This is a genomic window from Enterobacter soli ATCC BAA-2102, from assembly GCF_001654845.1.
GTDB lineage: Bacteria > Pseudomonadota > Gammaproteobacteria > Enterobacterales > Enterobacteriaceae > Enterobacter > Enterobacter soli.
In genome coordinates this window covers 1-57,671 of sequence record NZ_LXES01000001.1, presented here as the reverse complement: position 1 = coordinate 57,671, position 57,671 = coordinate 1, and the positions used below count along the sequence as shown (strand labels likewise).

Genomic DNA, 57,671 nt, shown 5'->3' with positions numbered 1-57,671 from the left:
TAAACAGCAGGAGTGTCCACAGTACAATGCGCCGCGCGCCGGAATAGCCGCTCTCTGAATCAAGCGTATTGTCCAGATCGTCCATCGTTGCGGCATCATGCTGACTGGTTTTCATTTTTCCACTCCCGTCCGTTCGCCTGTTGCTGCATTCGGCTGTTGTTGAGGGCCTGCGCTTTCGGCGCATCCATGACCAGCATCCCTTCTTTCAGCACCACCACGCGCTCAACCAGTTCCAGTACGGGCACACGGTGCGTGGCAACAACCAGCGTGCGGTTGCCCAGCCACTGGCTCAGGTGCTGAATAAACTCGCGTTCGGTATGTTCATCGAGGGAGGCGGTGGGTTCATCAAGCAGGACGATATTGGGATCGCGCAGGAGCATTCGCGCCAGCAAAATGGACTGCCGCTGACCGCCAGATAGTCCCACGCCATTTTCCATGATCGGGTAGTCCAGCCCTTTTGGCAGCTTCTGCACAAAGCTTGCCGCGCCGCACATCTCCAGCACATTAACGATCTCTTCGTCGGTGGCGCGTGGCATCCCCAGCGTGATGTTCTCGCGCAGCGTACCGTGGAATAACCGCGCATTCTGGGTCATAAAGCCCACGTTACGCCGCAGGTCGGCCACGTCCAGATGCGGCAGGCTGAGGTTGTCCAGCCGCAGCTCACCACTGGCCAACTCCATGCCGCCCGCCAGCGCCTGTAGCAGCGTCGATTTGCCCGCGCCATTGCGCCCGAGGATTGCGATGCTCTCCCCGGGTTTGATCTCCAGACGGTTGATGCGCAGCGCCATGCGCGGATCTTCCGGGTGGTAACGAAACTGCGCCTGATCGAATAGATAGTGCCCGCGCAGTACATCCTGGCGAATTGGGGTGTCTTCTCGCAGGTTTTCGGTGGGCAACTGCATGATGCTGTCCAGGCCCTCTTTGGCGGCTTTCACCTGCTGCCAGCGCGCCAGTACGCCGCACAGGGTGGCCATGGGGGCAATCATGCGCGAGGCCAGCATCGAGGCGGCAACCACGGAACCCGTGGTTAAGGAGCCTTCGATAACCATCGGTGCGCCAAAGACGATCACTCCGGCGTAGACCAGGCTCTGGATCGTCATCCCCCAGTTGATCAGCCCCTGGCTCAGCTCGCGGGTGCGCAGACCTGATTCTGCGGTGATCTGGATGTAGCTGTTCCACTGTTGCAGGAAGCGGTTTTCCGCCTGCATCAGCTTAATGTCCTCCAGCCCCTGAACGCTCTCGACCAGTACCGCATTGCGCAGGGTGGACTCATGGGCCGATTGTTTTGCCAGTGCCGCTAACTTTTTCTGCAACAAAATGCCGGGCAATACCATCAGCACGGCGGCGACCGGGGCAATCCAGGCCAGAGGCGGGGCGATGATCGCCAGCACCACCACAAACAGCAGGAAGAAGGGCAGGTCGACAATGGTGGAGATAGTCGACGAGGTGACCATTTCTCGGATCTGCTCCAGCTCGCGCAACTGCGAGATAAAGCTGCCGGTGGAGCGAGGCACCGCGCTGTTACGCAGACGCAGGGCATGGCCGAAGACCCGGTCAGAGACGCGTAAATCGGCACGTTTGCCCAGCAGATCCATTATGTGACCCCGGGCGATACGCAGTACAAAGCCAAACAGGGTGGCAATCAGCACGCCAATCGTCAGCACATACAGAGTGGGGTACGACTGGGCGGGGATCACCCGGTCATACACCTGCATTGAAAAGACTACGCCAGAAAGCGATAACAGGTTGATAAAGAGGGCCGCCAGCATCACCCAGGTGTAGGGGCGCAGGTCGCGCATCACCAGCCGGTAGAGCCAGTCGGGGCGATACTTCGAAATATAGGCATCCACGCGGCTGTCTTTTAAGGCCGCCAGCGGGCGCAGGGCGGCAACATGGTGAATGGCAGGCAGCAGAGCCTGAAGGGAAAGGCGGTTAGTTTGCGCCGTGCTGTCGATAAAACAGATCTCCAGCGTGTCTTCGCCGTCAAAATATTCAATCACGCCAATCTTGCCCTCTTTTAACTCAACCACCAGCGGCAAACGCCAGCTGTTGATGGCGTCCTGCGTGGAGTGCAAAAGCTGGAACGAAAGCCCGGCTTCGCGCGCCAGCAGGGTGAGGGCATTGATCATCGGTTTGCCGCTGAGCCACGGAGCGTCCGCTACCAGCGCGCCGGGGGAACAAGCTACCCGGTAGTGATCGGCAACATGGCTAAATGCCTGGGCCCAGTGCGTCAGGGCCTGATCCGTAATCGGTTCGTTTTGCGATGGGTCGATGTGTTTCATGGCTGGATCTCCACGGACTGGATCGTGCGGTTATCCAGGCTGAAGGCATGGCGCATACGGCCCGTGTTGTACAGGCAGTTCAGCTGGAGCTGATGCAACTGGCCGAGCGTTTGCTGCTGGGTAAAACGCGCCTGATAGACCTCTTGTTCGGCGTTTAGCACGTCCAGCAGCGGGCGTGAGCCAAGCTCAAGATACTGTTGCTGATAGAGCTCACGGGTGCGCACGCTGAGCGTTTCCTGACGAGACTGGATCTGCAATGTGCTCAGCAGGCTCATTACCTGGCTGCGAGACTCCAGCAGTTTTTGTCTGACGTCCAGCCGTGTGCGCTGAATGGTGGACTGCGCCGCTTCGACCGCGTGTCCGGCTGCATTGCGCCGCGCGGTTAACCCGCCGCCCTGATAGAGCGGCATCTCGACTTTGACCCACGCGGAATACTGGGTGCGATCCAGCGAACCGTGTCCTGCATAGTTGTCATTCAGATAGTGGCGAACTTCCGGCTCCAGCGAGACTGTCGGGGTCATCTGGGCGTTGGCGTAGTCCAGGTTGGCCTGCGCGATATTCGCCTGCGCCCAGGCAGCCAGCACCGCAGGCACCAGCCGGTCGTCAGGCTCGGCGATATCGCAGCTGCGTTTCATTTTGTCCGGGAAATCGTTGCTGATGGCGCCCAGCGTATTCCAGCCCAGGTTGCTCATCAGCGTGGCGCGCGAGCTGTCGAGGTTGGCCTGATACTGCATCAGCTGTGCGCGTGCGCCTTCAACACGGGCATCGGTTTGCACCACGTCTGAGAGCGACGTCGCCCCTTCGTCGTTACGCTGGCGGGTGAGCTTGCCGATTGCATTCAGGGCATCCAGCTGCTCTCTGGCGGTTTCAACCATCTGTTGCCAGGTCTGAACCTGCACCATTGCGGTGGCGGTGTCGTGGGCAATGGTATCGATACTGACCAGCACATTGGCCTGCTGTTGTGCGACCCCGGCGTTTTCGGCGCGCACCTGGCTTGCCACTTTGCCGAAGTCATACAGCATTTGCGAAAGCGAGAGCACCAGAGAAGGGGTAAAACCGGAATCGCCGCCATTGTGCGTGTAGCCGTTATCCATCCCGGCGTTAACCTGCGGATAGTATTTTGATTTGGCGACATCGACCTGTTCAGATTGCTGGAAGAGTTTTCCCACCGCTTCGCTGATGGCTGGATGCCAGCTCACGGCGCGGACGACGGCGTCATCCAGGTTTAATACGCCCGGCGGCGTTTTGCTGGCCGGAAGCGCAACGCGGCCTTCAAGAGAGGGAAGTTCCTGCTCAGCACTCAGCTGTTCGGCGTTGATCACCACCGCCTGAGCAGGCAACACGGGTACAGAAAACAGGCAGCACGAGAGCCACCAGCGAGGCCATCTTTTTCTCATGTCTTGTCCCTAATAAAAAAGTACCGCTTTATGTTGTCTATGCCCGGGCGGCGAGCGCCCGGGTCATTATTCGCTGCTGTCAGGTAATGATGTTGTGGTGCTGATTCACAAGCTCGTCGAAGGTGGTCTGAACATTATCCAGAGTGACCAGTGTGGTTTTGGCGTAGGCGCTTCCTGTGCCGTCGCGGTCGATGGAAATCACGGTGTTGCTTCCGCTGGTGGTGACGGACACATAGTTACCGAGCGTAGATGTCTGGCCGTTCCAGCCCACCAGCAAATCGCCGATATCGATCTTATCCCCCTGCGATACCGAGAAGTTGGTCCAGTGATCGCCGGTACCGTTGCCCCCGGTTCCGGCACCCGTGGTGGTATCGAGCACGTGATAAATCAGCGTATCGCCATAGGCACTGCCGGTCATGATGTCATTGTGGTTGGTGCTGGTCATCTGCGGTGACAGGTTGATGGTCAGCGAGGCGGTATCGGTCTGGCCGTTGGCGGCGGTCAGGGTGTAGTTGAAGACCTCCTTGCTGGTCATGGTGGCAAGTGAGATCCCGCTGTTCAGCGTGTAGGTGTAGCTGCCGTCCACGCCAATAGAGAGCGTGCCGTAATGCCCGACAATCGACGCGCTGGCGTTGCTGGTGGTGTAGGGATCAAGCGTGGTGACATGGCCGTCATAGCCGGTGATGCTCAGACGGGTGTTCACCGATGCCAACTGATCCAGCGCCCCCTGCGAATCCGTACCGTCGTAGATATTGCCCGTCACCAGGTGTCCGGCGGTGGTTTCGAAGTTATTGAGGAACACCGAGGTGCCCGTCACGTATGGCGTGATAGTGATCCCCCCTATACCCAGTGGCCCCGCCGTACCGGTAAAGTTCAGGACGTATGTCCCGGCATCCAGATCCAGCCCGCTCAGGTTAATGGTGGTGGAGCCACCAGTAAACGAGTTGGAAGCAATCGGCGTAGAAGCCCCTTGCAGGGTAATCGACCAGGTGACACCAAGTCCGCCCAGCGGCAGCAAGGAGGCGATGTCAAAATGCAGCACCACGTTGTGCAGCGCGGTGTTCGGGTCGACGGTAAAGGAGCCGCTGCCGGACGCGCGAGTGGTACTCAGCAGGGCCGCCGTCCAGCTTGCGCTGCCGACGGAGGTATCGCTCCAGGCTGCGATGTGCTGCGTGGCATCAACGGTCACCAGTTTGCTGACATCGTCGATGGCATCCAGCGCGTGCGGCGTTGGGGTGATGTTGAGCGACGCGCTGTCCTTGTGCCCGGTCGAGTCGGTAATGGTGTAGACAAAGGTATCCGGAGTGCGAATTTTGTCTGCCCCGGTGCCGGCTTTCAAGGTGTAGCTGTAGTTACCCTGCGAATCAATGGTCAGGGTGCCGTACAGCCCCTGAATGGTTGTGGTGCCCGTTGCGCTAACCTGAACGCCGTTCACCTCGGTCACCGTGGCGGTCACGCCGGTTGGCAGGATGTCGTCCGCCATCACGTTGCCGGTGGTGGAACCGTCGGTGCTGGACACCGTGTAAACGTGATCCTCAAGCACGTTCAGGGTGTAGCCAGTCAGGGCGGTGATCCCCGATGCGGTATTCAGCAGGAACAGATACTGCCCGGCCGGGAGATCCAGCGTCAGTTTGCCGGATGTACCGCCCAGCAGCGGCGCGGTCAGCCAGCTTTTATCGTAACGATACTGCTGGTAGGTCTGGGTCGCGGCGTTGAACTTATAGACATAAAGGTCAAACACCGAGCCGATGGCTACCCCGCCAACGCTTGCCTGCAAGGTCATGGTGCGGGTGGTGCCCTGATCGACGTTATAGATAATCGGGTTGCTAAGGTTGCTCAGCACGTCGAGGGTGAGCACATTCCCCAGCCCGACGCCCACTACCGTGAACCCGCCCTGGGATGATGTTCCGTTGTCGATGGCATGAACGCTGGTATCGAAGGTGAAGCTTGCCGCGTCATCCACCGCCGTGGCGTGGGCGACCGTCGCGCCAGAGCTGGTGCCGAGCGAAATCACCAGCTGGGCGCTGGCGGTAGATCCGTTGTGCGCGATGGTGTAGGTGAAGTTTTCCGTGCGGCCGTTGGCGCTGGCACTGGTGGTGGTCAGCGTGTAGGTGTAAGTCCCGTTGGCGCTGATGGTCAAATCACCGTACAGACCGTGAACCACGGTGGTGCCGGTGGCATTGATCGCAATGGTCTGGCCCTGCGCGTTCGTCACCTGGGTAACCAGCGTGCCGGATGGTGCATTGTCGCTGCCGGAGACGGCATCGTTGTCGGTGATCACGTTACCCGCAACGTTCAGGTTGGTGCCGACAATAGTGCCCGCGCTGGTTTGCGTGACGTCAACATCAAGGCTGCTGTAAGCACCGGTTGCCAGCAGGCTGGTATTGTAGGTCAGCACCCGATACTGCCCCTCAGAAAGCCCGGTCAGGTTCAGGGAAACCCCGTTTGCCCCGAGGGTTAACAGATTCAGCGTGCTGCCATTCCCGGAGTCCACCACCGTGGTCCAGACGTTGTTGGTGGCATCCCAGTGCTGCACCACAATCTGCATGGTGTTAAGCAGGCTGAGCACCGCGCCCGTCCCGTAGGCGTTAATGCTGATATTGGCCGATGCCCCCGGATCAATGTTGAAGGTGACCTGCGCGCTGTTGTTCCCCAGCAGCGAGAGCACGTTGCCGACTGCGCCCACCAGCAGCAGCCCGTAATCGCTGTACTGGGCATCGGTCACCGTCGCCGTGGTGGTGAAGTTCAGCTCGTCGAGGTTATTCGCGGCAGACAGCGGCAGGTTAGGGGCGATGGCCTGCCCCGACAGTGAAGTGTTACCTGCGGCATCGGTCGCGTTCAGCGTCAGTGTTCCCCCTTCGGTTTGCTTGTTGGCAAAGGTTAGAGTGAAGACACCGCTGGCGTTGGCGGTCGTCGTGTAGGTGGTGCCATCCGGCAGGCGTATGGTGACTGTGCTGCCCGCTTCGGCCTGGCCGGTCAGCACGCTGCCATCGGCGTTAAAGGTGCCGGTCGGGATGCCTGGTGCGGTGGTATCCACGACCACAGCAATGCTGCCCGAAACCGGGCCGGTGCCGGTGCCGTTGGAGGCGGTTGCCGTGAACGTATGCGTGCCTTCGCTCAGGGCGGGCGCGGTAAAGCTCCAGCTACCGTTACCGTCCGCAACCACCGTGCCCATCGACACCCCGTTGTTAAACAGGGTCACCGTTGAGCCTGGCTGCGCGGTCCCCGCAAGCGTTGGGGTGGTGTCGTCGGTACTCTGCCCGTTACTCAGCGTGCCTTTCACCGTACCGAAATCATCGGTCACGGTGTTGATGACCGGTGCGCCCGGCAGAGTGGTAAACGGTGCGATGACCGGGGAAGACAGCCCGACGTTGCCTGCTTTATCGGTGGCAAAGGCCAGCAGCGTTTCACCATTGGTCTGCGGTGGGTTGATGGTGGCGGTAAAGTTGCCGTTACCGTCCGCCGTGGCGGTGCCGAGCACCGTGCCGCCGCTGGTGGTAATGGTCACGGTGCTGCCTGCTTCCGCTGTCCCCGTCACGCGAGTCCCGACATTAACCACCGCCAGCCCGCCCGGCACCAATGGCGCAACGGTATCCACCACAATAGAGGTGACAGGGGATGCGGCACTGGTGTTGCCCGCTGCATCCGTGGCGGTAACCGTAAAGTTATGCTGCCCGTCGCTGAGGATGGTGGTGGTTTGCGGCAGGCTCCAGTTGCCGTTTGCATCTGCGGTAACCTGGCCGACAAGCGTGGTGCCATCGTAAATTCTCACCACGCTGTTGGCTTCTGCGGTGCCGTTCAGCGTAGGCTGCGTGTCGTTGGTCGGGGTTGTACTGGTCACTGGCCCGGTAATACTGCCCACATCGTCCACGATGGAGGTAATGGCTGGCGCGTTCGGTGCGGTCGCATCCACCACCAGGGTGAAGGTGTTTGAATCACCGCTGGCGTTGCCTGCCGGATCGCTGGCGGTGGCCCTGAGCGTGTGCGAACCATCCGTAAGCGGGCTGGTTGGGGTAAAGCTCCAGTTGCCGTTGGTGGCAACCACGCTGCCCAGCAGGGTGCTACCATCGTAAATGCGGATCACCGAGCCAGCCACCGCCGTGCCGCTCAGGGTCGGTTTGTTGTCATCTGTCAGTTGGCCGTTGGTGAGATTGCCAATGTTCGGGCCTACGTCATCAGCCACGGTGACGATAACCGGCGGAGCGGGCGGCGTGGTATCGACGGTCAGCAGGAACGGAGCAGACGGGTTGCTGATGTTACCGGCAGCATCGACCGCCCGTGCCGTGAAGCTGTGGGTGGTTTCGCTCAGGTTGCTGCTCAGCTGCAACGACCAGTTGCCGTTGATATCAGCGTTAGCCGTACCGATGAGCGTGGCTCCGTCATAGATGTTGACCGTGGCGAGCGGCTCGCTGGTGCCTTTCAGAAGAGGCTGCGCGTCATCTGTGAGCTGCCCGGTGCCCAGTGGCCCCTGAATGGTGCCGAAATCATCCACTGCCTGGGTGATGGCCGGTGCGGCAGGTGGCGTCAGGTCAACCACCAGCACATACGGCGGGGAAGCCGGGCCAACGTTTCCGACCGCATCGGTGGCGGTGAAGGTGAAGCTGTGGCTGCCCTCTGCCAGTGCGGCGGGGGTGTAATTCCAGCTCCCTGTACCGTCTGCCGCGATCTGGCCAATTTGCTTGCCATTGTCGTAAACGGTGATCAGGGCGTTGCCTTCCGTGGTGCCACTAAAGGCTGGTGTAGTGTCGTTGGTGGAATCGCCATTGCCCAGGGTCACCGTCGTGCCCACGTTGTCGATGACGCTTGAGATTATCGGGGCTACAGGCGCGCTGGTATCTACCGTGAAGGTCACGGTTGTGCTGCCGGTGCTGGTATTTCCGGCCGGGTCGGTAGCGGTGATGACCAGGTTATGCAGCCCGTCGGCCAGATTGGTGGTCGGGGTAAAGGTCCATGTACCCCCCGCCGTGACCACTGCGGTGCCGATTTCGTTTGCGCCATCCTTGATATGAATGGTGCTGCCTGCATCCCCGGTGCCGCTCAGGGTCGGACGGTTGTCATCGGTGCGACCGCTGGCCGCTATCTGTCCGGTAATCGAACCGACATCATCCAGCACGCCGGTGACGACAGGTGTGCCCGGCGCTGTGGCATCGACGGTGATGGCGAAAACAGGCGTGGTGGTGGACACGTTGCCCGCATCGTCACTGGCATAAATACGCAGGTTATGCACGCCATCACCCAGCGCTGTGGTTGGGGTAAAGCTCCAGACGCCACCGGTCACGATCGCTGTGCCTATCTGCACGCCGTTATCCAGAATGTGAATGACATTGCCTTCGCTGCCCGTACCACTCAGGGTCGGCAGGTTGTCGTTGGTCAACTGGCCGTTGGTGAGATTACCCACGCTTCCCAGCACATCGTCATAGACTGCATCCAGCGTTGGCTGTGCGGGTGGCGTTGTGGAGATGGTGATGTCGTAGTTGTCCGACGCCGTACTCTGGTTGCCCAGCGGATCGGTTGCCACCACCGTGAAGCTGTGCTGACCGTCGGCCAGCGCTTTCGACGGCGTAAAGGTCCAGTTGCCGCTGACATCGGCCAGCGCCGTACCCAGCACCGTGCCGTTGTCGCTGATGGTCACTGTGCTGCCTGCTTCGGCTTTACCGCTCAGGGTTGGCGTGGTGTCGTTGGTGGACGTATTTTTGTCGATGCCACCCACGTTCAGTGGGACGTCGTCGGTGATGGTATCAATCGTCGGTTTAGCCGGTGCGGTGGTGTCGATCACCACCGCAAACGGATCGGAAGGCAGGCTGGTAATGCCCAGGTGAGTCACGGTAATGGTATAGGTGTGAAGCCCATCCAGTTGGGTACCCGGGGTGAAGGACCATGCCCCATTTGCCAAGGCTAACGCGATGCCGATCGGCAGCCCGTTATCATAGACGGTGATGGTATCACCCACGCCTGCGGTACCGCTCAGGGTTGGGGTGTTGTCGTTAGTGGACTGCCCGTTGGTCAGCGGCCCGGTGTAAGGCGGAACATTGTCAGTGACGGCATCGATAACCGGAATGCCCACAGAAATCGGATCGATAGTGACGCTGGCGGCGGCGGAGAGATCGCTGGTGGCAGAACCCACTGTGGCCGTGGCGGTAAAGTTGTGTGTGCCATTAGAAAGCGGCGTGGTCAGCTGGAAGCTCCAGCTCGTCTGGCTGGCGCCCAACGTGAAGCTGGTCAGGAGAACCCCGTCCTGGTACAGGTTTACGGTGCTGCCTGCGGCAGCCGTACCGTTCAGTACCGGCAGCGTATCGTCCGAAGTACTGCCTTTCACGTTACCGACCAGGGTGCCAACGTCATCGATAATGGTGTCGATGGTGGGTGGCTGAACGGTGCCCGTGACCTGGTAGCTGGCAGGATCGCTGGTGTTCCCGGCTTTGTCTTCGGCGGTCACGGTCAGGTTATTCCCTGACGTCTGGGGGCTGGTCAGGGTGATGCTGAAGTGGTTGTTGGAATCGGCGGTGCCGGTACCAATCAGGTTGTTGTTGGCATCGCGGATTTCCACCGTAGAGCCTGCTTCGGCCGTACCGGAAAGCGTCGTGCCCTGCACGTTAATGCTGATATCAGAAGGCTGCACGGGCGCTAAGGTATCGACCGTCACGGTAATCGGCGCGCCGCTCGTGCTGACGTTTCCGGCTTCGTCTTTGGCGGTGGTGCTGAAGGTGTGATCGCCCTGGCCCAGCGTTGATGGCTGGAAGCTCCAGTTGCCGTTGGTATCGACCGTCGCCGTGCCAATCGGACTTTTGGTGCCGTTATAGTCGTCGTAAATCGTGATGACATCGCCCGCTGTACCTGTGCCGCTCAGCACCGGGCGCGGATCGTTGGTGGTGCCGTTGTTGGCGATCACCCCGGTGAAGGCATCCACGTTATCGGTGATGGTCGGAGCCGACGGCGTGGCCGGCGGATCGGTATCAATAATAATGGTCGCCCCGTGCGAGGCGGCGCTCTCGTTGCCCGCGCCGTCTTTGTCGGTGGCGGTCAGGGTGATGTTGTAGGTTCCGTTCGGTAACGGCGTGGCAGGCGTCCAGCTCCAGTGGCCATTATCATCAACCACGGCAGTACCCAGCGGTGTGCTGCCGTTGTAGATGGTGATCACATCACCTTTCGTGCCCGTTCCGCTCAGGGTCGGCGTGGTATCACGGGTTGGCTGCCCCGGCGGGAGTATGACGTCCGTGCCATCCGGGTTTACGGTGACCACCGGGGTGGACGGGGCATCTGGCGCAATGGTATCCACTACTACGTTAAACGGACTGGAGGTGGTTGTGTTCCCGGCGGCATTAGTGGCGACCGCCGTAATGCTGTGCGACCCTTCGCCAAGCGGCAGAGGCGGCGTAAAACTCCAGTTGCCGGAGCCATCGACCGTTGCGTTACCCAGGAACTTGTTGCCATCGTAAATAGCAACAGTGCTACCCACATCCGTTTTCCCTTCGAAAAGGGGTTGGGTGTCATCGGTCGGCTTACCGCTGGTGATCGGGCCTTTCACGCTGCCTACGTCATCGGTGACGTTATCAATTGTCGGTGTGCCAGGGGCCACCGTTGAGAGGTTAAGCACAAAACTGGCGGCGGTGGTGCTGTGGTTACCCGCGGCATCCACGGCCACAAAACTCAGGTTGTGTGTTCCGGTGGTGAAGGCAGAGGCACCGGACGGTGTCCATGTCCATGACCCGTTTGGCGCAACCAGCGCAGTGCCAATGATATTGCCGTTTTCCATTATGTTAATGGTTGCACCGGCCTCCCCGGTGCCGTTAAAGGTTGGGGTGGTGTCGTTGGTGAGCTGCCCGCTGGTAATGTTCCCTGTACTGGCCGCTGCATCGTCAATCACCTGGCTTATCACCGGGGTGTTTGGTGCCTGGGTATCAACGGTGATGCTCCAGGTGGCGGACCAGCCGCTCTCCTGGCCTTTGCTGTCTACCGCTTTTGCCGTAATGACGTTCCCGCCTTCCACCAGATGCACATCCGCCGGGAAGCTCCAGGTCCCGTCAGGCAAAATAACCGTCGAGCCAATTTTATTGCCGTTGGTGTACAGATCCAGCGTGGTGCCTGCTTCGCCTTTACCGTAGATGGTAGGGTGGTTGTCGTTTGTGATGCCGCCGTTCGTCACGCTGCCGGTGAAGTCAGCGACGTTATCCGTCACGCCGATGATCTCTGGCGTTTGCGCCGGTGTCGTGTCTGGCGCAACGGTACTGGCCGGATCGCCGGTATTGCCTGCCGGGTCGGTTGCCCGCGCGGTTAAGGTTTCACCGTTGTTTTGTGCCGGGTTGAGCGTGATTGTAAAATTACCCTGATCGTCCACCAGCGCGGTTCCCACGGTGCCCGTGCTGTTGGTCACGGTGACGGTGCTGCCCGCTTCCGCTTTACCGGTTAGCACTGTGCCATCTGATGAGACATCCAGGTCGGTTGGCGCGGCCGGTGGGGTGGTATCCGGCGCGGTGGCATGGGCAGGCTGGCTGGTGTTGTTTGCGCCGTCGGTTGCCGTGACGTCCAGCAGCTCACCATTTTTTTGCGGCGGGGAAATGGTCACGTCGAAATGACCGTTATTGTCGGTGGTCCCTGTACCAATTTGCTGGCCATTTTCCCCTTTCACGATAATGGTGCTGCCCGGCTCGGCTGTACCGGTGACGTGAGCGCCATCCTGAGATACCGCGACGCCATCAGGAATGGCCGGTGGTGTGGTGTCCGGGGCATTCAGGTTCGCCGGGGTGCTCGGGTTACCGGCTTCGTCAGTGGCGATTACCGATATCTTTTCACCGTTGGTGAGGGCAGGCGAGAGCGTAATCGTGAAGTGGCCAGTCCCGTCTGCGGTAGTGGTCCCAATCACCGTTCCGGCACTGTTTTTGATGGTCACAATGCTGCCCGCTTCGGCCGTGCCGGTGACCTGATCCCCCGTGCCGTTAATCTGCGCAACCGGGGTGGCAGGTGGCTGAGTGTCGATAATAAAGTTCAGGGGTTTGGACATGCCGCTGGTGTTCCCGGCGGGATCGGTTTCAGTGAGCGTCAGGGAGTGCGCGCCTTCTGAAAGCGCCTTACCTGGGGTAAAGCTCCAGTTACCTTTCGCATCTACCGTGGTTTCGCCAATTTTCACCCCTTTGTCATACAGGGTGATGGTATCGCCCGGGTCACCTTTTCCGCTCAACACGGGCTTGCCAGCATGGGTGTACTGGCCGCTCAGGATCGGAATGGCGCTGGAAGTTGTGTGATCGCTGGCGCTCAGCACGCCGGGTGTGGCGGGTGGTGTGGTATCTATTATCACGGTAAACGGCGGAGACGCAGGACCCGTGTTACCCGCGCTATCGGTGGCTTTTGAGGTAATGCTGTGCGCGCCTTCGCTTAAATCTGAAGAGGGGGTGAATTGCCATTTGCCGTCGCTGCCCGCAGTCACCGTGCCGATGGCCTTACCGTTATCATAAATCGTCACCTTCGCGCCGGCTTCCGCCACGCCGCTGAAGGTAGGGCGCGTATCATCGGTACTTTGACCGCGACTGAGCGCCCCCTGAATTGAGCCAACATTATCACTGGCACCGGTGATCGTCGGGGCCGCAGGGGCGGTGGTATCAGGATCGGTCGGGTCTACCGGCGTAGTGGGATCTGTTGGATCGGTGCCAGGGTTTCCGCCATTGCCGCCGTGACTGCTACCGCCACCACCACCGCCGCCGCCACCACCTGCGGCAAGGGCAATGCCCCCTGCCGCGGCAACGCCGCCAAGTACCCAGGGCCACACGGCACTACCGGTTGCGGACTCTGTACCCGCAGCGGCCAGCAATACATCCGTGGAGGCGATGGATTCGAAATGTACCACCGCAGGATCATCAACCCACCACAGCAGTCCGCCATCTTCTTCAAGTACCAGCTGGCTAAGTCCCTGCGCATCCGCAACGTAGAAGTTTTTAATGGTGATGGTTTCACCGGAGTGCAGGGTGATAACCAGATCGTTGCTACTGCGGGCAAAGTGATCAATATCGGAGCGCTCAAGGTGAAGCTTAATGACAGAAGAGTGGGTCAGAGTGACCTGAGCGCCTTCTGTGGTTGACTCCACGCCAGTCAGTTTTGAGATGACAGATATTTTGCTCATAGGGTAACGGCTCCCGGCAGCGATGCTATTTGGATTAGCAACTCTCTTTTGGTTTCTTCAGAGCGAGCGAGGCCCGCCAGTTTGAAGAGTGGCTATGCGCGTAAAACATATTATTTGGTGTCGATGGCGATATTCTCAGTATTTATTTTTCGGTAAAGCCCTTTCATGAATGTTGTTATTATTTAATTGCCTATAAAAAGGATATAGCTATAAAAAGACGATTGCGCAAATTTAGCGCCAGCGAATAAGTGTCGAATGAGGGGGATAATGATGGTGACATGTTTGTCATTAACTATCAGTTGGTTATGTTTGTTTTATGCCGTTATAGCTCTAGAGGTAAAGTGATGAATTTGCGATAGGGAGCCTTGTTTTTGTGATGCTGGCTTATTTTATTTATATAGTACTTAACGGCAGCTTAACAGATATTTAAGCCTCATTATATTAATGAGAGAATATGATATATTATGTTTTAAATTATTTAATAGTATAGTGGCGTGATAAATATAATCTGCTAGCACATTTTTTTAAATCATAATTAGCATGAATATGTATTAAAAATACACATTGCCTGTTGTGGGTACCGCTTCGTTTTTCCGCTGAAAAAAATGCACCCGATGATGAATAAAAAATCCAGTCCGCGCGTTAACGGCATGAACATCCACTGTGCATTCATCCTGGAGCAGAACATGAACACGTTGACCACGACTCGTTACCTGGCCGTTTCAGCACTGGTGCTTTTCCTGCAATCCCCACTTGCGCTGGCGATGGGTAATAATAGTACTGAGAGTAAAACGCCTGATTGCCCGTCCGGGCAGGTCTACGACAGCGTAAGCCAGAAATGTGTACCGGATAAAACCAGCAGTCTGAGCGATCAGGACAAAACCAACTATGCCTATCATCTGGCGAAAAAAGGCGAGTATCAGGCGGCGCTGAACCTGCTCGATACCCTGAAAAACAGCAATACGGCAGAAGCCTGGAACTACCGGGGCTATGCCACACGTAAGCTTGGCCGTACGGATGAGGGGATTGGCTATTACCAGCGTTCGCTTGCCCTGGAGCCTAACTACGCCAAAGCCCGGGAATACCTGGGCGAAGCCTGGATGGTAAAAGGTCGTCCTGACCTCGCAAAAGAACAGCTGAAAGTTATTGCCGGTATATGCGGCCAAAGCTGCGAAGAGTATCGCGATTTGCAGGCCGCCATTAACGGGCACCCTGAGTCCTGAGTCCCGTGGGAGGAGCAGAAAATCACAACCAGTGACGTTCGCCAGCAGCTTGCAGCACACCTGACGCGCCTGTGGCGATACGGGCTGGTGTTGTCGCGAAATCGTGATATTGCCGAAGAGCTGGTTCAGTCCACCTGCGTGCGCGCGCTCGAAAAGAGCGCGCAGTTTACGCCGGGTACGCGCATCGACAGGTGGCTTTTTTCTATTCTGCATTCGATATGGGTGTCCGATTTGCGCGCGCGCCGTGTCCGGCAGGGACAGGGGTTTGTGGAAAGCGATGAACTGGAAGCGCCAGATACCCGTGAAAGCAACGATGACAGCCTGCGTTACCGGCAAATTATGCAGCGGGTGAATGCGCTTCCCGAGGTGCAGCGCAATACCGTGTTTTTAGTGTATGTCGAAGGGTTTACCTATCAGGAGGCGGCGGAGACGTTAGCGGTGCCGGTTGGCACGATCATGAGCCGTTTAGCCACCGCGCGCGCGACGCTGGTGAAGTCGTTTGACCTGCCGCCCACTGCAAAGGAGAAACGCTCTTGAAAGCGACCCGTTTTACTCCCCCGTATCACGACGATGCCATTGTCACCTGGCTGGATGGCGAGATGGAAAGCGAGGATGCGCGTCAGTTTGAACAGTATCTGCAACATGATGAGCAGCTTGCCGGGCGTACGGAAGAATTACGCAAAAGCCATCAGGATTATCAACGTGCGTTTGCCCCGTTACTTGATGAAGCGCCGCTGGCCCGAATGCAGGAACGGCTGGAGGCACATCTGGCCGCCAATCCACCGCCGCAGGCACGCGTCAGCCGCCGTGCGTTGATTGCGGCATCGCTGAGCTTTTTGGTGCTGGGAACCGGCGTGGGATATCTGGTGCGAACAACGTCGGGAGAGGGCGACGAGAGTGCGCAGATCCGCGATCTGGAGGCGCAATATATGTCGCTTTACAGTACCGAAACGCTGGTGGACGCTGACAGCGCCGCGCCGGTGCTTAAACGTGGTTTGGCCCGCACCGCGCAGGATCTGGGGCTGCAACTGAATGAACAGCAGTTGATGCTGCCGGGGGCAGAACTGAAGATGGTGCGTATTTTACGTTACGAAAGCACCTCGATTGCGCAGATTGCCTGGCTCCATCACGATTATGGCCCGATGGCGCTGTGTATTTCCGCCACGGATGTGGGAGAAACAACGCCGGTGAAACAGGAAAAACGGCACAGCATGAACCTTGCCTGGTGGAATCATCGCGGGCACCAGTATGTCCTGATTGGCCGAAACCCGGCCTCCGAACTCCAGGCAACGGCGCAGGCGCTACTGCGGGTGATTGGCTGACCCGGGCTGCGGATGCGCGCCAATATTGATATCGATAGCAATGCGGTCGTCCACAACCAGCGCAAAACGGTCCAGACCAAATGCCGAACGCGAGATGGCGGTGGTGGCATTCAGCGTCAAAGACGACGGAGATTGTTCTTCAAGCGTGACGTCCAGAATGACCGGACGACGTATCTCCCTCACGTCCAGCACGCCAAATACCCGAAAATGTCCTTTCTGAAGGGTAACGACCCGGTCGCTGATAAAGGCGATTGTCGGGTAGCGCGCGGCGTCGAAAAACATATTACTTTTGAGCTGCCAGGTGAGAAGGCTGTTGGACGCCACCAGCGTCGCCACCGGGATCGTCACCTGGATCTGGTCATTAAATTCGTTATCAGGATCGAGGGTGACTTTTCCGGTGACGTCTTTCAGCCACGCCTGGGAAAGGATCCCGCCAAATGCGCGCCACGACAGCACAATGCCTGTTTTTTGCTGGTCGATGTCATAGTGAACGGGTGCCGCAAGCAGCATCGGGCTGAATAAAATGACAATCAACAGGGTGGTAAAACGCGTCATACAAGGCTCTCCATCAATCCGGCATAGTGTTAACGCCTGGAGCAGAGATTTTATTCGGCCCGCAACAGCAAACCCGGCTTAAAAAGGTCGGGTCTACTTTCAGGCGGCGTGAACCTCTCTTCAGGGGATGAAGAACGTGCGGTCTTTACGCTTCAATAGTAGCGGTTTCTGGTGGGATAAAGGGAAAAGGGCGGGGAAATAAAAAAGGCCGCTTTCGCGACCTTTCCGGACATTATTCAGTGACTTTCTTTTCCAGCTCGGCTGCACCGTCTTTGGTTTTGTTCCAGCCTTTTTCAGCCCCTTCTTTGGTTGCATCCCAACCTTTCTCGGTGCCTTCTTTGGTTTTATGCCAGGCTTTCTGGGAGTCTTCACTCACCTTGCTGGAAAAGCTATCGCTCTTTCCTTCAGCGGCATGTTGCTTTTTCAGCTTAAGCTCTTCGCCCTTGTTCTGCTCTTCGTGCAGCTTTTGCTTCGCATCGTTGGCATTAGCCGCAGCGGCAGCAACGGTATCGTCGGTTGCATGTGTGGTCGCGGCAAAAACAGGAGAAGCCAGCAGAACGGCAGATAATGCAATAATTGTTTTTTTCATCATTCATCCTCAATTAACGTTTTCGTATTATGAGCGTGATTAAGAATGGCATAATGAATGCGGGGAAGGCTTTAGGAAAAAACTGTAAATGGTCAGCGACTTCCCGCGCATGATATTTCAGCACCTGATCACCCGAGTGTTAAATAACCTATTTCGACCAGGGCCGCGAGCGTCAGGAGAATGAACAGAACAACCACTATTGGCCTGTACATTGTTGATATCCATCCATGTTGGTATTTTCGTCGGTGACGAACTCCTCATACCCCAGCAACCACTCCTCTTTTAACCAGTCGGTCAGCTGGCTGGAAAATGAAATAATATCGCCGGTCATGATATCTTTTATACAATATTTACCCAGTACATCCTGGGCGCGTTTATCCCGTATTTTGTGAACTTTCTGCCCCTTTTTAAGGAACACTTTGTTCAGCCGTTTCATGGCCGCAGAGGTTGATACCGCGTAGGTTTTCAGCATCGTTTTTGCCTCTTTACCGCGGTCAGTGGCGGGATGCGTATCGTGCGTAATCTCATCCATAATTGCCAGCGATTGCGTACTAAAATCAAGACGTTGGAGGGTAATGTCCATATTATTCTCTATCCAGTTCCATTATTTATCAGATAAGAATTTTCCTAGTACCAATGATTTTCCACTTGCTGCTTTAAAGAGCCTTGATATAAATCAATTTAGTTTTTCAGGTTATTCTTATTTGTTAGTTCAGGCATGTTGTTATTTACCTGGGTGATTATTTTATCGGGTAATGTGTGCTGCAATGCGGACAGGGGGGCAATACGACGCAGGCAGTGTATTTCTGACACTGCCTGCGGGGAACAGCATTGCTGCTTGCTGGAGGATTAAAGCCCGAACGTCTCTTCCAGCTCGCGCATATCGTTCATGCTTACGCCTTCAGGCTCGAAGCCGCTTGCAAGACACATCAAATGCAGCTTGGCACCTTTGTTGGCGACATCGACAAAATCAAAGGCCTGCAACGCATCAATACCGGTGGCGACGGCGCCGTGTTTTTCCCAGATGGCCACATCATGATGGCGCAGCTGTGTGGTTGTGCCATCCGCCATTACCTGACTGCCTGGCATACAGTAAGGAACGATGCCAATACCGCGCGGAACGAAGGCGCGCACTTCCGGGAGCATCTGCCAGCAGGCCTGGGTGTAGGCTTTGCTGTCATGGGCATATTTTGGATGGTGGGAAAGGGCGATAAGCTCAAGTGGATGCGTGTGCACCACACAGCGGTCAGGACGGCCAGCGCGCTGTTTATCCATGATGATTTCGACATGGGAGATAAATTCGCTGGTGGGTTTGTAATCAGACTGACCGCGACCGCCCCACAGCAGGTGATAACCTTGTGCTTTGTCGTCAATACGCAGCACACAACCTGCGAGTGTCGGGTCGCGCAGTTCGCGAATGCGTTCCCCTGTACCTTTCACAAAGAAAATATGGCCAGCGCTGTCGGCCGGGAAGGCGCTGCTACCCCCCACCATCGACAGCGGGCAGTGCGGGAACTGGTCAAGATTGAAGGGGACTTCACCGAAGATATCCGTCAAATCTACCGAGATGTTGCCACCATTACGCTCTGCCCATTCGCGTTGCCACAGGTAGGCGGAGACTTCGATCACTTTTTCTATTTCAGCACGAACGGCCGCGTTCAATTCAACGTTACGCATGACTACCTCTACTGCACCCGGGCGGGTGTTAGTGTTGTGTTAAGGACAACTATATAGAGATGGTCGTCGTGCCGCCTTTGGCTGTTTGCCATAAATGGCGGAGGGTTGGCAGAAATTTAAAGACGTGGGGGCTGGTGCGTGGAATGGTTTACAGTAATAGTGACCGCTGCGTGAATTAAGCTGAGGGAATAATGATGCAACGCACCTTTTTGGCATTCTGGATGGTCCTGTTTTTTTTCGTCGCGCCGCTTCATGCGGAGCCTGGCGTCTATGGTGAACAGCGCATCAGCGGCTGGTGGAATGCGCTGACGGATGATATTTCGCAAACCTGGGAGCAGCCTCAACGTTACGATCTCTACCTGCCATTTTTGAGCTGGCACGCCCGCTTTATGTACGACAAAGAAAAAACGGACAAATACAACGAAATGCCGTGGGGCGGCGGGCTGGGCGTCTCCCGCTATAACGAAGAGGGCAACTGGAGCGCGCTTTTCGCGATGATGTTCAAAGATTCGCACAACGAATGGCAGCCCGCGATGGGCTATGGCTGGGAGAAGGGCTGGTATCTGGATAATGCCAAAGACTTCCGGCTTGGGCTCGGTGCCGCTGCGGGGATCACGGCGCGCGATGATTTTGCAAACTATGTGCCCCTGCCGTTTATCTTCCCGCTGTTCTCTGCCGGGTATAAGCGCGTTACCGTCCAGTTCACCTATATTCCCGGAACCTATAACAACGGTAACGTGCTCTTTGCCTGGTTGCGCTTAGGCTTTTAAAGGGTGATCACCTTTTTTGCTACGGCGTTAGAAAGCACCAGCATGGAGAACAGCACCGAGGTGATGAAAGTGAGCACGATCAGGGTCAGCTTCATACCGAGAGAGGTCACCGGGAATAGCGCCGTCAGCAGGTGAAATACCGAGTAGTGCACAATGTACACGCCGGTCATCGTTTTGCTGATGGCGGCCAGAATGGATTCTTTGAATTCTGCATTGCGGCGAAAGCGCACGCCGTTCGCCGCGATCACCAGCGCAATGATCAGAATGTAGATTTGCGAGCCAGTGAGAATAAAGGCATTTCTGTCAGCCTTGAACAAGGCAAAAAAGAAGTGGCGCTCGTAAAACCAGGTGAAGAGATAAATAAACGGGATGGCGATAACCGCGGCCCTGACCACATTCCTGCGGCTTATCCACTCGGCGATGTTGGGATCGCAGAAAAGCTGCCCCGTCAGGTAAAACAGTAACCACGTCCACAGGCGGTACTGTGGCGAAAGGGAAAAGACGTGGACGTTCGGATAGAGCGCTGAAAGCAAATCATACCCGTAGGAGAAGAGAAGCAGGCAGGCAATCACGCCGCAGAACAGCGTGCGCCGCTGGCTGAGCCACTCCACCGCCGGATGGAAGGTGTAAATCACGACAAACGCAAACACGAACCACGGCTGGATTAAATACCCGCGCTGATACGGTTCCCACAGGTAGTAGATCGTTACCCAGAACAGAAAGACAATCACCAGGCTTTTAATCTTGTCCAACTGCCAGCGGGTGCCGTGCCGGGACTGGCCGTCGAGGTAGCCTGCGACGACAAAAAACAGCGGCGTGGCGATGGTCGAGATAAAGGTTAAAAAACCCAGGATCCAGTGATAGTCATAATCATAGTGATCCCAGGTATTGTAGATGGTGAAGAAGGTGACCGCCGTCATACAGCCCAGCGTCTTGATAATGTTCAGGCCTGTCGCATTCATTGTTGTTCCGCTTTGTCCTTACGATGGAAGCACGCATAAATCACGGGAAGTACCAGCAGCGTCAGGATTGTAGCAAACCCAAGTCCGAACATAATCACAACGGCCATGCTCTGGAAGAAAACATCCAGCAGCAGCGGCGCCAGCCCCAGAACGGTGGTAAATGCGGTGAGCAAGATAGGACGCAGGCGCGAGGTGGCGGCATACACGATCGCCTCATGCTGGTCTTTATGCGCTTTCTGCTGCTCGATCTCTTCCACCAGTACAATGCCGTTGCGGATCAGCATCCCGCTCAGGCTTAGCAGACCAATCAACGCCATAAAGCCGAACGGAATACCGGTTACCAGGAATCCCGGCGTGACGCCAATCAGCGCCAGAGGCACGGTTAGCCAGATGGCGACGGCGTTTTTCACCGAGCTGAACATCAAAACGGTGATGACAAACATCACCAGGAACCCGATCGGCAGCGTGGTGAAGAGCCCCTGCTGTGCTTCGCTGGAGTTTTCTGCATCGCCTCCCCACTCAATGCTGTAGCCGTGGGGCAGGGCGAGGGCGTCAATCTGTGGTTTCACCCGGGCGAGAATGTCGCCTGACGTTTGCTGGCTAAGCGGATCGGGGTCGGTCTGAACCGTCAGCACCCGCGAGCGGTCGCGGCGCAGAATAAGTGGATCTTCCCACTCCAGCGAAAAGCGGCTGACGACGTTACTTAGCGGGATATACTGCTGTCGGGCCTGGCTCCAGACCAGCACGTTGTTCAGGTGATTGGCGTCCAGTCGTTCGCTTTCCGGCGGGCGTACCACGACCGGGAGCAGGTCGCTGCCTTCCCGATACAGTCCCGCACGACTGCCGGAGAAATTCATCTCCAGCGCGTTGTCGACGTCCTGCTTATCTACGCCAAGCTCGCGTCCCAGCGCGGCGACATACTGCGGACGGATCACCTTGCTGCGGTTTTGCCAGTCATTTCTTACGCTTGCTGTAGCCGGGTCGCGCGCCAGAATATCGTCCACCTGGCTGGCGATCAGACGGAGTCTGTCAGGGTCGGGGCCCTTGATGCGCACCTCAATGGCGCTGTCGCCGGAGGGGCCAAACATCACACGTTTGGTACTGGCATTGACCTGCGGGTAGTTTCGGGCGATGTAATCATCGACGTGGCGCGTCAAAGCGGAGATGTTGCGCTGGTCATCCATGCGCACCATGATTTGCGCGTAGTTGCTGTACTGCCGCTGTCCGCTGTAGGTCAGAATAAACCGCATACTGCCCTGGCCAATGGTTGAAACGGTGGTTTCTACGCCTGGCTGGCCGTTAATGGTTTTCTCGATATCACTGGTCATTTTCTCGGTCCATTTGATATCGGTGCCGTAGGGTAACCAGAGATCGACAAAGAAAATCGGCGTATTTGATGACGGGAAAAAGTTTTGCCGTACGGCGCCGAAACCCCAGACTGACGCGGCCAGCAACGCCGCCATCACGATAAGCGTCGGTGCTTTCCAGTGCAGCAGCGTATTCAGCAGGCGCTGGTAAAGACGGTAGAGGCGTTTGTCGTAAGGGTCTGACTCATCACTTTTTTCCGGTGCGCTGTCGTTTTTAAACAACCACCACTTGATCAGCACCGGTGTGATAGTGAGTGCCGAAAACCAGCTCAGCATCAGGGAAATCAGCAGCACCTGGAACAGGGATTTACAGTATTCCCCGGTCGAATCCTGCGACAGCCCGATAGGCGCAAACGCCAGGATGGCGATCACCGTCGCCCCCAGCAGCGGCAGGGCTGAGCGACGGATGATGTAGTTAACGGCGGTCAACAGCGGGGAACCCTGCTGACGCGCAATCAGCACCCCTTCAACAATCACGATGGCGTTATCCACCAGCATACTGAGGGCGATAATCAGGGCACCGAGCGAGATGCGCTGCAGTTCAATGCCCCACAGATACATGATCAGCAGCGTACCGAGCACGTTAAGCGCGAGAGAAAAGGCGATGATGATCCCGCTGCGCACGCCCATAAAGATCAGCAGCACGCCGATGACAATCGCCAGCGCCATCAGGAAGTTAATGATAAAACCGTTAACAGAGTGGCCCACTTCGGCGGCCTGATCGTAGAACAGGTCGATGTGTATCCCTGCCGGTTTTTCCGCCGACATCTGGTTTAGCTTCGCCTCCAGCGCGTGGCCAACGTCGATCACGTTCACGCCGGGAATAAACGAGACGCCCATAGTGACGGCTTTTCTGCCGTTGGCATGATAGATACTGGCGGGCGATTCGTTCAGCCCGCGCGACAGTGTGGCGATATCCCGCAGCCGTGTTGCTGCCCCGGTGCCGGACGGGGTGATGATGAGATCTGCCAGCTCGTCAAGATTTTCGAACTCACCGGTCGGATGCAGGCGAATGGATTCTGTTCCGGAGCTGATTTCTCCGGCGCTGGAAACGACGTTAAGCCTGCTGAGCAGGGCGGAAAGCTGGTTCAGCGTAATGCCGCGCGCGGCCATTTTAGTCAGAGAGATATCGATGTTGACCTGCTGGCTGATGGCTCCGCCGATGGCAACCTTACCGACGCCGGGGACAAGAATCAGTTCGCGACGCAGCTGTTCGGCATATCTCACCAGTTCTGGATTACTGAATTCATCCCCGGAAATCGCGAAGAAAAAGCCGAACACGTCGCCAAAATCATCATTCACGAAGGGGGTAACGACGCCGGGCGGGAACTGGCGCGACGCATCGCCCACGCGACGGCGCAGTTCGTCCCAGATCTGCGGCAGTTCGTTCGAATGATAGCGTGAGGCAATGTTCACGGTGATTTGCGACAGGCCGTTTGAAGAGATGGAGCTGACATTGTCCAGATAAGGCAATTGCTGAAGCGCATTCTCCAGCGGCAGCGTAACCTCCTCTTCAACCTGCTGAGCAGAGGCGCCGGGATAGTGGGTGATGACCACGGCAGTTTTGATGGTAAAGGCGGGATCTTCCAGTCTGCCGATATTGAGCAGGGCGAAAATGCCCCCCACACCCAGCAGCAGGATCGTCAGCCAGACGCGAATGGGGTTATTGATAAACTGACGAGAGATATCCATTACAGTCCCCGTTCACGCGTCCAGATACGCACTGGCTGCTTAGCATGAAGCTCACCCACACCTGCAGCCACTACGCGCTCACCGGCCTTAAGCCCGCTGGTGATCACAACACCCTCTGCGGTCACTTGCCCCACGCTGACCTTGCGGTCTTCAAGATGGAGCGCGTCACCTTCCCCGGCCACGACCCAGACGTGCGGCTCATTGCGTGGGCTGTTGTCCGGGTTAAAGACCGCCTCAACCGGTACGACCAGAGCCTGAGCGCCCGCGCCAGCCGGGAGGTTGGTTAAATTGATCGTCACCGTACCGCTTACGCCCCCCACGGCGGGAAAATCATCCGGGCGCGGCATGGTGAGTATCACCTGCCAGGTCAGGGTGTTGCTGTCGCTGCTGCCCGAGTGCTCTTTGTAGACAGCGGTAAACTCCCGATCCGGGAAGGCGTTAATTCGCACCAAGGGGCGATACTGCGCGTTACGGATATCAAAGGTTTTGAACAGGTTTTCAGGAATACTAAACACCACGTCCAGCAGGTCGGTGCGGGTCAGGGTCGCAATGGGTTGACCGGCAGACACCACCTGATGGTTTCGCACATGTACGCTGGCCGCCGTTCCGCTGAAGGGGGCGACGAGCGTCATCTGATTCAGCTCTTCTCGGGCAATCTGCAACGCCGCATTTGCCGAATCGCGGTTCGCACGCTGCACGTCCATTTCGGCTTTCGAAATCGCCTGGCGACCAGCCAGCGTCTGGAAGCGATCGAATTGCCGCTGGGCCAGCGTCGCTGCCGTTTGTCTGTCGTTAACACGCTGCTGGGCTTCACGGGCGTTCAGTCTGGCAAGCTGTTGCCCCTGTTTGATGGCGGCACCCTGACGAACATCGAGCGCTTCAATTTGACCTGCGCGCTTGAAGGAAAGATCTGTTGCATCACCCGATTCTATGCGGGCGGGGAAAACACGCTGCTGGGCGTGACCGGGGACAGTCACCTCTGCCACTTTTACCATTCGCGGCAGGGGGGAAGCTTGCTCGTGTTTCGGGTCGCACCCCGTGAGCGTTAACATAATGAAGGGTAAAAGAGAGAGGTAGCGGTTCACTGTATTCCCCTAATAAATAACTGTTTTATTTATTCCGTAGCAAGGGCAGGGGGTGACACTATTCAGCCAGAACAGTGACAACCATATAGGTAAATAGGCCAATTGCCGTGCTGGCAATAATGGCAAGCGCGATAAACAAACCAAGACGGAAAAGGCTTAAACCGTACATTCATTCCTCCATGCGCCGTAAGGAGCGTCTTTCTTTGAGCATAGTTGGAGAAAAGATAAATGTTAAATAACCAATATCAGTGGGTAAGCGTTAAACCTGATATTCCTGTGCTACGTTTAATATCATTCATCTCTTTTTCCCGTAACTGGCATTAAGGGTAACCCCCTGCATTTAATGCGTTTTATTGCTTCTCTCACTACCGTGTTGGTTATAAAAAGGGTGCTCGATATGTATAAAAATATTCTGGTTCCTGTGGATGTTTACGAGACGGGCCTGGCGGATAAAGCGTTGCACCATGCACAGTTTCTGGCGCAAAGCGCATCGGGTGACATTCATTTGCTGCATGTCATGCCCAGGTTTTCAGCCGAACTGACGCGTGGTTTTATTTCAGATGCACGCAAGATGGATGAATATATGATTAATAATTCGAAAGAAAAACTGGCTGACCTGGTCAAAAAACTGAATCTGCCAGCAGAACGTGTTCATCTCCATGTCCGTAGCGGGAATGTTCGCGATGAGGTTATTAAGCTTGCGGATGAACTTGCTGCCGGGGCAATTATTATCGGCTCCCGAAATCCCAATATTCAAACCCATCTGTTAGGGTCAGAGGCGGCAAGTATTGTGCGTTACGCACATGTTCCTGTTTTCGTTATTCGTTAATTACATGAAAGCAAGGTGATTTCTGAAAAGAACCTGAGGAAGGAACGATGAAAACAGGAAAACCTGAACGTCCTTATTATCAACAAACTGTTGACGACACCCTGGCGAATATCCGCTCCACCGTGGAGGGGCTGAGCAGCACTGAGGCATCGGCCCGCCTCCAGCAGTATGGTGAGAATGCGTTACCGCAGAAAAAGGGCAAGCCCGCCTGGCTGCGCTTCCTGGCCCATTTTAACGATGTGCTGATTTATGTTCTGCTGGTGGCTGCGCTACTCAAGCTCTTTATGGGCCAGTGGGTAGATATGTTTGTCATCCTCGGGGTGGCCATCGTTAACGCGCTGATTGGCCATATCCAGGAGAGCAATGCAGAAAAATCGCTGCAAAGTATTCGCAATATGCTCTCCAGCGAAGCCGTGGTGGTTCGACAAGGTAATCATGAAACGATCCCTACCACGACGTTGGTCCCGGGGGACATCGTCGTGATCCGTGCCGGGGATCGTATTCCTGCGGATTTGCGTGTGATTGAAGCGCATAACCTGCGCGTGGAGGAGGCCATTCTGACTGGCGAATCCACCGTGGTTGAGAAAAACAGCGATGCGTTAAGCGGGGAACTGCCTCTGGGCGACCGGTATAACTTGCTCTATTCCGGCACCACCGTCAGCTCCGGCGGCGGGAAAGGTGTGGTGGTGGCGACCGGGGGCGAAACCGAGCTTGGCCATATCAACCAGATGATGTCCGACATTGAAAAACACCGTACGCCGCTGATGGTGCAGATGGATAAGCTCGGTAAGACCATCTTCATCACTATCCTGGTGATGATGGTGGCGCTGTTTGTCTTTAGTCTTCTGTTCCGCGACATGCCGGTTTCCGAGCTGGTGCTGTCGCTCATCAGCCTCGCCGTTGCCGCGGTGCCGGAAGGGCTGCCGGCCATCATTTCCATCATCCTTTCGCTTGGCGTACAGGCCATGGCACGTCGCAAGGCCATCATCCGTAAGCTGCCTACGGTGGAAACGCTGGGTGCGATGACGGTGATCTGCTCAGATAAAACCGGCACCCTGACCATGAATGAAATGACGGTCAAAGCGGTGATTACCGCTGACACGACCTATCGCGTGGAGGGCGACAGTTACGAACCGGTGGGGAATATTCATCCCGTTGATGACCCGACGCCCGTCAGCGTCACGCAGGGGTCGTTGCTGGAACGCTATCTGCGCACCATTGACCTGTGTAACGACAGCCAGTTGATCAAAGACGAGCAGGGACTGTGGAAAATCACCGGGGGGCCGACCGAGGGCGCGCTGAAGGTGCTGGCGGCGAAAATCCCGATTCCACCGCTCGATACCGAAATGCGCAGTAAAATCCCGTTTGATTCGCAGTATAAATACATGTCCACGTTGTACCGTCTTGGCGACGAAGAGGTGATTCTGATTACCGGCGCGCCGGATGTCCTGTTCCGCCTCTGTCAGTTCCAGCAGACGAATGACGGACTGCAGCCGTTCGATCAGCTTTACTGGGAAGGGAAGATTGAAGAGTATGCCCGTGAGGGGCTGCGTATGGTGGCTGCGGCCTGGAAACCCGCCCGCGACGGTCAACGAGAGCTGGATCATCCAGATCTACAGGATGGGGTGATCCTGCTTGGGATTGCCGGAATGATGGATCCGCCGCGTCCGGAGGCCATTACCGCCATTGCCGACTGCCTGCAGGCAGGGATCCGCGTGAAGATGATCACCGGCGACCACCCGCAAACGGCAATGAGCATTGGGCAAATGTTGGGTATTGGTAACGCCGCAAGCGCCATCACCGGACGTGAGCTGGAGGTTATGGACGATCGTCAGCTGAGCGACGCCGCGCAGCAGTACGATATTTTTGCGAGAACCAGCCCGGAGGATAAATTCCGCCTTGTGCAGGCCCTGCAAAGTAAACAGGAAGTGGTGGGCATGACCGGGGATGGCGTCAATGATGCCCCGGCGCTCAAGCGGGCGGACGTGGGTATCGCCATGGGGATTAAGGGGACGGAAGTCACCAAGGAAGCCGCCGACATGGTGTTAACGGATGACAACTTTGCCACCATTGCCCGTGCGGTACATGAGGGACGGCGGGTTTACGATAACCTGAAAAAGACCATTCTGTTCGTTATCCCCAGTAACATCGCGCAGGCTCTGCTGATCATCATTGCGCTGCTGGCGGGGAACCTGATCCCGCTGACGCCGGTCCTGATCCTGTGGATGAACATGGCGACATCGGCAACGCTGTCGTTTGGCCTGGCGTTTGAAGCAGGCGAGAAGGACATCATGAACCGCCCACCGCGCAAGGCGAATCTCCACGTCATGGACGGCTATGCCATCTGGCGCGTGGTGTTTGTCGGTCTGCTGATTGCCATCAGCGCCTTCGTGCTGGAAGCCTGGCTACAGCCGCGCGGTTACTCAGCTGAATTTATCCGTACCGTGCTGCTGCAAACCCTGGTGACCGCGCAGTGGTTCTACATGCTTAACTGCCGCGTGAATGACGGCTTCTCACTGAGCAAAGGCCTGCTGGAGAATAAAGGGATTTGGATCGTGAGCGGCGTACTGTTAGCGCTCCAAATCCTCATCATTTACGCACCGTTCATGCAGATGCTGTTTGGCACTGAAGCGCTGCCGTTCCGGTATTGGGTTATAACGTTCAGTATTGGATTCGTTATGTTTTTGATTGTTGAACTGGAAAAACAATTAACGAAGCGGTGGAGAGTGGTAGAACGCTAAAACAGATATCACCACGCAGGTGGATGTGAAATGCTACATCCACCTGCTATCACAAATGACTTTAAAGTTCTTTGAAATGTAAAACATTTACTGGTTAAGAGCCTAATCATGAACGCTAAATATGAGAGCAAAATCAAACCAGATATACGTCATTTTTTATGCGGGGCGGTATGTATCGCGGCATTCACTTGTCAGGCAGATGACATAAATCTTTATTCGATAAACACAGGATCTTATGTTTACCATTTGACGCATAATCATGGGCAATATACAGAACATTTTGACAACAAGTTTATATCGGTAGAACGAAAATTTTCAGAACAATCAGATTATAGTTATATTCTTGGTACTATGAATAATAGCTTTAATGACAGATGCTTAGCGGCTGGTGTCAGAAAAGATTGGGCGAATCTTGGCGATGGACTGGTTTTTAAGGGGATATACGGGTATGTAGGTGAGTTTTTCTTTGATGCCTTTAGCGATTGTGGTGACCATGGTTCTTATCATGATTTCAAAAAAGTGACAGGGGTGGGTTTCTCTCCTTATATTTATCATGGGTTCCAGTATAATTTCACATCATACTTTGGTATGGATGTTGGTTTGATAATACCCTCGGTGTTTGTTATTACTGTACAGTGGAGCTTTAGATGAAATTTTTAGAAAATGCTCTCAGCAGGATGCTTGTTTGGCATAAAATGATGATGTCTTCTAAAAGCGCCGATTCCCCCGCATAACTCCCTCTCGATTCAGAAGGGAGATAACCTACTGATTCACCTCAGTGGAAGTCTCGTTCTGATACTATTCTGATCATTACATCAGCCTGTAGGACTGCCGCGTAGTAATTTCGTTACTTGATGTCATGCTAAATGTCAGGTTAATCGTTTTATGTCGACGAAGGAATTTTCCACTGACAGCTACAATCGTTATATGATTCATCTCTGATGCCAATTATTTTCTCAATAGGAATCCGATGTTTTCGCTTATAACTAAATTCTTCTCAAAAGCTGAAGCAAATAGCACTGTAAGTGATTCAGGCTTCCTTGATTATGACAAATTGATTCTGCTTGATGCTGAGCGCCTTGCGGAGCAGGGTATCGCTGACGCTTATCAACTACTACTGCCTACACTCAGGGAGCATGTCGCTCGACCCGCTGAAGTACGTGAGATTCTGGATGCTGATTTGCCAGCCTATACAATTCAGTGCAATGGAGAGGAGTATATTGTCTATTCCGCTGCGGATCCTGGTACGGAAGTGCAAAGCTGGGGACGGGCAACATTTTTCCTTTTTCTTATTGTTAATGAACAGCTTAAAGGTGCCGATATACAGTTTTATGCAGTAGATGGAGGCAACAATTTAGCAGGGATTTTTCTTTCTCAAGAGCAAGCCCTGCTGGCACAAGCCGCGATAAAGAGCAGGACTGACTGGCCGTATATTCCAGAAATGAATGAGCCATGGTATGGCCAATATCATTGATTTGCAGATTTCATGATGCCAATTCTTCCTACAAAAATTTTCGGGGTTTAACCGTTCTCTTTGGCGCAGCAGAATTATCAATAAGAAAAAGACCGGCTGCAGCCAGTCGATGTAGGTTATGTCACTGCGGTTTCGTCGCACTTCGGAAGCCAGTCGCCGCTGCTGTCTTCCTTGAGCGTCAGGTTGGTCTGTGTGCCCGTATACCAATAATCATAGAATTTAGGCGGATATTCTCGGACAACAACAGACACAAAAAAGCCCGCAGGGCTTGCGCCGTGCGGGCTCTTAGGACTTCATCGGTCGACTCTGGTAATCGCCGATGGAGAATTTTGGTGGAGCTGGCGGGAGTTGAACCCGCGTCCGAAATTTCTACATCCTCGGTACTACATGCTTAGTTTGTCTTTACATTCGCACGCCAGCTGCGGACAGACACGCCACTAACGAACTAGCCTGATTAGTTTTAGCACTTCAACCCCAGGCAGGGCATCCGCGCGATCTCTTTTGGGTTTGACCTCTCTTGATCCCCGTCTTAAGAGCGGAAGCTAGGGAGAGAGGGCTCTTAGCAGGTTATTAAGCTGCTAAAGCGTAGTTTTCGTCGTTTGCGACTATTTTTTTGCGGCTTTTTACGAGGCAAACCGCCCCTCGGCATGCACCTTGGGTTTCGCAAATCCCGTCGAATCCAGAATCAGCCCCAATAGTGTTGAACTGAGTATACCAGATTTCACTTCCTGGATACCAGCCCGGAACGCTAACTTATTGAATCGCTCAATAAGTATCCTGAAATTAACGACCTGCGTGCTTCATGATACGTGCTTTATCGACCTGCCATTCGCGATCTTTAGCATCGTTACGTTTGTCGTGCTGCTTCTTACCTTTCGCGACGCCAATTTTCACTTTGCACCAGGCATTCTTCCAGTACAGAGACAGAGCCAGCACGGTATAACCTTCGCGATTAATGCGCCCGAAAAGGGAATCCAGCTCTCGCTTGTTCAGCAGCAGCTTACGGGTGCGGGTTGGATCGCATACATAGTGCGAAGAGGCGACTGTCAGCGGCGTAAAGTTTGCGCCAAACAAAAAGGCTTCGCCGTCTTTGAAGATCACATAGCTATCACCAATATTGGCTTTGCCGGCGCGCAGCGATTTTACTTCCCAGCCCTGCAATGCAAGGCCTGCTTCGAATTCTTCTTCGATGAAATACTCATGGCGAGCACGCTTGTTAAGTGCAATGGTCGCCGAACCTGGTTTATGTGCTTTTTTCTTCGTCATAGGTGTCGTAAAGCCGTCGGTAATCTGATTTCAAAAAGTCACCTCATTGCGTCCTGTGAGGTCTAACGCGCTATATTAGCACGAGATGAGGCTTAGCGTTTTTTTAACAGGTGATAAATGTTATTATTTGTCCGTTGTGTGACCATGGAAAATGCTATGCCTCAGATTAGCCGTACTGCGCTTGTCCCCTTCAGCGTGGAACAAATGTATCAGTTAGTGAACGATGTTCAGTCTTATCCGCAGTTTATTCCGGGATGTACCGGTAGCCGGGTACTGGAATCTGGCCCGACGCAGATGACTGCGGCCGTGGATGTCTCGAAAGCGGGGATCAGTAAGACGTTCACGACCCGCAATACGCTGACCGATAATCAGAGTATTTTGATGCATCTGGTCGATGGCCCGTTCAAAACCCTGATGGGGGGCTGGAAGTTTACGCCATTGAGCGCTGACGCCTGCCGCATTGAATTCCATCTCGATTTTGAATTTACCAATAAGCTGATAGAGCTGGCGTTTGGCCGTATCTTCAAAGAGCTGGCCTCAAACATGGTTCAGGCGTTCACCTCGCGGGCCAAAGAGGTCTACAGTGTCGCATAAGATTGCTGTAGAAGTGGTGTACGCGCTGCCGGAAAAACAGTATCTGCAACGCGTTACGCTTGAAGAGAATGCAACGGTTGAGGACGCCATTCGTGCCTCGGGGTTGCTTGAGCTTCGCAGTGATATCGATCTGGCAAAAAACAAAGTCGGTATCTACAGCCGCCCGGTAAAACTGGGGGATGTGCTGAAAGAGGGCGACAGGGTGGAGATTTATCGACCGCTGATTGCCGACCCGAAAGAGCTGCGTCGCCAGCGTGCGGAGAAATCGGGTAAGTAGTTTTGTTCCCCTCGCCCCTCTCCCCAGAGGGGCGAGGGGATAAAAGAAAACAAAAAAGGTGCTCATTGAGCACCTTTTTGCATTTCTGACCTGATTATTTGGTCAGAGCAGGTTTGTTGTCGATGTTAGTCAACACGCCGCTGCTGTTGAAGGTCAGCGTCAGGGTCTGCTGGGTCACATCTTCATGACCAGGCTGCTGACGGAATACATAGAACCAGGTGTTTGTGCCGAACGGATCGGACATCATCGGGGTTCCCAGTGCATAAGCGACCTGCTGTTGTGTCATCCCTACACGGATTTTGGACACATCGTTAGGGGTAAGGTAGTTCCCCTGGTTGATGTCAGGACGGTAAACCACTTTCTCCAGAGTGGAACAGCCTGCGGTCAACATCAGAAGAACCGCTGCGGCAGCGGTCAGCGTTTTACAGCGCATAGTGATTTGATTCCTTTTCGGGCCCGAGCAGTACGCGGCTCATATGTAATATGCCGATGATAATAGACCTTGCCCCACTTTGAAACTGGTCTGGCGGCGTTTTTGTTGTTCTCTATGACTCTGAGATCCCGAAAAAGTTTAGGCAGCCAGCAGTTCTTTCGCGTTCGCGAGGGTGTTGCGCGTCACTTCACTTCCCCCCAGCAGGCGCGCCAGCTCCTGTAAACGCGAGCGCTTATCTAAAGGCTTCATGTGCGTTTCGGTCATTTCGCCATCAGTTTCTTTGCTGACGATAAAGTGGTGATGACCACAGCCAGCCACCTGCGGCAGGTGGGTGACACACATTACCTGAGTGGATTCACCCAACTGGCGCAGCAGTTTGCCTACCACGGCCGCCGTTGGGCCGCTGATCCCCACATCCACTTCATCGAAAATGAGCGCCGGGGTTTCCATTTTACGTGCGGTAATCACCTGGATGGAGAGGGCGATACGGGACAGCTCACCGCCAGACGCCACCTTAGAAATGGCCTGTAAGGGCTGACCAGGGTTTGTGGTCACCCGGAATTCGATACGGTCCGCACCTTCAGCCGTCAGGGTGTTTTCTTCAAAGCGAACATCAATCGTGAACACACCGTGCGGCATTGCCAGCGTGTGCATACTCTCGGTGATGTGCTGGCTTAGTTCCTGCGCATAGTGCTGACGGATGTCGTGCAGCTGTTTTGCCGTCGCCAGCGCCTGCTGATGATGCAGATTCACCGCCAGCGTTAAGGTTTCTTGCGAGTCGGCCTGGTCGTCGAGCTGCTGCTGTTCATCCAGCAGGCTCTGATAAAAGGTTGGCAGCTCTTCCGGTGATACATGATGTTTACGCGCCAGAGAAATCTGGCGAGAGATGCGTTGCTCTAGCTCAAACAGGCGATTAGGGTCGAGATCCAGGCGCTCACAATAGTGGCGCAGTTCATCGCCCGCCTCAGAAATCTGGATGGCGGCCTCTTCCAGCATATCCAGCACGCCAGAGAGTTTGCTGTCCATGCCAGCCAGCTCGGTGACTAACTGGCGTACGTTATACAGCTGGCTTTGCAGGTTAACGTCTTCGCCATCCGCCAGCAGGTTCAGGGCATTTTGGCTGGTTGAGAGCAAATGGCCGCTGTTGGCCAGACGCTTGTACTCTTCGTCGATTTGCTCGAATTCCCCTGGCTGCGGGTTAAATTCGTTCAGCTCTTTTAGCTGATAATCAAGCAGCTCAGCACGTGCGGCACGCTCCTGACTCAGTTGCTGGTGCTGAGCAAGCTCACGGCAGCTCTGGTGCCACTGGCGGTAGTGTTCTGCCATCAGTTGAGTAAGTGCATACTCACCCGCATAGCCGTCGAGCAGGGCTTTTTGCTGCTCGGGCTTAACAAGCTGTTGGTGAGCGTGCTGGCCGTGGATCTGAATCAGTAACTGGCCAAGCTCGCGAAGCTGGGAAAGTGGTACGGCCGTGCCATTGATGAAGCCACGAGAGCGGCCATCACTGCTGATCACACGGCGAAGTAAACACTCACGTCCATCTTCAAGCTGGTTCTGTTCCAGCCAGCGCTGAGCGGCGGGGGTATCTTTCAGTGAAAAGCGGGCGCAGAGATCGGCGCGGTTTGCGCCAGTGCGCACCATGTCGCCTTCTGCACGCCCGCCCAGGCACAAGCCGAGAGCATCAATGGCAATGGATTTACCTGCACCGGTTTCCCCGGTGATAGCCGTCATGCCACTGTGGAAGTCGATTTCAAGTTCACGAACAATGGCGAAGTTGCTGATGGTCAGTTGTGCCAGCATAATTGTTTTCCTGTATGAAAAACCATAACTGTGTTTTCATACAGTATAAACTGGTTTTATATACAGTAAAGTGCTGGATGCAAAATCAGAACAATTTTTTTGACCAGCCGAGTTTGGAACTTAATGTATTGAAATAGCTGTAATCTTTCGGGTGGATCAGATTCAGGTGGTAATCGCAGCGACGGATTAACACGTCTTCACCTTCCTGTATAGGCAGCGCGATTTGGCTGTCACAGCTGATCTCCAGGTCATTGCGGCGGTGAGAAAAACGCAGGCGAATAGTGCTGCTGCCGTTGATGACCAGCGGACGCGCAGAAAGCGTATGCGGGAACATGGGCACCAGCGTGATCGCATCCAGTGACGGTGTTAAAATCGGGCCGCCCGCAGAAAGCGAGTAGGCGGTGGAACCCGTCGGCGTTGAGATAATCAGCCCATCCGAACGCTGCGAGAACGCAAAGATCTCATCAATATAAACTTCGAATTCAATCATATGCGCCACCTTGCCGGGGTGGAGAACGACTTCGTTAATGGCGGTACTGATGCGTTTCTGGCAGTCCTGCTGGCACACTTGTGCCTCAAGCAGGAAGCGTTTCTCACTGATATAGTGGCCTTCCAGAACATCGGCAAGCTGTTGCTGGGCGTTGTCCGGGTCGAGATCGGTCAGAAAACCGAGGTTGCCACGGTTAATGCCGATAACTTTGATATCGTAGCGCGCCAGGGTGCGGGCTGCGCCCAGCATGTTGCCGTCGCCGCCGACCACGACGGCGAGATCCGCCTGCTGGCCTATTTCTGCCAGCGTACCGGTTCTGACGCTCTTGAGCTGTAGCTCCTGCGCAATTTGCTGTTCGACCATCACGTCATAGCCTTTGGCGCACAGCCAGCGATACAACATTTCATGTGTCGTCAATGCGGTAGGGTGACGCGGATGCCCGACGATCCCAATACACTTGAAATGATTATTCATTTTCTGGAGGTCCTTGTGCCTAATGAATGATGACAATCTGTCTTGTTCCCTTGAATCCCGGAAACTGATCCCCATAATAAGCGAAGTTAGCGAGATGAATGCAGAAAAACGCGGAGAAATTCATGAGTAGTAAAGAACAGAAAACGCCTGAGGGGCAAGCCCCGGAAGAAATTATCACGGAACAGCATGATGAAGTTGAGGCCGTAGAGTCAGAAGCTTCTGCTGAGCAGGTGGACCCGCGCGATGAGAAAATTGCGAATCTGGAAGCCCAGGTCGCAGAAGCACAGAATCGCGAACGCGATGGTGTGTTACGCATCAAAGCGGAGATGGAAAACCTGCGTCGCCGTACCGAGCTGGACGTTGAAAAGGCGCATAAGTTTGCGCTGGAGAAGTTCGTCAACGAACTGCTGCCGGTTATCGATAGCCTGGATCGCGCGCTGGAAGTGGCTGATAAAGCTAACCCGGACAACGCCGCCATGATTGAAGGTATCGAGCTGACGCTGAAATCCATGCTGGATGTGGTACGCAAGTTTGGTGTTGAAGTGGTTGCTGATACCAACGTGCCGCTGGATCCGAACGTTCATCAGGCGATTGCTATGGTGGAATCTGAAGACGTTGAAGCCGGTAAAGTGCTGGGCGTGATGCAGAAAGGTTACACCCTGAACGGCCGTACCATTCGTGCCGCTATGGTGACCGTGGCGAAAGCGAAAGCGTAATTTGCCGCTCCGTAGTGCCGGGTGGCGGCTTCGCCTTACACCCGGCCTACAACATTACTCAGCGATACTTTCGCGCAGTGGTTTCACAGGCAGGATTTTCACCTGCTTAATCATATTGTCCTGCACGTCCAGGATATCAATATCGTATTGCTCAATGCGTACCCGCGTGCCTGCCGCAGGGATCTCTTCCAGTGCTTCCAGAATCATTCCATTCATCGTGCGGGCTTCGTCTTCTGGCAGGTGCCAGTTAAAGGCTTTATTCAGCTCACGGATGTTGGCGCTGCCGTCAATCAGCACTGAACCGTCGTTCTGCGGAGTCACTTCCTCTGCCAGCGATGGTGACATTGAGGTGGTAAAGTCCCCGACAATCTCTTCGAGAATATCCTCTACCGTCACCAGCCCCTGAATATCACCATATTCATCGACAACCAGCCCGACTTTCTTCTTATTGCGCTGGAATTTCACCAGCTGAGTGCTGAGCGGCGTGCCTTCCGGCACATAGTAAATTTCGTCAGCAGCGCGCAGCAGTATCTCTTTGGTGAACTCTTTTTTCTCGGTCATCAGGCGGTAAGCTTCGCGTACACGCAGCATACTGATGGCATCGTCCAGCGAATCGCGGTACAGCACGATACGCCCGTGCGGCGAGTGCGTAAGCTGGCGGACGATCGCTTTCCAGTCGTCATTGATATCGATACCAACGATTTCGTTGCGAGGCACCATGATGTCGTCAACGCTGACCTTCTCCAGATCCAGCACCGACAGCAGCATGTCCTGGTTGCGGCGGGAAATTTGCGAACGGGATTCGTTCACGATGGTGCGTAGTTCATCTTTGCTGAGTGCGCTGCTAATGGTGACGTCTGCTTTGATGCCGACCATGCGCATCAGAACACGCGTCACCATATTCAGCAGCCAGACCAGCGGCATCATCAGGATCAGTAACGGGGCCAGCAGGAAGCTGCTCGGGTAGGCGACTTTCTCCGGGTAAAGCGCGGCGATGGTTTTTGGCAGAACTTCGGCAAATACCAGCACCACAAATGTCAGCACACCGGTGGCAATGGCAACACCGGCATTACCGTACAGGCGCATCCCGACGATAGTCCCCAGTGCCGAGGCGAGGATATTGACCAGGTTGTTACCGATGAGGACCAGGCTAATCAGGCGGTCCGGCTTACGCAGCAGCTTTTCTACACGACGTGCGGCGCGGTTACCTTGTTTAGCGCGGTGACGCAGCCGATAGCGGTTCAGCGTCATCATGCCGGTTTCCGAGCCCGAGAAATAGGCAGATATGACCACCATGATGATCAGCGTGACGATCAGCGTGGTGGTAGAGATGTGTTCCAGGGGGAACTCCTTTGTTACTTAGCCAGCAAATTGCTGTATGAAGCGGCTACCGAAATAGGCAAGAGTAAGAATGCCCGCACCCGCAACGTTGAACCAGACCACGCGGCGACCGCGCCAGCCCTCATGATAATGGCCCCATAACAGGACAATATAGACAAACCACGCAATGATGGAGAGGACGGCTTTATCGATATTCTCCACGCTGAACAGGTTTTTCATATAAAACAGGCCAGTACAGAGCGTAAGTGTTAACAGCACAACCCCGACCTGGGTGATGTGGAACATTTTACGTTCGATGACCATCAGTGGCGGCATTTCATGGTTAAAGGCCAGCTTTTTGTTTTTCAGCTGGTAGTCAATCCAGGCCAGCTGCATCGCGTACAACGCGGCAATAATGAGCGTGGCATACGCGAACAGCGACAAGCCAATATGCACCAGCATTCCCGGCGTGGCTTCCAGATGGGTAATGAACTCATTTGGCATAAAGGTGGCTAAAGCCAGATTGATCAGCGCAAAGGCATAGACAATCGGCAGCAGCAGCCAGCCACGGTTTTTGGATGCCACGATGGTCATCACCGTGCAGATCATCAGGCTGACCAGCGAGCCGACGTTAAGCACGCTGAGGTTTTGCACGCTACCGTCGCCGGGAATTATGCGCGATTCCAGCGCAAAAGCGTGGCTTATCAGTGCGATGACCGCCGAAAGAATAGCCATACGCCGCCAGCCGCTGTTTTTTTGCAGCAGGCCAGGAATGATCAGCGCGAGGCTGACAGAGTAGGCAACAAGGGCGATCAGTGCGAAAACAGGCATATAGGCGTCGACAGTCGTCTTAATAAGAAAGAGAAGCAGTATAACGTTACGTGACGCGTGCTCCAACCGTTGCATAACAACAAAGCCGCCTTCATGTTATACTCCGGCAAAATTCTGTGTATGTGTCGCTAATGCGACCCAACGTTTCTACCTCAGGCGAGAGACAATGTTTGATAATTTAACCGATCGTTTGTCGCGCACGCTGCGCAACATCAGCGGCCGTGGACGCCTCACCGAAGAAAATATTAAGGAAACGCTGCGCGAAGTGCGTATGGCGCTGCTCGAAGCAGACGTTGCGTTGCCTGTCGTGCGTGATTTCATCAACCGTGTTAAAGAAAAAGCGGTTGGCCACGAAGTTAACAAGAGCCTGACCCCGGGTCAGGAATTCGTCAAAATCGTTCGTACCGAACTGGTTTCGGCGATGGGCGAAGAGAACCAGGTGCTTAACCTGGCGGCTCAGCCACCGGCAGTGGTGCTGATGGCCGGCCTGCAAGGTGCGGGTAAAACCACAAGCGTGGGTAAGCTGGGTAAATTCCTGCGCGAGAAGCACAAGAAAAAAGTGCTGGTTGTTTCTGCGGACGTTTACCGTCCGGCGGCAATCAAACAGCTGGAAACCCTGGCAGAGCAGGTTGGCGTGGATTTCTTCCCGTCTGACGTTGCCCAGAAACCTGTCGACATCGTTAATGCTGCGCTGAAAGAAGCGAAGCTGAAATTCTACGACGTGCTGCTGGTGGATACCGCCGGTCGTCTGCACGTTGACGAAGCGATGATGGACGAAATCAAGCAGGTTCATGCTTCTATCAACCCGGTAGAAACCCTGTTTGTTGTCGATGCCATGACCGGCCAGGATGCGGCGAATACTGCAAAAGCCTTTAACGAAGCCCTGCCGTTAACCGGCGTGGTGCTGACCAAAGTGGACGGTGATGCGCGTGGTGGTGCGGCGCTTTCGATTCGCCATATCACCGGTAAGCCAATTAAGTTCCTCGGCGTGGGTGAGAAAACCGAAGCCCTGGAGCCGTTCCACCCGGACCGTATTGCTTCTCGTATTCTCGGCATGGGCGACGTGCTGTCGCTTATCGAAGATATCGAAAGCAAAGTTGACCGCGCGCAGGCCGAGAAACTGGCCAGCAAGCTGAAAAAAGGCGACGGTTTCGATCTGACAGACTTCCTTGAGCAGCTGCGTCAGATGAAAAACATGGGCGGCATGGCGAGCCTGATGGGCAAACTACCGGGGATGGGCCAGATCCCTGACAACGTAAAAGCGCAGATGGATGACAAAGTGCTGGTGCGTATGGAGGCCATCATCAACTCGATGACCCTCAAAGAGCGCGCTAACCCGGACATCATCAAAGGTTCCCGTAAACGCCGTATCGCAGCCGGTTGCGGGATGCAGGTACAGGACGTTAACCGTCTTCTGAAACAGTTCGACGACATGCAGCGCATGATGAAGAAAATGAAGAAGGGCGGCATGGCGAAGATGATGCGTGGCATGAAAGGGATGATGCCCCCAGGATTCCCAGGCCGCTAAGCGGCCTGGCTTGTTTGCCATTTCGGCACCGGGGTGTGCTCGCCATCCTCACGTACTACGTGTACGTTTCGGTGGCTGCGCGCACGCCGGCACCGAACTGACTGCACCGCCGACGGCCTTTTCTGGCAGACTTCGCAACTGCTGATTGCATTTTCCCCAGAAATCAGTAAAATTTTCGGGCTTTTAATATGACACCCGGGCTCCGTTCCTCGATGGGGCCCGGTTGTTTTATTCACACAAGAGGATGTTATGGTAACTATTCGTTTAGCACGTCACGGCGCTAAAAAGCGTCCGTTCTACCAGGTTGTTGTTACTGACAGCCGTAATGCACGCAACGGTCGCTTCATCGAGCGCGTTGGTTTCTTCAACCCACTGGCCGCTGGCGCAGAAGAAGAAACTCGTCTGGATCTGGATCGTATCGCTCACTGGGTTGGCCAGGGCGCTACTGTTTCCGATCGCGTTGCTACGCTGATCAAAGCAGCAAACAAAGCAGCTTAATCTGTCACGGTGGTCATGATGAGCAAGCAACACGTCGCACCAGTACCTGTTGAACCGATCGTATTGGGGAAAATGGGTTCTACTTACGGTATCCGTGGTTGGCTCAGAGTGTTTTCCTCCACCGAAGACGCCGAAAGCATTTTTGATTACCAGCCCTGGTTTATCCAGAAAGGCGGTAAGTGGGAAGAGGTCGAGCTGGAAAGCTGGCGTCACCACAATCAGGACATCGTTATCAAGCTGAAAGGCGTTGACGATCGCGATGCCGCGAATCTGCTGACTAATTGTGAAATTGTCGTTGATTCGTCGCAGTTGCCGAAGCTGGATGATGGCTACTACTGGAAAGACCTTATTGGTTGCCAGGTAGTGACCACTGAAGGTTATGGTCTTGGTAAAGTCATTGATATGATGGAAACCGGATCAAATGACGTTCTCGTCATCAAGGCAAACCTGAAAGATGCGTTTGGCATCAAGGAGCGGTTGGTTCCGTTCCTCGATGGGCAGGTTATCAAGAAAGTCGATCTCGCTACTCAGACCATTGAAGTAGATTGGGATCCTGGTTTTTAAATTCTCCTGAAAACGGTAAAAGACGGCGCTATGTGGATTGGCATAATTAGCCTGTTTCCTGAAATGTTCCGCGCGATTACCGATTATGGGGTAACTGGCCGGGCAGTAAAAAATGGCCTGCTGAGCATCGAGAGCTGGAGTCCACGTGATTTCGCTCATGACCGGCACCGTACCGTGGATGAACGTCCTTACGGCGGCGGACCGGGGATGCTAATGATGGTGCAACCTTTGCGGGATGCCATCTCAGCAGCAAGAGCCGCGGCAGGTGAAGGCGCAAAGGTGATTTATCTGTCACCTCAGGGACGCAAGCTTGATCAAGCGGGCGTGAGCGAACTGGCAACGAATCAAAAGCTGATTCTGGTGTGCGGTCGCTACGAAGGGATAGATGAGCGCGTAATTCAAACCGAGATTGACGAAGAATGGTCTATCGGCGATTACGTACTCAGCGGTGGTGAGTTACCAGCAATGACGCTGATTGACTCAGTTTCCCGGTTCATTCCGGGCGTACTGGGCCATGAAGCATCAGCAACGGAAGATTCCTTTGCTGATGGATTGCTTGACTGCCCACACTATACTCGTCCTGAAGTGTTAGAAGGGATGGAAGTACCGGCAGTGTTACTGTCAGGAAACCATGCCGAGATACGTCGCTGGCGTCTGAAGCAGTCGCTGGGCCGAACCTGGCTTAGAAGACCTGAACTTCTGGAAAACCTGGCTCTGACTGAAGAGCAAGCAAAGTTGCTGGCCGAGTTCAAAACCGAACACGCGCACCAGCAGCATGAACATGATGGGATGGCCTGAGGCCCCCAAATATCAGTTTACCCAGGATAAGAGATTAAATTATGAGCAACATTATTAAGCAACTTGAACAAGAGCAGATGAAGCAGGACGTACCTTCCTTCCGTCCGGGTGATACCGTGGAAGTGAAAGTATGGGTTGTTGAAGGTTCCAAAAAACGTCTGCAGGCATTCGAGGGCGTGGTTATCGCTATTCGTAACCGCGGTCTGCACTCTGCATTCACTGTTCGTAAAATTTCCAACGGCGAAGGCGTTGAGCGTGTCTTCCAGACTCACTCTCCGGTAGTTGACAGCATTGCTGTTAAACGTCGTGGTGCTGTACGTAAAGCTAAACTGTACTACCTGCGTGAGCGTACTGGTAAGTCAGCTCGTATTAAAGAGCGTCTGAACTAAGATTCGCTTAAGCGACATCCTGTTAAAAAGGGCTGGCCGAAAGGCTGGCCCTTTTTTTATCTCATCGCATCTCACGCGTTAACCCTTTCGTCATAAATCATTTACAATGCTTGCCTCTTCCGTGGAGGCTAAGTGGATAACGTACTGCATCAGCATAACTGGAAACGCGCAGCGGCATTGACCGCGCTGTTTGCGATCCTGCTGATCGTGGTAGCGCCGCTTATCTCCGTCTCGCTGCAAAAAGATCCCATGAGTGCGATGCCGGGAATGCATCATGACATGAGCATGATGTCGATGGATGAGCATCATGGCGAGATGCAGCACTCCATGCCGGTCGATCATGCTGAAGCGTGCGGTTACTGCGTACTGTTAGCCCATGTCCCGGGCATGATGCTTGCGCTGATCGTCCTGCTCAGCGTGGTACTGCAAAGACTGCGGGTGAAGCCGCCTCGTCAGGCGGTCAGCCACTGGCACTTTTTCCCCTGGCTTTATCCTGATACCCGCGCGCCGCCGCGCTGATCTGCTTTTTACCTTTAAAAAAATATTCGATAACTTTTTGCCTTAAAAAGGAAAAGTATGACCACCTGCACTCCGCGCGCGGCATGGGGAAACCTGCTGCGTCGACTTCATTTCTATATTGGGCTGTTTGTCGGCCCGTTTATCTTCTTCGCTGCCCTGACCGGCACGCTGTATGTGGCAACGCCGCAGCTGGAAAATGCGTTATACCGGCACGCGCTTCATACGGATGCGGTGGGGGAACCGCAGCCCCTGGCAGAACAAATTGCCGTGGCAGAAAAAAACGTGGGACCGGAACTGAGGCTACATGCCGTTCGCCCTGGCCTGACAGAAGGTGAAACGACGCGTGTGATGTTCGCCGACCCTTCGCTTGGGCCATCAGAGAATCGGGCGATTTTTATCGATCCTGTAAGCCTTGAAGCGCGTGGCGATCTGACGGTATACGGCACCAGCGGAATTTTGCCGCTTCGTCAGACCATTGATTATCTGCATACCTCCCTGATGCTGGGAGATACCGGGCGGCTTTACAGCGAGCTGGCTGCTTCATGGATGTGGGTTGCCGCACTGGGGGGGATTGCTCTGTGGTTTTATACCCGGCCAAAGCGCCGCATCAATAATCGTTTCCAGAACCGTCGGCGCCTGCATGTTACGCTCGGCTGGATCTTGCTGGGCGGGATGTTGCTGTTCTCGGCAACCGGGCTGACCTGGTCGCAGTGGGCGGGGGGGAATGTCGATAAACTGCGTGCTGAAATGAACTGGCTCACTCCGCAGGTTAACACCCAGCTTTCAGGTGCGCCTCAGCAGATGGATGAGCACGCTGAACATCACGGTCATCATGGCGGAATGGTGATGCCTGAGATGGACATGGATCTGACGCAGTTTGACGGTGTGTTACATGTCGCCAGAAAGGCAGGAATCGATGCCAGTAAGCTGGAGATCCGCCCGGCCAAAGCAGCTAATCAAGCCTGGACGGTCACCGAAATCGATCGCAGCTGGCCGACTCAGGTAGATAGCGTGTCGGTTGATCCTCACTCTATGCAGGTACTGGACAGAACCCGGTTCGACGATTTCCCGCTCATGGCTAAACTGACGCGCTGGGGTGTGGATTTCCATATGGGGATTTTGTTTGGTCTGGCAAACCAGCTTTTGCTTATCGCTTTTGGTCTGGCGCTCTGCGTGATGATCCTTTGGGGATATCGCCTGTGGTGGATGCGTCGTCCTGCACAGTCGAACGCAAATCCGGTTCAGACACTCTGTCAGAGCTGGCTGGCGTTATCGCTTCCGGGAAGGTTAGTCACTGTGGTTTTGAGTGTACTGCTGGGGCTGGCGCTTCCGGTGATGGGAGGCAGTCTGGTGCTGTTTATTTTGTTTGACTGGCTGCGCTGGCGAGCGGCCATAGATGTGTCGCTCGCCGAATCATCCGTTAAATAACGTCTATGGCGTGCTGATGACCACTGCAACGCGGCGGTTTTCAGCACGACCTTTCGATGTACTGTTGCTCACTACCGGGTATTTTTTACCTAACCCTTGGGTGGTGAGATTGCTGCGCGGGATGCTGGCGCCTTTTGCCCAGGTGTCGGCAACGACATTGGCTCGTTTTAACGATAGCGCTTCGTTATAGCTATCTTCGCCGTAGTTGTCGGTGTGACCGTCCATGCGCGCATGAGTTAAGCCGGTCGCAGCCAGACGTGTTGCCATAGTCTGGATCTGTTTTTCGCTCTCAGGACGCAGCTGCGCTTCATTTTTGCCGAACAGAATGGTGTCAGAAAGTCCCAGTGACCAGTCGCCATTAAGTTCGTTAAAGCCGTATGACTTCATGGCGGCGATTTGCTCTGCGGTGAATTTTCCTTGTGGCTGGTTCTGACATCCAGCCAGAACCATTGATGCCAGTAAGAGCGGCGCGAGGTATCGCTTTAACATATCGTATTCCTTTCTAGGATATTGTTTTTGAACGCTGGTTTTTAACCAGGTACATATTGCGGTCGGCTTGCTCCAGTAACGCTTCCACCGAAGCATTTTCCCACGCCAGAGCAAAACCAATGCTGAGTGACATCGATGCTGTGTGTCCGTTATGCAGATCGAATGGGCGGATAAACTGCTGCGACAGCGCAGCACAAATGTGTTGGACATCGGGTTCTGAATGGACGCCATACAGGATCATCGCAAATTCATCGCCGCCCAGACGGTACGACTGATGGCGGCTTTCGCCGAACTCCACCATTCTGCTGGCGACCTCAATAAGTACGCAGTCGCCTGCGGCATGTCCCCATGTGTCATTGATAAATTTAAAGTTATCACCATCCAGGAAAAGCAGGGCAGAGTTCAATTTTGCGGAAGAGTCATTCATTAATGCCGCAATGCTGTTGCGAAATGCCGCCCGGTTAGCCAGGCCGGTTAAAGGGTCGTGCATCGCGGTACGCAGTAACTGTGCATTCTTGGCCTGGAGCTTCAATTGCCACTCTTCCATTTCGTCCAGCAGGCTGTTGAAGTCCTCGCCGAAACGGTGGAACTCCTCGATCCTGCCTTCTTTGACCCGGCGTGAGAAATTACGGTTGGTGCGCACGTCATGGACGACATCGGTAATATTTTGCATCGCTGTGACCATGCCCTGGTGCAGAGAGCGGGTAATGGTTAATGCCACCAGAGAGGCGAAAAGAATGCAGCCGGTAAGAACGGCAAACGACATCCAGATAAAGTGGCTGATAAGGCTGTCGCGCGCCGTAAGGCGAATCTCACCAATCTTATTGCCGTTATGCATAATCGGCTGCGCAACGGGGGTCGGGAACAACCAGCGGCTGACCAGCGCACCCAGCGTATCGGTATTATCTTCAGGGTTCCATGACCACCAGGCAAAACGTTTTTCATGGATATTGAGGACTTCGGCTTGCGCAAATTGTCCCTGTTTGCCCAGCGTGGCGAGCGTTTCATTCGCGGCCAGAGAGTCGTTGAAAACCAGCGAAGCTTCTAGGCTGTGGCTCATGGTTGCGCCGGTTAATTCGAGATTTTTTTGCGCATATTGTTTTAACGTCACTACGGAAGCAAAACAAAGCAACAGCCATATAAGCGTCATTGTTATTATGACGCTTATCATGCTGATACGCCTCAATGTTCTTTTAAACGTAGGGCGTGGAGGTGAAGTGAAATCCTTATTCATGCTTCGAATTCCGTGCAAGCATTAATACATCCGGACTGACTCTTACACCACTACGAGACAGTGCATCCAGATTTACGGAAAACCTAACCCGGTCGTCTTCTATAATGAGACAAAATGCGCTTCCAATAACACATTCCGGATTCTGTTCTGAGATTAATAGCAACGCTCGGCCCTGATACTGATTTATTAAATCAAGTTGTTGGGCTGGGGATTCGGTCCCGAAATATATAGCGTCGCACATGGCTGCCAGTGCTTCCTGATCGTTACGCACGATAGCAGGAGTGTAGGGTAACTCACTATGCCCATCTTCGCGGCTGAGTGTCTGCGCGTAGCGCGATGTGGCGTAAATACAGAGTTTCGGCTGGCCGGAAAGCACTGGCCACCGGGTATAACTCACAATACCCGAAACAATTGAACGCACCGATTTATCGGTTGCCGTTTGCGTTCCGGCAACCGTTGCGCCCGCAGTAAGAAACAGCATCAATGCCAGAGTCAGTCGGTACAAAGAGATCAAGAATAAAATTCTCACCAGAAACCGCCATACCGCTCTGGAAATAGATGTCCTTAAGAGTTGTCGGCAGAATACCATTGTTTGTCAAAGCCGTCATTATGTCAGAAATGCAACTACGTTGACTTAGGTTAAATCTCACAGTTACATTTATTCCGATGGTAAAAGATAAAAATCAATTAAGCCTGCTGGCCTTCATGCTTTCATCCATCCCTTGTTGCCAGGCATCGTGAAGTTTTGCTGCATTTTCTACGGTATCGCAACTGGCTGGAAATGATTTGCCTGCTAAACCCCATGCGTGAATAAATCCTTCTTCACAAACTTTCTTCTGACCATCCGCATAACCGCGGAGATATTCACTACGATCGACTTTCGGATCGTTAAAATTATCGGCCAGCGCCTGATTATCTTTAACCGGCACGCCGTTCATGGCGTCTTCTTTTCCCGCACCAAACCAGTCAGGGCTTGTCCAGTCGGGCTGGAAGGTGTAGGGATTGATCTGGCAGCCTGATAAAGACAGGGCCAGTAGCGCTAACGCGATTGAACGCATAGACATTCTCCTTTTTTCTTCAGCATAGCCTGGCGGAAGATAAGTGGGTGTAATTTTAAGTTTACGTTTTTATCAGCTGATTTTTGCAATAAATTGGCTGTTGTAAAGTAATGTGTACGTATTTTGGATTGAAATCTTTACTTGTTGTGGTATCGTTGTCTCACCTCTTAGAGGAAAACAACTATCGCAAACGAGCTCTACAGGATCGCAATCATGCAAAAAGACGCGCTGAACAACGTACATATCACTGACGAACAGATTTTAATTACCCCGGATCAACTGAAAGCGGAATTCCCGCTGAGCATTGCGCAAGAGGAGCAAATTGAGCACTCTCGCCAGACCATTTCCGACATCATCGCCGGGCGCGATCCGCGTCTGCTGGTGGTATGTGGTCCATGCTCCATTCACGATCCTGAAACCGCCATTGAATATGCCCGTCGATTTAAAACATTAGCGGAGGAGGTCAGCGATAGCCTCTATCTGGTGATGCGCGTCTATTTTGAAAAGCCACGTACCACTGTTGGCTGGAAAGGGTTGATTAACGATCCGCACATGGATGGCTCGTTTGATGTGGAAGCAGGCCTGAAGATTGCGCGTCGCCTGCTGGTTGAGCTGGTCAGCATGGGGCTGCCTCTGGCAACCGAAGCTCTGGATCCGAATAGCCCGCAATACCTGGGTGACCTGTTTAGCTGGTCTGCAATTGGTGCGCGTACCACTGAGTCGCAAACCCACCGCGAAATGGCGTCTGGCTTGTCTATGCCTGTTGGTTTCAAAAACGGGACTGACGGCAGCCTGGCAACTGCGATTAACGCAATGCGTGCTGCGGCAATGCCACACCGTTTTGTGGGTATCAACCAGGCGGGGCAAGTTTGTCTGCTGCAAACGCAGGGTAACCCGGATGGCCATGTGATCCTGCGCGGTGGTAAGGCGCCAAACTACAGCCCGGCAGATGTCGCCCAGTGTGAAAAAGAGATGGAACAGGCGGGACTGCGTCCGGCTCTGATGGTAGATTGCAGCCATGGTAACTCGAACAAAGATTACCGTCGTCAGCCTGCGGTGGCTGAATCCGTTGTCGCGCAAATCAAAGATGGCAATCGTTCTATTATCGGCCTGATGATTGAAAGCAACATTCACGAAGGCAATCAGTCATCTGAACAACCGCGTAGCGCAATGAAGCACGGGGTGTCTGTTACTGATGCCTGCATCAGTTGGGAAACCACAGATGCACTGCTGCGTGAGATCCACAAAGATTTGAACGGCCAGCTGGCGACGCGTCTGGCATAAGAGGGTAGTTATGGTTGCTGAATTGACCGCATTACGCGATCAAATTGATGAAGTGGATAAGGCGTTGCTGGACCTGCTGGCGCGCCGTATGTCTCTGGTTGCCGAGGTGGGCGAGGTAAAGAGTAAATATGGCCTGCCTATCTATGTACCAGAGCGTGAAGCTTCTATGCTTGCGTCCCGCCGTAAAGAGGCGCAGGCGTTGGGGGTTTCTCCAGACCTGATTGAAGATGTACTGCGTCGCGTGATGCGTGAGTCCTATTCCAGCGAGAACGACAAAGGCTTCAAAACCCTTTGTCCATCGCTGCGCCCGGTGGTGATTGTGGGCGGTGCGGGCCAGATGGGGCGTCTGTTTGAAAAAATGCTGACGCTTTCTGGCTACCAGGTGCGCATTCTGGAAAAAGAGGACTGGGCTCGTGCACCGGAACTGATGAAAGATGCCGGCATGGTGATCGTTAGCGTGCCAATTCATGTGACGGAACAGATTATCGAGAAACTTCCTTCGCTGCCGGAGGATTGCATTCTGGTGGATCTGGCGTCGGTGAAAAACGGTCCATTGCAGGCGATGCTGGCCGCTCACACTGGCCCAGTACTGGGTCTGCATCCTATGTTTGGCCCAGATAGCGGTAGCCTTGCCAAGCAGGTGGTGGTCTATTGTGATGGCCGTCAGCCGGAAGCTTATCAGTGGTTCCTGGAACAGATTCAGGTATGGGGTGCGCGTTTGCACCGCATTAGTGCGGTTGAGCACGATCAGAACATGGCATTCATCCAGGCGCTGCGTCACTTTGCAACCTTTGCTTATGGCCTGCATCTGGCGGAAGAAAACGTGCAGCTTGAGCAGTTGCTGGCGCTCTCTTCGCCAATCTATCGCCTGGAGCTGGCTATGGTTGGGCGTCTGTTTGCGCAGGATCCGCAGCTGTATGCTGACATTATTATGTCGTCAGAGAACAACCTGGCACTGATTAAACGTTACTATCAGCGCTTTGGCGAAGCCATCACCTTGCTGGAGCATGGCGATAAACAAGCATTTATCGACAGTTTCCGTAAGGTTGAACACTGGTTCGGTGATTATGCACAGCGCTTCCAGAGCGAAAGTCGCACGTTGTTGCGCCAGGCAAATGACAGTCGCCAGTAATGTGATGATGTATATACTAAAAGCCAGCATACGCTGGCTTTTTTCTTTTGGGGAAATGACATGATGGAACCGCAGCTGTTATTGAACTACACCGGGCACTTACCGGAATGCCCAACGTGGAGCGAAGATGAAAATGCGCTCTACTGGGCTGATATTCTGGAAGGGGAGATCCATCGTTACCACCTGCCAACGGCTGAGCATACTGTCCTGTCATTTCATGAGGAGGTGGGGTGTTTTGCCCTGCGAGAGCGCGGCGGTTTTATTGTCGCAATGCGAACTGCCATCTGGTTGACGGATAAGCACGGGCTACTTCAGCGCAAGGTGTGCGACAACCCCTCAAACCCGCAGCTGGCGAGGTTTAATGATGGTGGCACCGATCACCGGGGACGCTTCTATGCGGGGACATTCTGGGGGCCTGGGGACTATAACGGTGCAATGCTGATGCGCATCGACAACGACCTGACTCCGAAGGTACTTCAGTGCGATATCCACGGGCATAACGGCCTGGCATTCAGTCATGACCAGCAGTGGATGTTTACCTCTGACACGCCGAATGGTGTTATCTATCGCACGCCGCTGGATGAACAGGGTGAGCCTGGCAAACGAGATGTATTCCGGCGGTTTAAGGAAGGCGAGGGGATACCTGACGGTGCCGCGATGGACGTGGAAGGCTGTTACTGGAGCGCGCTGTTTGATGGCTGGCGCATAGCCAGATTTTCACCAGAGGGTGAACAGCTTGAGGAATACCGGCTTCCGGTTCGTTGCCCGACGATGGTCTGCTTTGGCGGTGACGACATGAAAACGTTGTTTATCACAACCACCCGGGAAAATATGGATGAGGCTGAGACAGCGCAATATCCGCTTTCCGGGGCTATCTTCACCCTGCCCGTCAGCGTGGCAGGGATGAAGAAAAGCCGCTTTATCGAACGTTAAGCCGGGTCGACCGGAACAACGTTTTCGCTCGGATAGCAGCCGAGCACTTTCATTGAGCGGGTGATTTCACCCAGCTCACGCAGGGCTTTCTGCATGGACGCAGACTCCAGATTGGCCTGAACATCAAGATAGAACATCTCTTCCCACGGATTGCCGTGGATCGGGCGCGATTCCAGCTTGGTCATGATCAGATTGTGATTACGCAGTACCAGCAGGGCTTCAACCAGCGCACCTGCCTGCTGGCCGGTGGCCATCAACAGCGTGGTTTTTGCCGGGACCTGATCGGACACATTAATGGCTTTGCGCGCCAGCACCACAAAGCGTGTGATGTTTTGCGTCTGGTTGGCGAGGTTACGTTCCAGCACCTGCAATCCGTAAAGCGCGCCACCCGCTTCGCTACCCAGTGCGGCAACGGTCGGGGAATTTGCCTGCGCGACTTTTTCCATCGCCGCAGAGGTACTTTCGGTGTACTCGATTTTCCAGTTCGGATAGCGGTTCAGGAACTGGCTGCATTGCTGGAACGGTTGCGGATGGCTGTACACCGTCTCGATGTTGCTCAGGTCAGTGGAGCCTGAAACCAGAACACAGTGGTCAATTGGAATAGTCAGCTCGCCAACCAGCGACAGGCTGGTGTGTTGCAGCAGGTCGTAGACATCATTGATGGCGCCGGAGCTGGTATTTTCAATCGGGACTACGGCGTAATCGGCCTGGCCGGTTTCAACCTGATTGAAAATGTCGGCAAACTTCGCGCATCCACTTTCAATAAACTCTTCGAAATGGCGGGCTGCATACTGACGTGCCGCCAGGTGCGAATACGAACCTTTCGGGCCCAGAAACGCGATACGGGCAGAGTGCGGATTGGTTTTATTCAGGTGCTGCTGTAACAGCGCTTGTTGGGTCAGAACGGAATCTTCGATGATAAGCTGGAACAGACGGGTGATGTAATGGGCATCCAGGTGGTGCGCTTTTCCAAGCTGAATCAGGCGCTCCAGCAGATCACGCTCACGGTCGATATCACGCACGGGGCGGTGGGAGTCCAGCTTGGCTTTGCCCACTTCGACAGCGAGTAAGCGGCGTTCTGCCAGCAGTGCCAGTAATTTTTCATCCAGCGCGCTGATTTTTACTCGCAGATCCAGTAACGGGTTTTCCGGTGTCATAGTGTTGCCTGTCTCATTTTATCGTTATCAATAAAAAAGGCCCCCCGATTTGGGAGGCCTTGTTGTTCGTCTTCGCATTCTTTATCACACGACGAAACGCCTCCCATTCAGGGGAAGGTAAAAAAGAATGCGAAGAAAAACGGCGTTAGTTTCATTGAGTCATCCTGTGGTTGATACCGTTAAAGTACCTGCACTGTTTTCACCCTGTCAATAAAAAACGCGCCCGAAGGCGCGTTGGCGGTACACTCAATTTAAAGGATTACTCTTCTTCAACTTCTTCCGCGAGGCTGGCGTCTTTCACCGATGTTGTGGCGCGACGGGCTTCGCCTTTGTGTTGCACTTTATTGAGCTGCCGTTCCAGCTTGTTGATCAAATCGTTAATTGCGGTGTACATATCCTCGTGTTTAGCGCTGGCGACCAGATGGCCGTTTGGAGTATTGATAGTTGCGTCAGCGATGAAACCCTGTGGCTCCTTGGACAGGATGATATGTGGATTAATCAAATGAGTTTGCCATTTATCCAGTTTGGCGAGACGGTCTGCGACGTGCTGGCGAATTGCCGGAGTAATTTCCATTTGTTTACTGGTAATGTTCATTGTCATAAATTTTACCTCTTGTCTTTCCGTCTTGGTGATTCCAGCATACCTGTCCTAATGTCAAAATGTGTGATTTAGATCACGTTATTTTGTCGGTTTTTGTCAGGGAATCTTTTTTGTGAGGCAGGACAGGAAGAGGCGATTTTTACCTTGTCGAACTCAGAAATTGAGGCCATAGTTGATAGGATGTGTTGAAGCTAAACCGCTTCAGCTTATGACAGAAACGAATAAAAAAACGGCAGCCATCGGGCTGCCGTTTTGCTTTAAGCGGAAAGTCAGGTATTGCTGCTGTTTGCGGCGATGATTTTCGCGACTTTTTCAGCCTGCGCGTTCATCTGCATCTGACGGTATGCGTTTTCCATCAGCTTCAGGCCGTCACGCGTGGCTTGCGTATCAGGGTAATCGCGCAGCATTCCTTCTACACGGTTAACTACGGCAACCCATGCGCCACGGCGGGTGTAGTATTCAGCAACGGAGTATTCATACTTAGCCAGACGATCTTTCAGGAATACCAGACGCTTAGTGGCATCGGTAATGTACTGGCTGTTTGGATAACCACGTACCAGCTTGGAGAAGTCGTTAAAGGCGTCACGCGCATGTTGAGGATCGCGGTCGGAACGATCAACACCAAAGAAACCTTGCAGAGCGCTATCATCCAGAGCCATGTTGGTCAGACCGCGCATATACATGACATAATCGATGTTAGGATGAGTCGGGTTCAGACGCATGAAGCGATCGATAGTCGCCTGAGCCAGCGGCAGATCGGCATTTTTATAGTAAGCGTAGATGAGATCTAACTGTACCTGCTGCGAATACGGACCAAATGGATAGCGATTATCCAGCGCTTCCAGTTGCGTTATCGCCTGTTTCCAGTTACCGTCCTGCAACTTTTGTTGTGCAGTCGCATAGATTTCATTCGGCGGATTGTCAGGGACCTGTTCATTTGAACCGGAGCAGCCCACCAAAGCCAGGCTCAACGTGGCCGCTGCCACCAGATATTTCATGCGCGTCATGACGTTTTGACTTTCCTCAAATGTTTGTCCGGGAGAAACTCTGTTCCTGCTCCCGATTAAGACCAGCTACAATAGCACACTATATTAAACGGCAAAGCCGTAAAACCCAACGTTAAACGAAGAAGCAGTTTATGGCACAACGAGTAGAACTCACCGCAACAGTCTCCGAAAATCAGCTCGGTCAACGCTTAGATCAGGCTTTGGCCGAATTGTTCCCTGATTATTCGCGTTCACGCATAAAAGAATGGATCCTTGACCAGCGCGTGATGGTAAACGGCAAAGTCTGGGACAAACCAAAAGAGAAAGTGTTAGGTGGGGAAGCTGTCGCCATCAATGCTGAAATCGAAGAAGAAGTGCGTTTTGAACCGCAGGATATCCCACTTGAGATCGTCTACGAAGATGATGACATTCTGGTTATCAACAAACCGCGCGATCTGGTTGTTCATCCAGGTGCCGGTAATCCTGATGGTACAGTGTTAAACGCGCTTCTCCATTATTACCCGCCGATTGTTGACGTACCGCGCGCCGGTATCGTTCACCGTCTGGATAAAGACACCACGGGTCTGATGGTGGTGGCGAAAACAATTCCAGCCCAGACGCGTCTGGTGGAATCGTTGCAGCTGCGTGAAATTACCCGTGAATATGAAGCGGTCGCGATTGGTCATATGACCTCGGGCGGCACGGTAGAAGAACCTATCAGCCGCCACCCAACCAAACGTACGCATATGTCGGTGCACCCAATGGGGAAACCGGCGGTAACGCACTACCGTATTATGGAACATTTCCGTATCCATACGCGCCTGCGTCTGCGCCTTGAAACGGGTCGTACGCACCAGATCCGTGTCCATATGGCACACATCACTCATCCGCTGGTGGGTGACCAGGTTTACGGTGGCCGTCCGCGTCCGCCGAAAGGCGCATCTGATGAATTCATCAGCGTCCTGCGTAAGTTTGACCGCCAGGCACTGCACGCAACAATGCTGCGTCTTTACCATCCGATCACCGGCATCCAGATGGAATGGCACGCGCCTATCCCACAGGATATGGTGGAGCTTATCGAAGCATTACGCGCTGATTTTGAAGAGCATAAGGACCAGGTGGACTGGTTATGACCAAACTGATTGTCCCGGAGTGGCCACTGCCTGAGGGCGTGGCCGCCTGTAGTTCGACCCGCGTCGGCGGGGTAAGCCAGGGCGCATGGGAGTCATTAAATCTCGGCGCGCATTGCGGTGATGTTCTGGAACATGTTGAGGAAAACCGCAAGCGTATGTTTGCGGCCGGAAACTTACCGTCAAAACCCGTCTGGCTCGAACAGGTGCACGGCAAGGACGTACTGAAACTGACGGGTGAACCCTATGTTTCTAAACGTGCCGATGCTTCTTACAGTAATACTCCCGGGACAGTGTGTGCCGTGATGACCGCCGATTGCCTGCCGGTTCTCTTTTGTAATCAGTCCGGAACCGAAGTCGCGGCCGCACACGCAGGTTGGCGTGGTTTGTGCGAAGGGGTTCTGGAGGAGACGGTCGCCTGTTTCGCCGATAACCCTGCCAACATTATTGCCTGGCTTGGCCCGGCAATTGGCCCTCGCGCCTTTGAAGTCGGGCCTGAGGTACGCGAAGCCTTTATGGATAAAGACCCGCAAGCCGTCACCGCGTTTCAGCCGGTGGGGGAAAAATATCTGGCCGATATTTATCAGCTTGCGCGCCAGCGTCTGAATCGCGTGGGTATTACGCAAATCTTCGGTGGCGATCGCTGTACGTTCACCGAAAAGGGTGATTTTTTCTCTTATCGCCGCGACAAGACGACGGGTCGTATGGCAAGTTTTATTTGGCTGATATAACCTAAAGAATCAAGACGATCCGGTACGTGCCGTTTTCTTTTCACATAATTCAGGTCATTAACCTTGAATAATTGAGGGATGACCTCATTTAATCTCCAGTAGCAAATTTGACCTGTTATGGGAGGAGTTATGCGTCTGGATCGTCTTACTAATAAATTCCAGCTTGCACTCGCCGATGCCCAGTCCCTCGCACTGGGGCACGACAACCAATTCATCGAACCTCTTCATCTAATGAGCGCCTTGCTGAATCAGGAAGGGGGTTCGGTACGTCCATTATTAACGTCCGCCGGTATTAATGCTGGCCAGTTACGCACGGCCATCGATCAGGCACTGAGCCGTTTGCCGCAGGTAGAAGGAACGGGTGGTGATGTTCAGCCGTCCCAGGATCTGGTGCGTGTACTGAATCTTTGCGACAAGCTGGCGCAAAAACGTGGCGACAACTTTATATCGTCGGAGCTGTTTGTTCTGGCGGTGCTTGAATCACGCGGTACTTTGACCGACCTGCTGAAAACTGCCGGAGCAACAACCGCCAACGTGACTCAGGCGATTGAAAAAATGCGCGGAGGTGAAAGCGTGAACGATCAGGGAGCCGAAGACCAACGTCAGGCTTTGAAAAAATTCACCGTCGATCTGACCGAGCGTGCCGAGCAGGGCAAGCTTGACCCGGTGATCGGCCGTGATGAAGAGATTCGCCGTACCATTCAGGTACTGCAACGTCGTACCAAAAACAACCCTGTTTTGATTGGTGAGCCGGGTGTCGGTAAAACCGCCATCGTTGAAGGGCTGGCGCAACGTATTGTCAATGGAGAAGTACCGGAAGGCCTGAAAGGTCGCCGCGTGTTGGCTCTGGATATGGGCGCGCTGGTGGCCGGGGCGAAATACCGTGGTGAATTCGAAGAGCGTCTGAAAGGCGTGCTTAATGACCTGGCAAAACAGGAAGGCAATGTCATTCTGTTTATCGACGAGCTGCACACGATGGTCGGTGCCGGTAAAGCGGATGGCGCAATGGATGCCGGGAACATGCTGAAACCTGCGCTGGCGCGTGGTGAACTTCACTGCGTCGGTGCGACAACGCTTGATGAGTATCGTCAGTATATAGAAAAAGATGCTGCCCTTGAGCGTCGTTTCCAGAAAGTATTCGTTGCTGAGCCAACGGTCGAAGACACCATTGCGATTTTACGTGGCCTGAAAGAGCGTTATGAGTTGCACCACCATGTGCAGATAACCGACCCGGCCATTGTTGCTGCGGCGACGCTTTCGCACCGTTATATCTCCGATCGCCAGCTGCCGGATAAAGCCATCGACCTTATTGATGAAGCTGCATCGAGTATCCGTATGCAGATTGACTCGAAACCAGAAGAGCTGGACAGACTCGACCGCCGAATCATTCAGCTCAAACTGGAACAGCAGGCGCTGAAGAAAGAGTCTGATGAAGCCAGTAAGAAACGTCTGGATATGCTTAATGAGGAACTGGATGACAAAGAGCGCCAGTATTCTGAGTTAGAAGAAGAGTGGAAAGCGGAGAAAGCATCGCTTTCGGGTACTCAGACGATTAAGGCAGAACTGGAGCAGGCAAAAATCGCCATTGAACAGGCTCGCCGGGTAGGTGACTTGGGGCGGATGTCCGAACTTCAGTACGGTAAAATTCCGGAGCTGGAAAAACAGCTGGAAGCTGCAACGCAGGCAGAAGGCAAAACCATGCGTCTGCTGCGTAACAAAGTGACCGATGCGGAAATCGCTGAAGTGCTGGCGCGCTGGACGGGTATCCCTGTCGCTCGCATGATGGAAAGTGAACGTGAAAAACTGCTGCGGATGGAGCAGGACTTGCACCACCGGGTTATCGGCCAGAATGAAGCTGTTGAGGCGGTATCGAATGCCATTCGCCGTAGCCGTGCGGGCTTGTCTGATCCAAATCGTCCGATTGGCTCATTCCTGTTCCTTGGCCCAACGGGTGTAGGTAAAACAGAGCTCTGCAAAGCGCTGGCAAACTTTATGTTTGATAGCGATGACGCAATGATCCGTATCGATATGTCTGAGTTTATGGAAAAACACTCGGTTTCACGTCTGGTGGGTGCGCCTCCGGGATATGTTGGCTATGAAGAAGGTGGCTATCTGACTGAAGCGGTACGTCGTCGTCCTTACTCCGTCATTCTTCTGGATGAAGTGGAGAAAGCGCACCCGGATGTGTTCAACATTCTATTGCAGGTTCTGGATGATGGACGACTCACCGATGGACAGGGGAGAACCGTCGATTTCCGCAATACCGTGGTGATCATGACGTCTAACCTGGGTTCCGATTTGATTCAGGAACGTTTTGGTGAACTGGATTATGGTCATATGAAGGAGCTGGTGCTGGGGGTTGTGAGCCACAGCTTCCGCCCTGAGTTCATTAACCGTATCGATGAAGTCGTGGTCTTCCACCCGTTGGGTGAAAAACACATTGCTTCTATTGCGCAGATTCAGCTCCAGCGTCTTTATAAACGTCTGGAAGAGCGTGGATATGAAATCCACATCTCTGATGAAGCGCTGAAACTGCTTAGTGAGAATGGCTACGATCCTGTTTATGGTGCACGTCCTCTGAAACGTGCTATCCAGCAGCAGATCGAAAACCCACTGGCTCAGCAAATCCTTTCCGGAGAGCTGATTCCAGGAAAAGTGATTCGTCTGGAAGTGAATGACGAGCGAATTGTGGCAGTGCAGTAAGTCACAAAACATCAAAAACGGGCCGCTTGCGGCTCGTTTTTGTTTAAAAACCAGGCGAAAATGAATGTCTGGAGTATGTTTTGCCTGGAAAGTGAGCGGTCAGTAAATAATTTTCACTTTGCACTTGCAGCTTCAGAATAACTCCCTATAATGCGCCTCCACTGACACGGAACAACGGCAAGCAAGCCGCCGGGTCAGCAGGGTTCTCCGGCGAAAGCCACTGAAGAATCCC

General features: G+C 54.2%; 49 protein-coding genes, 1 other RNA gene and 1 other annotated feature (1 of these 51 running past the window's edge). Of the genes, 24 read left to right on the top strand and 26 right to left on the bottom strand.

The window, feature by feature from the left end; genetic code table 11:
* The 4 genes from M987_RS00250 to M987_RS00235 all read right to left on the bottom strand — a co-directional run.
* Positions 1-85: the 5' end (the start) of an HlyD family type I secretion periplasmic adaptor subunit gene (locus tag M987_RS00250; RefSeq protein ID WP_088201904.1), read on the bottom strand. The gene continues 1,085 nt to the left of window position 1, outside the view; the window shows 85 of its 1,170 coding nt (coding positions 1-85); it begins with the start codon at positions 83-85; the stop codon falls past the left edge of the window.
* Positions 86-95: 10 nt separating this feature from the next.
* Complete coding sequence (locus tag M987_RS00245) at positions 96-2,282, bottom strand: type I secretion system permease/ATPase (protein WP_014071437.1); 2,187 nt, start codon at positions 2,280-2,282, stop codon at positions 96-98.
* Complete coding sequence (locus tag M987_RS00240; RefSeq protein ID WP_014071436.1) at positions 2,279-3,679, bottom strand: TolC family outer membrane protein; 1,401 nt, start codon at positions 3,677-3,679, stop codon at positions 2,279-2,281. Before M987_RS00240 ends, M987_RS00245 begins: the two co-directional genes overlap by 4 nt.
* A 79-nt stretch (positions 3,680-3,758) precedes the next feature.
* Positions 3,759-13,790, bottom strand: a complete 10,032-nt coding sequence (locus M987_RS00235; RefSeq protein ID WP_014071435.1) for a BapA/Bap/LapF family large adhesin — start codon at positions 13,788-13,790, stop codon at positions 3,759-3,761.
* A gap of 686 nt (positions 13,791-14,476) precedes the next feature.
* Between M987_RS00235 and M987_RS00230 the strand changes: the two genes are divergently transcribed.
* From M987_RS00230 to M987_RS00220, 3 genes are read left to right on the top strand one after another with little or no spacing between them, the layout of a single operon-like run.
* Entirely contained in the window at positions 14,477-15,013 is a 537-nt protein-coding gene (locus M987_RS00230) for a tetratricopeptide repeat protein (RefSeq protein ID WP_041162273.1), read from the top strand.
* A gap of 60 nt (positions 15,014-15,073) precedes the next feature.
* Entirely contained in the window at positions 15,074-15,550 is a 477-nt protein-coding gene (locus M987_RS00225; RefSeq protein WP_425359151.1) for a sigma-70 family RNA polymerase sigma factor, read from the top strand.
* Complete coding sequence (locus M987_RS00220) at positions 15,547-16,335, top strand: anti-sigma factor family protein (protein WP_014071432.1); 789 nt, start codon at positions 15,547-15,549, stop codon at positions 16,333-16,335. The genes M987_RS00225 and M987_RS00220 overlap by 4 nt, the downstream gene beginning before the upstream one ends.
* On the opposite strand, the gene M987_RS00215 is transcribed toward M987_RS00220, so the two are convergent.
* The 4 genes from M987_RS00215 to rhaD all read right to left on the bottom strand — a co-directional run bounded on the left by M987_RS00215 (position 16,315) and on the right by rhaD (position 19,156).
* Positions 16,315-16,890, bottom strand: coding sequence for a YceI family protein (locus M987_RS00215; RefSeq protein WP_014071431.1), 576 nt, complete (start codon positions 16,888-16,890; stop codon positions 16,315-16,317). The genes M987_RS00220 and M987_RS00215 overlap by 21 nt on opposite strands.
* A 232-nt stretch (positions 16,891-17,122) precedes the next feature.
* Positions 17,123-17,479 (bottom strand): hypothetical protein, encoded by a 357-nt coding sequence (locus M987_RS00210; RefSeq protein WP_014071430.1) that lies wholly within the window; start codon positions 17,477-17,479, stop codon positions 17,123-17,125.
* 196 nt (positions 17,480-17,675) lie between these two features.
* Positions 17,676-18,062: a hypothetical protein gene (locus M987_RS00205; protein WP_014071429.1), complete on the bottom strand. Its 387-nt coding sequence runs from the start codon at positions 18,060-18,062 to the stop codon at positions 17,676-17,678.
* A gap of 266 nt (positions 18,063-18,328) precedes the next feature.
* Positions 18,329-19,156, bottom strand: a complete 828-nt coding sequence (gene rhaD / locus M987_RS00200; RefSeq protein ID WP_014071428.1) for a rhamnulose-1-phosphate aldolase — start codon at positions 19,154-19,156, stop codon at positions 18,329-18,331.
* A 194-nt stretch (positions 19,157-19,350) separates the two neighbouring features.
* Between rhaD and pagP the strand changes: the two genes are divergently transcribed.
* Positions 19,351-19,926, top strand: coding sequence for a lipid IV(A) palmitoyltransferase PagP (gene pagP, locus M987_RS00195; RefSeq protein ID WP_041162112.1), 576 nt, complete (start codon positions 19,351-19,353; stop codon positions 19,924-19,926).
* Here the strand turns inward: pagP and M987_RS00190 are convergent.
* Genes M987_RS00190 through M987_RS00180 form a run of 3 tightly spaced genes read right to left on the bottom strand, consistent with a single transcriptional unit; the run spans position 19,923 to position 25,032 of the window.
* Complete coding sequence (locus M987_RS00190; RefSeq protein ID WP_014071426.1) at positions 19,923-20,888, bottom strand: acyltransferase; 966 nt, start codon at positions 20,886-20,888, stop codon at positions 19,923-19,925. The two genes, pagP and M987_RS00190, sit on opposite strands and share 4 nt — an antisense overlap.
* Positions 20,885-23,947, bottom strand: coding sequence for an efflux RND transporter permease subunit (locus tag M987_RS00185; RefSeq protein WP_014071425.1), 3,063 nt, complete (start codon positions 23,945-23,947; stop codon positions 20,885-20,887). The genes M987_RS00190 and M987_RS00185 overlap by 4 nt, the downstream gene beginning before the upstream one ends.
* Positions 23,947-25,032, bottom strand: coding sequence for an efflux RND transporter periplasmic adaptor subunit (locus M987_RS00180; RefSeq protein WP_014071424.1), 1,086 nt, complete (start codon positions 25,030-25,032; stop codon positions 23,947-23,949). The genes M987_RS00185 and M987_RS00180 overlap by 1 nt, the downstream gene beginning before the upstream one ends.
* A 397-nt stretch (positions 25,033-25,429) precedes the next feature.
* Here M987_RS00180 and M987_RS00175 point away from each other — a divergent pair, with 397 nt between their 5' ends.
* The 4 genes from M987_RS00175 (at position 25,430) to M987_RS00160 (ending at position 30,076) form a co-directional block, all read left to right on the top strand.
* Positions 25,430-25,861: a universal stress protein gene (locus M987_RS00175; protein WP_014071422.1), complete on the top strand. Its 432-nt coding sequence runs from the start codon at positions 25,430-25,432 to the stop codon at positions 25,859-25,861.
* Between the two features lie 47 nt (positions 25,862-25,908).
* Entirely contained in the window at positions 25,909-28,602 is a 2,694-nt protein-coding gene (locus M987_RS00170; protein ID WP_014071421.1) for a cation-transporting P-type ATPase, read from the top strand.
* A 108-nt stretch (positions 28,603-28,710) separates the two neighbouring features.
* Positions 28,711-29,253 (top strand): hypothetical protein, encoded by a 543-nt coding sequence (locus M987_RS00165; RefSeq protein WP_014071420.1) that lies wholly within the window; start codon positions 28,711-28,713, stop codon positions 29,251-29,253.
* Positions 29,254-29,572: 319 nt separating this feature from the next.
* A complete protein-coding gene (locus tag M987_RS00160; protein WP_014071419.1) occupies positions 29,573-30,076 on the top strand; it encodes a hypothetical protein in 504 nt (167 codons plus the stop codon).
* Between the two features lie 330 nt (positions 30,077-30,406).
* Here the strand turns inward: M987_RS00160 and ssrA are convergent.
* Both ssrA and smpB read right to left on the bottom strand, forming a co-directional pair.
* Positions 30,407-30,769, bottom strand: a transfer-messenger RNA (tmRNA) gene (gene ssrA, locus M987_RS00155).
* Between the two features lie 90 nt (positions 30,770-30,859).
* Positions 30,860-31,342 (bottom strand): SsrA-binding protein SmpB, encoded by a 483-nt coding sequence (smpB, locus tag M987_RS00150; protein WP_014071418.1) that lies wholly within the window; start codon positions 31,340-31,342, stop codon positions 30,860-30,862.
* A 156-nt stretch (positions 31,343-31,498) separates the two neighbouring features.
* Between smpB and M987_RS00145 the strand changes: the two genes are divergently transcribed.
* On the top strand, positions 31,499-31,936 hold the full coding sequence (locus M987_RS00145; protein ID WP_041162109.1) for a type II toxin-antitoxin system RatA family toxin: 438 nt from the start codon (positions 31,499-31,501) through the stop codon (positions 31,934-31,936).
* Entirely contained in the window at positions 31,926-32,213 is a 288-nt protein-coding gene (locus M987_RS00140; protein WP_014071416.1) for an RnfH family protein, read from the top strand. The genes M987_RS00145 and M987_RS00140 overlap by 11 nt, the downstream gene beginning before the upstream one ends.
* 94 nt (positions 32,214-32,307) lie before the next feature.
* On the opposite strand, the gene bamE is transcribed toward M987_RS00140, so the two are convergent.
* The 3 genes from bamE to nadK all read right to left on the bottom strand — a co-directional run bounded on the left by bamE (position 32,308) and on the right by nadK (position 35,410).
* Complete coding sequence (gene bamE / locus M987_RS00135) at positions 32,308-32,646, bottom strand: outer membrane protein assembly factor BamE (RefSeq protein ID WP_014071415.1); 339 nt, start codon at positions 32,644-32,646, stop codon at positions 32,308-32,310.
* Between the two features lie 138 nt (positions 32,647-32,784).
* Positions 32,785-34,446, bottom strand: coding sequence for a DNA repair protein RecN (recN, locus tag M987_RS00130; RefSeq protein WP_014071414.1), 1,662 nt, complete (start codon positions 34,444-34,446; stop codon positions 32,785-32,787).
* A gap of 85 nt (positions 34,447-34,531) precedes the next feature.
* Positions 34,532-35,410, bottom strand: a complete 879-nt coding sequence (gene nadK, locus M987_RS00125; protein ID WP_041162108.1) for an NAD(+) kinase — start codon at positions 35,408-35,410, stop codon at positions 34,532-34,534.
* A 122-nt stretch (positions 35,411-35,532) separates the two neighbouring features.
* Between nadK and grpE the strand changes: the two genes are divergently transcribed.
* The gene (gene grpE / locus M987_RS00115) at positions 35,533-36,126 is read left to right on the top strand and encodes a nucleotide exchange factor GrpE (protein ID WP_014071413.1); all 594 of its coding nucleotides are present in this window, start codon (positions 35,533-35,535) and stop codon (positions 36,124-36,126) included.
* 54 nt (positions 36,127-36,180) lie between these two features.
* Here grpE and M987_RS00110 read toward each other — a convergent pair whose 3' ends face one another.
* A complete protein-coding gene (locus M987_RS00110; protein ID WP_041162107.1) occupies positions 36,181-37,467 on the bottom strand; it encodes an HlyC/CorC family transporter in 1,287 nt (428 codons plus the stop codon).
* An 18-nt stretch (positions 37,468-37,485) separates the two neighbouring features.
* Positions 37,486-38,277, bottom strand: coding sequence for a cytochrome C assembly family protein (locus M987_RS00105; RefSeq protein WP_003863130.1), 792 nt, complete (start codon positions 38,275-38,277; stop codon positions 37,486-37,488).
* Between the two features lie 166 nt (positions 38,278-38,443).
* On the opposite strand from M987_RS00105, the gene ffh reads away from it, so the two are divergent.
* The 7 genes from ffh to M987_RS00070 all read left to right on the top strand — a co-directional run bounded on the left by ffh (position 38,444) and on the right by M987_RS00070 (position 44,001).
* The gene (gene ffh, locus M987_RS00100) at positions 38,444-39,805 is read left to right on the top strand and encodes a signal recognition particle protein (protein ID WP_014071410.1); all 1,362 of its coding nucleotides are present in this window, start codon (positions 38,444-38,446) and stop codon (positions 39,803-39,805) included.
* Between the two features lie 249 nt (positions 39,806-40,054).
* Entirely contained in the window at positions 40,055-40,303 is a 249-nt protein-coding gene (gene rpsP, locus M987_RS00095) for a 30S ribosomal protein S16 (RefSeq protein ID WP_003863133.1), read from the top strand.
* An 18-nt stretch (positions 40,304-40,321) separates the two neighbouring features.
* Positions 40,322-40,867: a ribosome maturation factor RimM gene (rimM, locus tag M987_RS00090; protein WP_014071409.1), complete on the top strand. Its 546-nt coding sequence runs from the start codon at positions 40,322-40,324 to the stop codon at positions 40,865-40,867.
* A gap of 30 nt (positions 40,868-40,897) precedes the next feature.
* Positions 40,898-41,665, top strand: coding sequence for a tRNA (guanosine(37)-N1)-methyltransferase TrmD (gene trmD / locus M987_RS00085; protein WP_014071408.1), 768 nt, complete (start codon positions 40,898-40,900; stop codon positions 41,663-41,665).
* A 41-nt stretch (positions 41,666-41,706) separates the two neighbouring features.
* Positions 41,707-42,054, top strand: a complete 348-nt coding sequence (gene rplS, locus M987_RS00080) for a 50S ribosomal protein L19 (RefSeq protein ID WP_002914145.1) — start codon at positions 41,707-41,709, stop codon at positions 42,052-42,054.
* A 132-nt stretch (positions 42,055-42,186) separates the two neighbouring features.
* Positions 42,187-42,573 carry a DUF2946 domain-containing protein gene (locus tag M987_RS00075; RefSeq protein ID WP_014071407.1) on the top strand — a complete coding sequence of 129 codons (387 nt, stop codon included), beginning with the start codon at positions 42,187-42,189 and terminating at the stop codon, positions 42,571-42,573.
* Positions 42,574-42,630: 57 nt separating this feature from the next.
* Positions 42,631-44,001 carry a PepSY-associated TM helix domain-containing protein gene (locus M987_RS00070; protein WP_014071406.1) on the top strand — a complete coding sequence of 457 codons (1,371 nt, stop codon included), beginning with the start codon at positions 42,631-42,633 and terminating at the stop codon, positions 43,999-44,001.
* A gap of 3 nt (positions 44,002-44,004) precedes the next feature.
* Here the strand turns inward: M987_RS00070 and M987_RS00065 are convergent, their stop codons facing one another.
* From M987_RS00065 to M987_RS00050, 4 genes are all read right to left on the bottom strand, one after another.
* Entirely contained in the window at positions 44,005-44,490 is a 486-nt protein-coding gene (locus tag M987_RS00065; protein WP_014071405.1) for an OmpA family protein, read from the bottom strand.
* A gap of 13 nt (positions 44,491-44,503) precedes the next feature.
* Positions 44,504-45,724, bottom strand: a complete 1,221-nt coding sequence (dgcN, locus tag M987_RS00060; protein WP_014071404.1) for a diguanylate cyclase DgcN/YfiN — start codon at positions 45,722-45,724, stop codon at positions 44,504-44,506.
* Positions 45,717-46,253: a regulatory sequestration protein YfiR gene (yfiR, locus tag M987_RS00055; protein ID WP_425359146.1), complete on the bottom strand. Its 537-nt coding sequence runs from the start codon at positions 46,251-46,253 to the stop codon at positions 45,717-45,719. Before yfiR ends, dgcN begins: the two co-directional genes overlap by 8 nt.
* Before the next feature lie 154 nt (positions 46,254-46,407).
* Positions 46,408-46,782, bottom strand: coding sequence for a DUF2799 domain-containing protein (locus M987_RS00050; protein WP_014071402.1), 375 nt, complete (start codon positions 46,780-46,782; stop codon positions 46,408-46,410).
* 213 nt (positions 46,783-46,995) lie between these two features.
* On the opposite strand from M987_RS00050, the gene aroF reads away from it, so the two are divergent.
* The 3 genes from aroF to M987_RS00035 are packed head-to-tail and all read left to right on the top strand — an operon-like array spanning position 46,996 to position 50,131.
* Positions 46,996-48,066: a 3-deoxy-7-phosphoheptulonate synthase AroF gene (aroF, locus tag M987_RS00045; RefSeq protein ID WP_014071401.1), complete on the top strand. Its 1,071-nt coding sequence runs from the start codon at positions 46,996-46,998 to the stop codon at positions 48,064-48,066.
* A gap of 10 nt (positions 48,067-48,076) precedes the next feature.
* Positions 48,077-49,198 (top strand): bifunctional chorismate mutase/prephenate dehydrogenase, encoded by a 1,122-nt coding sequence (tyrA, locus tag M987_RS00040; protein WP_014071400.1) that lies wholly within the window; start codon positions 48,077-48,079, stop codon positions 49,196-49,198.
* A 60-nt stretch (positions 49,199-49,258) separates the two neighbouring features.
* Entirely contained in the window at positions 49,259-50,131 is an 873-nt protein-coding gene (locus M987_RS00035) for an SMP-30/gluconolactonase/LRE family protein (protein ID WP_014071399.1), read from the top strand.
* Here the strand turns inward: M987_RS00035 and pheA are convergent.
* The 4 genes from pheA to bamD all read right to left on the bottom strand — a co-directional run bounded on the left by pheA (position 50,128) and on the right by bamD (position 52,896).
* Positions 50,128-51,288: a bifunctional chorismate mutase/prephenate dehydratase gene (pheA, locus tag M987_RS00030; RefSeq protein ID WP_014071398.1), complete on the bottom strand. Its 1,161-nt coding sequence runs from the start codon at positions 51,286-51,288 to the stop codon at positions 50,128-50,130. The genes M987_RS00035 and pheA overlap by 4 nt on opposite strands.
* Before the next feature lie 30 nt (positions 51,289-51,318).
* Positions 51,319-51,444, bottom strand: a sequence feature (Phe leader region).
* Positions 51,396-51,443 carry a pheA operon leader peptide PheL gene (gene pheL, locus M987_RS24585; RefSeq protein ID WP_100249759.1) on the bottom strand — a complete coding sequence of 16 codons (48 nt, stop codon included), beginning with the start codon at positions 51,441-51,443 and terminating at the stop codon, positions 51,396-51,398. Its footprint overlaps the feature before it by 48 nt.
* A gap of 103 nt (positions 51,445-51,547) precedes the next feature.
* Positions 51,548-51,889 (bottom strand): ribosome-associated translation inhibitor RaiA, encoded by a 342-nt coding sequence (gene raiA, locus M987_RS00025; RefSeq protein WP_014071397.1) that lies wholly within the window; start codon positions 51,887-51,889, stop codon positions 51,548-51,550.
* Positions 51,890-52,158: 269 nt separating this feature from the next.
* On the bottom strand, positions 52,159-52,896 hold the full coding sequence (bamD, locus tag M987_RS00020; protein WP_014071396.1) for an outer membrane protein assembly factor BamD: 738 nt from the start codon (positions 52,894-52,896) through the stop codon (positions 52,159-52,161).
* A gap of 131 nt (positions 52,897-53,027) precedes the next feature.
* Here bamD and rluD point away from each other — a divergent pair, with 131 nt between their 5' ends.
* The 3 genes from rluD (at position 53,028) to clpB (ending at position 57,439) form a co-directional block, all read left to right on the top strand.
* On the top strand, positions 53,028-54,008 hold the full coding sequence (rluD, locus tag M987_RS00015) for a 23S rRNA pseudouridine(1911/1915/1917) synthase RluD (protein ID WP_014071395.1): 981 nt from the start codon (positions 53,028-53,030) through the stop codon (positions 54,006-54,008).
* Positions 54,005-54,736, top strand: coding sequence for a purine nucleoside phosphorylase YfiH (gene yfiH, locus M987_RS00010; RefSeq protein WP_014071394.1), 732 nt, complete (start codon positions 54,005-54,007; stop codon positions 54,734-54,736). Before rluD ends, yfiH begins: the two co-directional genes overlap by 4 nt.
* A gap of 129 nt (positions 54,737-54,865) precedes the next feature.
* Positions 54,866-57,439 carry an ATP-dependent chaperone ClpB gene (clpB, locus tag M987_RS00005; protein ID WP_014071393.1) on the top strand — a complete coding sequence of 858 codons (2,574 nt, stop codon included), beginning with the start codon at positions 54,866-54,868 and terminating at the stop codon, positions 57,437-57,439.
* Positions 57,440-57,671: the final 232 nt, after the last annotated feature.

Excerpts from the sequence above, each read along its gene's own strand:
- M987_RS00245 (WP_014071437.1), bottom strand. The coding sequence starts at position 2,282 with ATGAAACACATCGACCCATCGCAAAACGAACCGATTACGGATCAGGCC.
- M987_RS00240 (WP_014071436.1), bottom strand. The coding sequence starts at position 3,679 with ATGAGAAAAAGATGGCCTCGCTGGTGGCTCTCGTGCTGCCTGTTTTCT.
- M987_RS00235 (WP_014071435.1), bottom strand. The coding sequence starts at position 13,790 with ATGAGCAAAATATCTGTCATCTCAAAACTGACTGGCGTGGAGTCAACC.
- M987_RS00230 (WP_041162273.1), top strand. The coding sequence starts at position 14,477 with ATGAACACGTTGACCACGACTCGTTACCTGGCCGTTTCAGCACTGGTG.
- M987_RS00215 (WP_014071431.1), bottom strand. The coding sequence starts at position 16,890 with ATGACGCGTTTTACCACCCTGTTGATTGTCATTTTATTCAGCCCGATG.
- M987_RS00210 (WP_014071430.1), bottom strand. The coding sequence starts at position 17,479 with ATGAAAAAAACAATTATTGCATTATCTGCCGTTCTGCTGGCTTCTCCT.
- M987_RS00205 (WP_014071429.1), bottom strand. The coding sequence starts at position 18,062 with ATGGACATTACCCTCCAACGTCTTGATTTTAGTACGCAATCGCTGGCA.
- rhaD (WP_014071428.1), bottom strand. The coding sequence starts at position 19,156 with ATGCGTAACGTTGAATTGAACGCGGCCGTTCGTGCTGAAATAGAAAAA.
- pagP (WP_041162112.1), top strand. The coding sequence starts at position 19,351 with ATGCAACGCACCTTTTTGGCATTCTGGATGGTCCTGTTTTTTTTCGTC.
- M987_RS00190 (WP_014071426.1), bottom strand. The coding sequence starts at position 20,888 with ATGAATGCGACAGGCCTGAACATTATCAAGACGCTGGGCTGTATGACG.
- M987_RS00185 (WP_014071425.1), bottom strand. The coding sequence starts at position 23,947 with ATGGATATCTCTCGTCAGTTTATCAATAACCCCATTCGCGTCTGGCTG.
- M987_RS00175 (WP_014071422.1), top strand. The coding sequence starts at position 25,430 with ATGTATAAAAATATTCTGGTTCCTGTGGATGTTTACGAGACGGGCCTG.
- M987_RS00170 (WP_014071421.1), top strand. The coding sequence starts at position 25,909 with ATGAAAACAGGAAAACCTGAACGTCCTTATTATCAACAAACTGTTGAC.
- M987_RS00165 (WP_014071420.1), top strand. The coding sequence starts at position 28,711 with ATGAACGCTAAATATGAGAGCAAAATCAAACCAGATATACGTCATTTT.
- M987_RS00160 (WP_014071419.1), top strand. The coding sequence starts at position 29,573 with ATGTTTTCGCTTATAACTAAATTCTTCTCAAAAGCTGAAGCAAATAGC.
- smpB (WP_014071418.1), bottom strand. The coding sequence starts at position 31,342 with ATGACGAAGAAAAAAGCACATAAACCAGGTTCGGCGACCATTGCACTT.
- M987_RS00145 (WP_041162109.1), top strand. The coding sequence starts at position 31,499 with ATGCCTCAGATTAGCCGTACTGCGCTTGTCCCCTTCAGCGTGGAACAA.
- bamE (WP_014071415.1), bottom strand. The coding sequence starts at position 32,646 with ATGCGCTGTAAAACGCTGACCGCTGCCGCAGCGGTTCTTCTGATGTTG.
- recN (WP_014071414.1), bottom strand. The coding sequence starts at position 34,446 with ATGCTGGCACAACTGACCATCAGCAACTTCGCCATTGTTCGTGAACTT.
- nadK (WP_041162108.1), bottom strand. The coding sequence starts at position 35,410 with ATGAATAATCATTTCAAGTGTATTGGGATCGTCGGGCATCCGCGTCAC.
- grpE (WP_014071413.1), top strand. The coding sequence starts at position 35,533 with ATGAGTAGTAAAGAACAGAAAACGCCTGAGGGGCAAGCCCCGGAAGAA.
- M987_RS00105 (WP_003863130.1), bottom strand. The coding sequence starts at position 38,277 with ATGCCTGTTTTCGCACTGATCGCCCTTGTTGCCTACTCTGTCAGCCTC.
- ffh (WP_014071410.1), top strand. The coding sequence starts at position 38,444 with ATGTTTGATAATTTAACCGATCGTTTGTCGCGCACGCTGCGCAACATC.
- rpsP (WP_003863133.1), top strand. The coding sequence starts at position 40,055 with ATGGTAACTATTCGTTTAGCACGTCACGGCGCTAAAAAGCGTCCGTTC.
- rimM (WP_014071409.1), top strand. The coding sequence starts at position 40,322 with ATGAGCAAGCAACACGTCGCACCAGTACCTGTTGAACCGATCGTATTG.
- trmD (WP_014071408.1), top strand. The coding sequence starts at position 40,898 with ATGTGGATTGGCATAATTAGCCTGTTTCCTGAAATGTTCCGCGCGATT.
- rplS (WP_002914145.1), top strand. The coding sequence starts at position 41,707 with ATGAGCAACATTATTAAGCAACTTGAACAAGAGCAGATGAAGCAGGAC.
- M987_RS00070 (WP_014071406.1), top strand. The coding sequence starts at position 42,631 with ATGACCACCTGCACTCCGCGCGCGGCATGGGGAAACCTGCTGCGTCGA.
- M987_RS00065 (WP_014071405.1), bottom strand. The coding sequence starts at position 44,490 with ATGTTAAAGCGATACCTCGCGCCGCTCTTACTGGCATCAATGGTTCTG.
- dgcN (WP_014071404.1), bottom strand. The coding sequence starts at position 45,724 with ATGAATAAGGATTTCACTTCACCTCCACGCCCTACGTTTAAAAGAACA.
- M987_RS00050 (WP_014071402.1), bottom strand. The coding sequence starts at position 46,782 with ATGCGTTCAATCGCGTTAGCGCTACTGGCCCTGTCTTTATCAGGCTGC.
- aroF (WP_014071401.1), top strand. The coding sequence starts at position 46,996 with ATGCAAAAAGACGCGCTGAACAACGTACATATCACTGACGAACAGATT.
- tyrA (WP_014071400.1), top strand. The coding sequence starts at position 48,077 with ATGGTTGCTGAATTGACCGCATTACGCGATCAAATTGATGAAGTGGAT.
- M987_RS00035 (WP_014071399.1), top strand. The coding sequence starts at position 49,259 with ATGATGGAACCGCAGCTGTTATTGAACTACACCGGGCACTTACCGGAA.
- pheA (WP_014071398.1), bottom strand. The coding sequence starts at position 51,288 with ATGACACCGGAAAACCCGTTACTGGATCTGCGAGTAAAAATCAGCGCG.
- raiA (WP_014071397.1), bottom strand. The coding sequence starts at position 51,889 with ATGACAATGAACATTACCAGTAAACAAATGGAAATTACTCCGGCAATT.
- bamD (WP_014071396.1), bottom strand. The coding sequence starts at position 52,896 with ATGACGCGCATGAAATATCTGGTGGCAGCGGCCACGTTGAGCCTGGCT.
- rluD (WP_014071395.1), top strand. The coding sequence starts at position 53,028 with ATGGCACAACGAGTAGAACTCACCGCAACAGTCTCCGAAAATCAGCTC.
- yfiH (WP_014071394.1), top strand. The coding sequence starts at position 54,005 with ATGACCAAACTGATTGTCCCGGAGTGGCCACTGCCTGAGGGCGTGGCC.
- clpB (WP_014071393.1), top strand. The coding sequence starts at position 54,866 with ATGCGTCTGGATCGTCTTACTAATAAATTCCAGCTTGCACTCGCCGAT.